General features: G+C 72.5%; 51 protein-coding genes (1 of these 51 running past the window's edge). 26 read left to right on the top strand and 25 right to left on the bottom strand.

Annotation, left to right across the window (positions count from 1 at the left end; genetic code table 11):
- Both H0H10_RS23555 and H0H10_RS23560 read left to right on the top strand, forming a co-directional pair.
- Positions 1-1,024 (top strand): 2-oxoacid:ferredoxin oxidoreductase subunit beta (locus tag H0H10_RS23555; protein ID WP_188183078.1); only part of this gene is annotated, 1,024 nt, incomplete at its 5' end.
- 85 nt (positions 1,025-1,109) lie between these two features.
- Positions 1,110-1,907, top strand: a complete 798-nt coding sequence (locus H0H10_RS23560; protein WP_188183079.1) for a sensor histidine kinase — start codon at positions 1,110-1,112, stop codon at positions 1,905-1,907.
- Between the two features lie 212 nt (positions 1,908-2,119).
- On the opposite strand, the gene H0H10_RS23565 is transcribed toward H0H10_RS23560, so the two are convergent.
- Together H0H10_RS23565 and H0H10_RS23570 are read right to left on the bottom strand one after the other, a co-directional pair.
- Complete coding sequence (locus H0H10_RS23565; RefSeq protein ID WP_188183080.1) at positions 2,120-2,965, bottom strand: SDR family oxidoreductase; 846 nt, start codon at positions 2,963-2,965, stop codon at positions 2,120-2,122.
- Between the two features lie 21 nt (positions 2,966-2,986).
- A complete protein-coding gene (locus H0H10_RS23570) occupies positions 2,987-3,913 on the bottom strand; it encodes a ScbA/BarX family gamma-butyrolactone biosynthesis protein (protein ID WP_223180313.1) in 927 nt (308 codons plus the stop codon).
- A 162-nt stretch (positions 3,914-4,075) separates the two neighbouring features.
- Here H0H10_RS23570 and H0H10_RS23575 point away from each other — a divergent pair, with 162 nt between their 5' ends.
- Positions 4,076-4,720: a ScbR family autoregulator-binding transcription factor gene (locus H0H10_RS23575; RefSeq protein WP_188183082.1), complete on the top strand. Its 645-nt coding sequence runs from the start codon at positions 4,076-4,078 to the stop codon at positions 4,718-4,720.
- A 310-nt stretch (positions 4,721-5,030) separates the two neighbouring features.
- Here the strand turns inward: H0H10_RS23575 and H0H10_RS23580 are convergent, their stop codons facing one another.
- Positions 5,031-6,227, bottom strand: coding sequence for a sensor histidine kinase (locus H0H10_RS23580; protein WP_188183130.1), 1,197 nt, complete (start codon positions 6,225-6,227; stop codon positions 5,031-5,033).
- A gap of 233 nt (positions 6,228-6,460) precedes the next feature.
- Here H0H10_RS23580 and H0H10_RS23585 point away from each other — a divergent pair, with 233 nt between their 5' ends.
- On the top strand, positions 6,461-6,667 hold the full coding sequence (locus tag H0H10_RS23585) for a hypothetical protein (protein ID WP_188183083.1): 207 nt from the start codon (positions 6,461-6,463) through the stop codon (positions 6,665-6,667).
- Between the two features lie 47 nt (positions 6,668-6,714).
- On the opposite strand, the gene H0H10_RS23590 is transcribed toward H0H10_RS23585, so the two are convergent.
- Both H0H10_RS23590 and H0H10_RS23595 read right to left on the bottom strand, forming a co-directional pair.
- Positions 6,715-7,110 (bottom strand): guanyl-specific ribonuclease, encoded by a 396-nt coding sequence (locus H0H10_RS23590; RefSeq protein ID WP_188183084.1) that lies wholly within the window; start codon positions 7,108-7,110, stop codon positions 6,715-6,717.
- Positions 7,111-7,255: 145 nt separating this feature from the next.
- Entirely contained in the window at positions 7,256-7,882 is a 627-nt protein-coding gene (locus H0H10_RS23595; RefSeq protein WP_188183085.1) for a dihydrofolate reductase family protein, read from the bottom strand.
- Positions 7,883-8,032: 150 nt separating this feature from the next.
- Between H0H10_RS23595 and H0H10_RS23600 the strand changes: the two genes are divergently transcribed.
- Complete coding sequence (locus tag H0H10_RS23600) at positions 8,033-8,800, top strand: SDR family NAD(P)-dependent oxidoreductase (protein WP_188183086.1); 768 nt, start codon at positions 8,033-8,035, stop codon at positions 8,798-8,800.
- A 209-nt stretch (positions 8,801-9,009) separates the two neighbouring features.
- Here the strand turns inward: H0H10_RS23600 and alc are convergent, their stop codons facing one another.
- Both alc and allB read right to left on the bottom strand, forming a co-directional pair.
- A complete protein-coding gene (gene alc / locus H0H10_RS23605) occupies positions 9,010-10,140 on the bottom strand; it encodes an allantoicase (RefSeq protein ID WP_188183087.1) in 1,131 nt (376 codons plus the stop codon).
- A 62-nt stretch (positions 10,141-10,202) separates the two neighbouring features.
- Entirely contained in the window at positions 10,203-11,540 is a 1,338-nt protein-coding gene (gene allB, locus H0H10_RS23610; RefSeq protein WP_188183088.1) for an allantoinase AllB, read from the bottom strand.
- A 283-nt stretch (positions 11,541-11,823) separates the two neighbouring features.
- Here allB and allR point away from each other — a divergent pair, with 283 nt between their 5' ends.
- Entirely contained in the window at positions 11,824-12,627 is an 804-nt protein-coding gene (gene allR, locus H0H10_RS23615) for an allantoin degradation transcriptional regulator AllR (protein ID WP_188183089.1), read from the top strand.
- Positions 12,628-12,728: 101 nt separating this feature from the next.
- Here allR and H0H10_RS23620 read toward each other — a convergent pair whose 3' ends face one another.
- Complete coding sequence (locus tag H0H10_RS23620; protein ID WP_188183090.1) at positions 12,729-13,052, bottom strand: DUF5955 family protein; 324 nt, start codon at positions 13,050-13,052, stop codon at positions 12,729-12,731.
- Between the two features lie 199 nt (positions 13,053-13,251).
- Here H0H10_RS23620 and H0H10_RS23625 point away from each other — a divergent pair, with 199 nt between their 5' ends.
- Together H0H10_RS23625 and aceB are read left to right on the top strand one after the other, a co-directional pair.
- Complete coding sequence (locus H0H10_RS23625) at positions 13,252-13,851, top strand: nucleotidyltransferase family protein (RefSeq protein WP_188183091.1); 600 nt, start codon at positions 13,252-13,254, stop codon at positions 13,849-13,851.
- A 185-nt stretch (positions 13,852-14,036) separates the two neighbouring features.
- The gene (aceB, locus tag H0H10_RS23630) at positions 14,037-15,659 is read left to right on the top strand and encodes a malate synthase A (protein WP_188183092.1); all 1,623 of its coding nucleotides are present in this window, start codon (positions 14,037-14,039) and stop codon (positions 15,657-15,659) included.
- A gap of 58 nt (positions 15,660-15,717) precedes the next feature.
- Here aceB and H0H10_RS23635 read toward each other — a convergent pair whose 3' ends face one another.
- Both H0H10_RS23635 and H0H10_RS23640 read right to left on the bottom strand, forming a co-directional pair.
- A complete protein-coding gene (locus H0H10_RS23635; protein WP_188183093.1) occupies positions 15,718-16,632 on the bottom strand; it encodes a HipA family kinase in 915 nt (304 codons plus the stop codon).
- A gap of 29 nt (positions 16,633-16,661) precedes the next feature.
- On the bottom strand, positions 16,662-18,188 hold the full coding sequence (locus H0H10_RS23640) for an IucA/IucC family protein (RefSeq protein WP_188183094.1): 1,527 nt from the start codon (positions 18,186-18,188) through the stop codon (positions 16,662-16,664).
- A 94-nt stretch (positions 18,189-18,282) separates the two neighbouring features.
- Between H0H10_RS23640 and H0H10_RS23645 the strand changes: the two genes are divergently transcribed.
- The 5 genes from H0H10_RS23645 (at position 18,283) to H0H10_RS23665 (ending at position 24,359) form a co-directional block, all read left to right on the top strand.
- Positions 18,283-19,797 (top strand): IucA/IucC family protein, encoded by a 1,515-nt coding sequence (locus H0H10_RS23645; RefSeq protein ID WP_188183095.1) that lies wholly within the window; start codon positions 18,283-18,285, stop codon positions 19,795-19,797.
- Between the two features lie 105 nt (positions 19,798-19,902).
- Complete coding sequence (locus H0H10_RS23650) at positions 19,903-21,441, top strand: hypothetical protein (RefSeq protein ID WP_188183096.1); 1,539 nt, start codon at positions 19,903-19,905, stop codon at positions 21,439-21,441.
- 41 nt (positions 21,442-21,482) lie between these two features.
- Positions 21,483-22,232 (top strand): NUDIX hydrolase, encoded by a 750-nt coding sequence (locus tag H0H10_RS23655; protein WP_188183097.1) that lies wholly within the window; start codon positions 21,483-21,485, stop codon positions 22,230-22,232.
- Positions 22,233-22,299: 67 nt separating this feature from the next.
- On the top strand, positions 22,300-23,562 hold the full coding sequence (locus H0H10_RS23660; protein ID WP_188183098.1) for a VWA domain-containing protein: 1,263 nt from the start codon (positions 22,300-22,302) through the stop codon (positions 23,560-23,562).
- Entirely contained in the window at positions 23,562-24,359 is a 798-nt protein-coding gene (locus tag H0H10_RS23665) for a hypothetical protein (protein ID WP_188183099.1), read from the top strand. Before H0H10_RS23660 ends, H0H10_RS23665 begins: the two co-directional genes overlap by 1 nt.
- A 40-nt stretch (positions 24,360-24,399) precedes the next feature.
- On the opposite strand, the gene H0H10_RS23670 is transcribed toward H0H10_RS23665, so the two are convergent.
- The gene (locus tag H0H10_RS23670; RefSeq protein ID WP_188183100.1) at positions 24,400-25,038 is read right to left on the bottom strand and encodes a winged helix-turn-helix transcriptional regulator; all 639 of its coding nucleotides are present in this window, start codon (positions 25,036-25,038) and stop codon (positions 24,400-24,402) included.
- 88 nt (positions 25,039-25,126) lie between these two features.
- Here H0H10_RS23670 and H0H10_RS23675 point away from each other — a divergent pair, with 88 nt between their 5' ends.
- From H0H10_RS23675 to H0H10_RS23690, 4 genes are read left to right on the top strand one after another with little or no spacing between them, the layout of a single operon-like run.
- Positions 25,127-26,335: a pyridoxal phosphate-dependent aminotransferase gene (locus tag H0H10_RS23675; protein WP_188183101.1), complete on the top strand. Its 1,209-nt coding sequence runs from the start codon at positions 25,127-25,129 to the stop codon at positions 26,333-26,335.
- A gap of 32 nt (positions 26,336-26,367) precedes the next feature.
- Positions 26,368-26,967, top strand: a complete 600-nt coding sequence (locus H0H10_RS23680) for a histidine phosphatase family protein (RefSeq protein ID WP_188183102.1) — start codon at positions 26,368-26,370, stop codon at positions 26,965-26,967.
- A gap of 36 nt (positions 26,968-27,003) precedes the next feature.
- Complete coding sequence (locus H0H10_RS23685; RefSeq protein WP_188183103.1) at positions 27,004-27,639, top strand: hypothetical protein; 636 nt, start codon at positions 27,004-27,006, stop codon at positions 27,637-27,639.
- Between the two features lie 50 nt (positions 27,640-27,689).
- A complete protein-coding gene (locus H0H10_RS23690; RefSeq protein WP_188183104.1) occupies positions 27,690-28,112 on the top strand; it encodes an acyl-CoA thioesterase in 423 nt (140 codons plus the stop codon).
- A gap of 28 nt (positions 28,113-28,140) precedes the next feature.
- Here the strand turns inward: H0H10_RS23690 and H0H10_RS23695 are convergent, their stop codons facing one another.
- Positions 28,141-28,542, bottom strand: a complete 402-nt coding sequence (locus tag H0H10_RS23695) for a winged helix-turn-helix transcriptional regulator (RefSeq protein ID WP_188183105.1) — start codon at positions 28,540-28,542, stop codon at positions 28,141-28,143.
- A 101-nt stretch (positions 28,543-28,643) separates the two neighbouring features.
- Between H0H10_RS23695 and H0H10_RS23700 the strand changes: the two genes are divergently transcribed.
- Positions 28,644-30,086, top strand: a complete 1,443-nt coding sequence (locus H0H10_RS23700; protein ID WP_188183106.1) for an MFS transporter — start codon at positions 28,644-28,646, stop codon at positions 30,084-30,086.
- A 66-nt stretch (positions 30,087-30,152) separates the two neighbouring features.
- On the opposite strand, the gene H0H10_RS23705 is transcribed toward H0H10_RS23700, so the two are convergent.
- The 8 genes from H0H10_RS23705 to H0H10_RS23740 form a co-directional block, all read right to left on the bottom strand.
- On the bottom strand, positions 30,153-31,538 hold the full coding sequence (locus tag H0H10_RS23705) for a nucleobase:cation symporter-2 family protein (protein WP_188183107.1): 1,386 nt from the start codon (positions 31,536-31,538) through the stop codon (positions 30,153-30,155).
- Between the two features lie 223 nt (positions 31,539-31,761).
- Positions 31,762-33,147: an 8-oxoguanine deaminase gene (locus tag H0H10_RS23710; protein WP_188183108.1), complete on the bottom strand. Its 1,386-nt coding sequence runs from the start codon at positions 33,145-33,147 to the stop codon at positions 31,762-31,764.
- A 68-nt stretch (positions 33,148-33,215) separates the two neighbouring features.
- The gene (locus tag H0H10_RS23715) at positions 33,216-34,625 is read right to left on the bottom strand and encodes a nucleobase:cation symporter-2 family protein (protein WP_188183109.1); all 1,410 of its coding nucleotides are present in this window, start codon (positions 34,623-34,625) and stop codon (positions 33,216-33,218) included.
- 63 nt (positions 34,626-34,688) lie between these two features.
- The gene (gene pucL, locus H0H10_RS23720) at positions 34,689-35,624 is read right to left on the bottom strand and encodes a factor-independent urate hydroxylase (RefSeq protein WP_188183110.1); all 936 of its coding nucleotides are present in this window, start codon (positions 35,622-35,624) and stop codon (positions 34,689-34,691) included.
- A 7-nt stretch (positions 35,625-35,631) separates the two neighbouring features.
- Complete coding sequence (gene uraH, locus H0H10_RS23725) at positions 35,632-36,033, bottom strand: hydroxyisourate hydrolase (protein ID WP_188183111.1); 402 nt, start codon at positions 36,031-36,033, stop codon at positions 35,632-35,634.
- A gap of 2 nt (positions 36,034-36,035) precedes the next feature.
- Positions 36,036-36,545: a 2-oxo-4-hydroxy-4-carboxy-5-ureidoimidazoline decarboxylase gene (gene uraD, locus H0H10_RS23730; RefSeq protein WP_188183112.1), complete on the bottom strand. Its 510-nt coding sequence runs from the start codon at positions 36,543-36,545 to the stop codon at positions 36,036-36,038.
- A 149-nt stretch (positions 36,546-36,694) separates the two neighbouring features.
- On the bottom strand, positions 36,695-37,063 hold the full coding sequence (locus tag H0H10_RS23735) for a helix-turn-helix domain-containing protein (RefSeq protein ID WP_188183113.1): 369 nt from the start codon (positions 37,061-37,063) through the stop codon (positions 36,695-36,697).
- Positions 37,060-37,311 carry a YkoF family thiamine-binding protein gene (locus H0H10_RS23740; RefSeq protein WP_188183114.1) on the bottom strand — a complete coding sequence of 84 codons (252 nt, stop codon included), beginning with the start codon at positions 37,309-37,311 and terminating at the stop codon, positions 37,060-37,062. Before H0H10_RS23740 ends, H0H10_RS23735 begins: the two co-directional genes overlap by 4 nt.
- A gap of 135 nt (positions 37,312-37,446) precedes the next feature.
- Here H0H10_RS23740 and H0H10_RS23745 point away from each other — a divergent pair, with 135 nt between their 5' ends.
- The 5 genes from H0H10_RS23745 to H0H10_RS23765 all read left to right on the top strand — a co-directional run bounded on the left by H0H10_RS23745 (position 37,447) and on the right by H0H10_RS23765 (position 42,361).
- Positions 37,447-38,286 (top strand): TIM barrel protein, encoded by an 840-nt coding sequence (locus H0H10_RS23745; RefSeq protein WP_188183115.1) that lies wholly within the window; start codon positions 37,447-37,449, stop codon positions 38,284-38,286.
- A gap of 32 nt (positions 38,287-38,318) precedes the next feature.
- On the top strand, positions 38,319-39,209 hold the full coding sequence (locus H0H10_RS23750; protein ID WP_188183116.1) for a 2-hydroxy-3-oxopropionate reductase: 891 nt from the start codon (positions 38,319-38,321) through the stop codon (positions 39,207-39,209).
- Between the two features lie 177 nt (positions 39,210-39,386).
- Positions 39,387-40,850 (top strand): catalase, encoded by a 1,464-nt coding sequence (locus H0H10_RS23755; RefSeq protein ID WP_188183117.1) that lies wholly within the window; start codon positions 39,387-39,389, stop codon positions 40,848-40,850.
- 439 nt (positions 40,851-41,289) lie between these two features.
- Complete coding sequence (locus H0H10_RS23760; protein ID WP_188183118.1) at positions 41,290-41,526, top strand: hypothetical protein; 237 nt, start codon at positions 41,290-41,292, stop codon at positions 41,524-41,526.
- Positions 41,527-41,563: 37 nt separating this feature from the next.
- Positions 41,564-42,361 (top strand): TIGR04222 domain-containing membrane protein, encoded by a 798-nt coding sequence (locus H0H10_RS23765; protein ID WP_188183119.1) that lies wholly within the window; start codon positions 41,564-41,566, stop codon positions 42,359-42,361.
- A 359-nt stretch (positions 42,362-42,720) separates the two neighbouring features.
- Here the strand turns inward: H0H10_RS23765 and gcl are convergent, their stop codons facing one another.
- Positions 42,721-44,505, bottom strand: a complete 1,785-nt coding sequence (gcl, locus tag H0H10_RS23770; RefSeq protein WP_188183120.1) for a glyoxylate carboligase — start codon at positions 44,503-44,505, stop codon at positions 42,721-42,723.
- 173 nt (positions 44,506-44,678) lie between these two features.
- Between gcl and H0H10_RS23775 the strand changes: the two genes are divergently transcribed.
- Entirely contained in the window at positions 44,679-45,365 is a 687-nt protein-coding gene (locus H0H10_RS23775; RefSeq protein WP_188183121.1) for a hypothetical protein, read from the top strand.
- A gap of 65 nt (positions 45,366-45,430) precedes the next feature.
- Here H0H10_RS23775 and H0H10_RS23780 read toward each other — a convergent pair whose 3' ends face one another.
- Together H0H10_RS23780 and H0H10_RS23785 are read right to left on the bottom strand one after the other, a co-directional pair.
- Complete coding sequence (locus H0H10_RS23780) at positions 45,431-47,644, bottom strand: trypsin-like serine protease (protein WP_188183122.1); 2,214 nt, start codon at positions 47,642-47,644, stop codon at positions 45,431-45,433.
- A gap of 47 nt (positions 47,645-47,691) precedes the next feature.
- Entirely contained in the window at positions 47,692-48,234 is a 543-nt protein-coding gene (locus H0H10_RS23785; RefSeq protein WP_223180316.1) for a hypothetical protein, read from the bottom strand.
- A 442-nt stretch (positions 48,235-48,676) separates the two neighbouring features.
- Between H0H10_RS23785 and H0H10_RS23790 the strand changes: the two genes are divergently transcribed.
- Positions 48,677-52,042, top strand: coding sequence for an ALF repeat-containing protein (locus H0H10_RS23790; protein ID WP_188183123.1), 3,366 nt, complete (start codon positions 48,677-48,679; stop codon positions 52,040-52,042).
- A 138-nt stretch (positions 52,043-52,180) separates the two neighbouring features.
- On the opposite strand, the gene H0H10_RS23795 is transcribed toward H0H10_RS23790, so the two are convergent.
- Entirely contained in the window at positions 52,181-53,773 is a 1,593-nt protein-coding gene (locus H0H10_RS23795) for an AMP-binding protein (RefSeq protein ID WP_188183124.1), read from the bottom strand.
- On the bottom strand, positions 53,770-55,440 hold the full coding sequence (locus H0H10_RS23800; RefSeq protein WP_188183125.1) for an AMP-binding protein: 1,671 nt from the start codon (positions 55,438-55,440) through the stop codon (positions 53,770-53,772). Before H0H10_RS23800 ends, H0H10_RS23795 begins: the two co-directional genes overlap by 4 nt.
- 122 nt (positions 55,441-55,562) lie before the next feature.
- On the opposite strand from H0H10_RS23800, the gene H0H10_RS23805 reads away from it, so the two are divergent.
- A protein-coding gene (locus H0H10_RS23805; RefSeq protein ID WP_188183126.1) for a helix-turn-helix transcriptional regulator crosses the window boundary here: on the top strand, positions 55,563-56,372 show its 5' portion. 33 nt of this gene lie beyond the right edge of the window; only the first 810 of its 843 coding nucleotides appear in the window; it begins with the start codon at positions 55,563-55,565; its stop codon lies beyond the right edge, outside the window.

Consider the following 56,372-nt stretch of genomic DNA (forward strand, 5'->3'; position numbering starts at 1 on the left):
GGCCGAGGGCCGGCAGTCCATGAAGGACTTCAAGTCCGACCAGGAAGTGCGCTGGTGCCCCGGCTGCGGCGACTACGCGATCCTCGCCGCCGTTCAGGGCTTCATGCCCGAGCTCGGCCTGGCCAGGGAGAACATCGTCTTCGTCTCCGGCATCGGCTGCTCCTCCCGCTTCCCGTACTACATGAACACCTACGGGATGCACTCCATCCACGGCCGCGCCCCCGCCATCGCCACCGGCCTCGCCTCCTCCCGCCGCGACCTGTCCGTCTGGGTCGTCACCGGCGACGGCGACGCGTTGTCCATCGGCGGCAACCACCTCATCCACGCCCTGCGCCGCAACGTCAACCTCAAGATCCTCCTCTTCAACAACCGGATCTACGGCCTCACCAAGGGCCAGTACTCCCCCACCTCCGAAGTCGGCAAGATCACCAAGTCGACCCCCATGGGCTCCCTGGACGCCCCCTTCAACCCCGTGTCGCTCGCGATCGGCGCCGAAGCCTCCTTCGTCGCCCGCACCGTCGACTCCGACCGCAAACACCTCACCGAGGTCCTGCGCCAGGCCGCCGCCCACCCCGGCACCGCACTCATCGAGATCTACCAGAACTGCAACATCTTCAACGACGGCGCCTTCGACGCCCTCAAGGACAAGCAGCAGGCCCAGGACGCCGTGATCCGCCTGGAACACGGACAGCCGATCCGCTTCGGCACCGACGGATCGAAGGGCGTCGTCCGCGACCGGGACACCGGCGACCTCAAGGTCGTCACCGTCACCGCGGACAACGAGGCCGACGTCCTCGTCCACGACGCCCACTCCCCCTCCCCCACCACCGCCTTCGCCCTCTCCCGCCTCGCCGACCCCGACACCCTGCACAACACCCCGATCGGCGTCTTCCGCTCCGTCGACCGCCCCGTCTACGACGTCCAGATGGCCGACCAGCTCGACACCGCCATCGAACAGAACGGCAAGGGCGACCTCGCCGCCCTCCTCGCCGGCGGCGACACCTGGACCGTCGCCACCGCTTAAAAACCGCGAGACCGGTTTGTTAAATGCCGGTTCTCTCCCGGTCCACATGTCCCCCGTTTCCCTGTCACCTGCCCGAGGAGGACCGATGAGCGCCCCCACCGCCCTCGTCCAGCAGCACGGTCTCGCCTGGCTCGAAGCCGTCGTGGGCGACGGCTTCGCCCGGTCGCTTCAGGAAGGCCTCCATCGTTCGGCCTACGGCCGGGCGAGGCGGACCGGCGGGGACTGCGACGCCCCGGTCCGGCTGGAATCGGTGCCCGCGGTGCGTGACCACGGCGACCTGGTGTGGCGGGAGCGGCGGCTGCTGGCCCGCACCGTGCACGACGAGCTGGGGACCGCCCTGTCGACCGCCGCCCGCAGGATCGAGCAGCACGCCGCGGAGCCGGCGGCGTGCTCCCACCTGGATGCGGCCCGCGAGGCGCTCCAGCAGGCCATCGACATCACCCGGCGGCTCACCGGCGGCCTCCACGCGCAGACCGTGCTGCCGCCGCTGGTCGAAGCGCTGGAGGAGTTCGCGGACACCGTCGGGCCGGGCACGGCGAAGGTGCGGTTCCGGGCGACCGGGGACGAGCGGCTGCTGGCCGACGTCTGCCGCAGGGAGCTGTTCCTGGCGGCCCGCGAGGCCCTGCACAACGCGCTTCGCCACGCGGGCGCCCGCCAGGTGACGGTGACGCTCCGCTTCACCCGGCGCTGGGCGCACCTCGGCGTCGTCGACGACGGGGCGGGCTTCGACACCGCGGCGGTCCTGGCGGCGGGCCACCGCGCGCCGGGCCTGCGGTCGATGGCGGACCGGGTGGAGGACCTGGGCGGCCGCCTCACGGTGGAGAGCACACCCGGCGAGGGCACCCGCGTCGACGTCCACCTGCCCCTGCGGCCGCACCCATGACGGGACGCGCACGGCGGAAGGGGCCCCGCACGGGACGGCGGGGCCCCGGGTGTGCCGTCCGGCGGACCGTGCGGCGCACGCGTCACGCGATGCGCCCTTCCCGACAACCTGAAGCGTGCGTGGGCGCCCCCTGCACAGGGGCGCCCACGCACACCGGGAGTTTCAGGCACGCGACGAGGACGCTCATCGCGGCGCCCGTCCGGCCGGGTCCGTCAGGCGAACGCCGCGGCGTGGTCGGCCGCCCAGTCCCGGAAGGTCCTGGCCGGCCGGCCCATGAGGTGGCGCACCGTCGGCAGGACGGTGGCCTTGGCGCCGGCCCGCTGCCGCTCCGCGCTGGCGAGGAACGCCTCGGCCACGGGGCGCGGGTGGCGCCGCAGCAGCCGCTCCTCGGCCTCGCCCCGGGTGAGCTCCACGAAACGCAGCGGGCGTCCGACGACCTCCGCGAGCTGGGCGGTCTGCTCGGCCGCGCTGATGGCCTCGGGTCCGGACAGGGCGTACGACCGGCCCTCGTGCCTGCCGGGTTCCGTCAGGGCGCGGACCGCGACGCACGCGATGTCGCGCGGGTCGACGCAGGCGACACGGGAGGTGCCGTACAGGGCTCGGACGACGCCTTCCGTGCGGATGCCGTGGGCCCAGGACAGCGTGTTGGACATGAAGGTGCGGGCGCGCAGGAACGTCCAGTCGAGTCCGGAGTCGCGGATGACGGCCTCGTTGCACCGCTGGGTACGGGTGATGAGGTCGTCGGCACCGGATTCGGTGACGGCGAGCATCGACAGCTTGACCACGTGCCGCACACCGGCCTCGCGCGCCGCCTGTACGAAGCGTGCGTCGTCCGGATCGGTGACGCTGTTGGTCACCAGGAAGGCGGCGCGGACGCCGCGCAGGGCCTGGTCGAGGGAGGCGTGGTCGGCGTAGTCGGCGCGGACGGTCTCGACTCCGGGTCCCGTGACGCTCACCCGCCCGGGGTCCCGGGCGAGGATGCGCACGGCCGGCTCCCCGCGCAGGAGGTGGGCGACCTCTCGGCCGACCGGGCCCGTCGCCCCGGTCACGAGGATCATGACTCTCCTTCCGGGGTGCGGTCAGGGCGCGGGGACGGTTCCGGACAGGGTGGCGGTGAAGACGCTCTCGGCGTCCTGCTGTCCGGTGACGCGGACGGTGGTGGTGCCGGGGCGGGTGTCGGTGAGCACCGTGGCCCTGATCCAGCAGGGGCGGTCGAACTCGGCGTACCGGTCGAAGCGGGTGACGCCGGCGGTGGGGACGAACCGTTCGCCGGCGGTGGCGGCGCAGGCGGCCTGGCGGGCGGCCTCCAGCAGGAGCATGCCGGGCACGTGGTCCTTGGGTCCCTGGAAGAGGGTGCCGTGGGAGGTGTCCACGCGCAGTTCCCAGAGGTTGTCGTGGGGCGTGGAGGACAGCAGGACGTCCTCGGTGCGGGTGCGGCCGGCCAGGGCCGTGGGCAGCGGCCTGGAGGTGGCCCGCCAGGCGCGGGGCTGGGCGTGCTCGCCGCGCATCCGCCGGTAGACGGACGGGGCTATGAAGCGGGTCAGGCCGGTGCCGGTGGCGACGAGCCGGCCGTCGCGGCGGACGAGCCAGTCGACCCGGCCCCGCACGAGGCTGGTGCCGCGCCAGGCGAGATCGGAGCAGATGGTCTCGATGTCCAGTTCGGCCGGTTCACCCCCGGCCCCGAGGTGTTCGGGGTAGCAGACGTGGTCCAGGCCGGACATCAGGAAGTGGTGGCCGACCGGGACGCCGTACCCGGCGTGGAAGACGAGCATGGCGGACTGCCGCATCGTCTCCATGAGGAGCAGCGGATCGTGCCGGTCTCCGTGCACGGGCGCGAAGAACGGGTGGTCGTGGGGCAGTCGTGCGGTGACCGAGAACCGGTTCTCGTCCGTGCGCGTCCAACTGTCCGCGAAGGCGTCTCCTGGTTGCGTCCGGTGGACCAGCTCCAGGGGAACCGGCAGGCCGGTTCTGGTCTGCGGCCTGGTGGCTACGGCTGGTCGCGGCAAAACGATTTCTGGATACATGGGTCCCCCCGGGCACATGGCGAGCGAACTGATCGGTGGTGCGCGCGCACTGATAAGATACAGACTAGGCGGTTTTTTTTCTAGGGTGACCAGTCCGGACCGGATGTGGTCGCCGAGCGAGATGCAATGACTGAGGAGGCAGGCGTGGCCAAGCAGGACCGCGCGATCCGCACCCGCCAGACGATCCTGGAGGCCGCAGCGGTCGTCTTCGAACGGCAGGGGTACCAGGCGGCGACCATCACCGAGATCCTCAAGGTGGCCGGCGTGACCAAGGGCGCTCTCTACTTCCACTTCGAGTCCAAGGAGGAGCTGGCCCTGGGCGTGTTCGACGCGCAGGAGCCGCCGGAACAGGTGCCCCCGCAGCCCCTGAAGCTCCAAGAGCTGGTCGACACGGGCCTGTGGTTCATCCACCGGCTGCGCACCAACCTGCTGACGCGGGCGGGGGTACGGCTCTCCATGGACCAGCAGGCGCACACCCTCGACCGGCGCGGACCGTTCCTGCGGTGGAGGGAGATGCTGCTGAGTCTGCTGGACCAGGCCCGGGAGAACGGCGAACTGCTGCCGCACGTGGACACCTCCGAGTCGGCGGACCTGATCATGGGCGCCTTCACCGGCATCCAGATGGTGTCGCAGACCCTCAGCGACTACGCGGACCTGGAGGAGCGCTACATCTCCATGCAGCGCCACGTCCTGCCCAGCCTGGCGGTGCCCTCGGTGCTCGCCGCGCTGGACCTGTCACCGGGCCGCACCGAGCGCATCACGGCCGAACTGGCCGCCGTGCAGGACTGATCCACGCGTACGACCGCGGGGGCGGACCCGCACGCGCGAGCCACCCGGTCCCCTCCCCCGTTCCCCTCGACCCGAGCCCGCCCCGGCCCCGTTCCCCCACGGCGCCACCCGGCGGGCCTCGTCACTTCCGTGGCAGCGGCGGGGCGATCACGAGCCGTGGCACGTCCTGCTGCCCCGCTCCCGCACCCCGGCCATGCCGTCCTGCCCGCCCGCGGCGACAGGGCCGCGTCTCCGCGCCGATCGCCGCGCAGCCCCTGGCGGCACGCTGCCATGACCGTCCGCGCGCCTCACCGCGGGGGCGGCCGCGCGTTCACGCCCACGGCAGCCGCGCCCGCACCTCGAAGCCGCCGTCGGCCGTGGGACCGTGCGTCAGCGTGCCGCCCGCCAGCGTGGCACGCTCGGACAGGCCGATCAGGCCCTGCCCGGAACCGGGGACGCGCGGCGCCTCGCCCTCGGGCGCCGTGTTGCGCACGGTCACGGCGAGGCCGTCGCCGGGGCCTCCGGCGACCGACACCGTGACCTCCGTACCGGGCGCGTGCTTGCGGGCGTTGGTCAGGGCCTCCTGGGCGATGCGGTAGGCGGTGCGCCCCACGGAGGCGGGCACGGCGGCGGGGTCGGCGACCCGACCGGCGAGGGTGACCTTCATACCGGCCTCGCGGGACTCGGCGACGAGCTCGTCGAGGGCCGCGAGCGTCGGCTGGGGGCGGCCCGCGTCGTCGGCGTCGGCCGCCCGCAGCACGCCGATGATCTCCCGCAGGTCCTGCAGCGCCTCGTGCGCGCTCTCCCGGATGACGCCCGCGGCCCGCGCCACCTCCTCGCGGGAGGCGTCGGGCCGGAACTCCAGGGCGCCCGCGTGGACGCTCAGCAGCGTCAGCCGGTGCGCCAGGACGTCGTGCATCTCGCGGGCGATGGCCTCACGGGCGAGCCGCTGCGCCTGCTCGGCCCGCAGCCGTGCCTCCGCCTCCGCGTGCCGGGCCCGGTCGCGCAGGCTCAGCAGGAGCTGCCGTTTGGCCCGGACGAGCATCCCCCAGCCGGCGACCGTGGCGGTCAGCAGCACGCCGAAGAGGGCCGCGCCGAGGTACGGCACCCCGGGCTCCGGGCGCAGCCAGTAGTAGACCGCCTGCACCGCCGCGCACGCGCCGCCCACCCAGGCCACGTACCGGAAGGGCCGGTGCACGGCGAGGGTGAAGAGGGAGACCAGGACGGCGCCGCCCGCGGTGCCCGAGACGAGCCCGGCCGGCACCATCGCCACCGCCAGGCCGACCGGCCACCGGCGCCTGAGCCAGACGGCGGCGCAGGCGAGGGCACCGATCAGCTGGTCGACGGCCTCCACGGCCTTCGGGAGGTCCGGCTCCTGCTCGAGCGTGTCCATGGCGAGGATGCCGACGAGCACGGCGAGCAGGAAGCAGCCGAAGTCGACGATCCAGTCGCGTGCCGTACGCCGTGGCCTGCGCCCCGACGGTTCCGCGGCCGGGTCGAGCCCCTCGATCACCGCCGACGGCAGCATCCAGCGCCGCTCCGGGAAGGGCGGGGTCGTCCGCACCGGCCTGTACTCACTCACAATCGACAAATCTACGCAGCGCCCGCCGCGGTCGGCGCCGCGAGCGCCGGATCACCGACCAAAGTCGCACGGCCCGAGACTTTCGGCGGGCGGACCGGCCGGAAGGGGCGCCTTCCGTCGGGCCGGTCTCGCCCCGCGGCCGATGTGGGTGGGGGGTCCGCGGGGCGAGAGTCTGTGTCATGAAGCAGTTGCTGGAGATCCTGGGAATCATCGCGATCGTGCAGGGCGTGGCGGGCCTGGTGCACGAGTTCACCGACTGGAACTGGGGCCTGGTCCAGCGGATCGGCCTCCTCGACGGGTACGAGATCTACGCGAGCATCGCACTGCTCGTGCTGGGCGGCGCCCTGTTCGCCGCCGCCGAGAGCCGGAAGCCCGGGTCCGGCTGATCGCCGGCCGCCGGGCCCCGGTTCCGAAGGCCGGGCCCGCGGGCCCGTCAGCAGCCGTAGTCGACGAGGTCGAACGAGGCGTAGTGGTCGGCCGTGTAGTAGTCCTCCTGGTACTGCTCACCGGTCACGATGCGGCGCGCGCCGCGGGTCGGGGAGCCGGGCGTGATGACCGTGTACTCGTGGTAGTAGCCGGCGGACCGGCTCGGCAGGATGCCTTCCCGGTTCTGGAAGACAGTCCCGTCCTGCTCGTACGGGAAGGGGCCGCCCTGCTCGATCAGGTCGAGCGTGTCGTGCGCCTGCGGGGGCAGGTCGCTGTAGCAGATGTCGCCGACCGCGGTGGCGGCGGCACCTGCCGGGGTCGCGGAGACGGTGCCGCCGACGAGCAGGGCGGACAGGACTGCGGCTGCGGCGCCGGTCCGAGCGGCGCGTGGGGGGAATCGCATGACCTCATGATGACGCGCGTAGACGATGGCATGTCAATGACAAGACCGTGGATTTTCCCGGGAAGTCCCGTGTGTTTTCGGCGAGTTGACCTGCCGCCCGGCCCCGGTCCCCCGGCACGCGCCCGAGCGGCACGGCGTGGCGCGGCTACGCGTTCTCCGGGAGGTCGTAGGAGCCGTACTCGGGGCGGCCGGCCAGGTCGTACGAGTGGATGGACACGCCCGCGGCCGTGACGCTCCCGGCGGTGTGCCGGAACGCGGTCGGCACGGTGCCCTCCGCGAACAGGCGGCGCCCGGCGCCCAGCACGACCGGGAAGGTCAGCAGGTGGACGGTGTCGACGAGGCCGAGCGCCAGCAGGGACCGGGCGAGGACACCGCTGCCGTGCACCTGGAGCTCGCCGTCGGTACGTTCCTTGAGCCCGGTGACCTCCTTGGCGAGGTCGCCGCCGATCACGGTGGTGCCCTCCCACCCGGCCCGGTCGAGGGTGGTCGACACCACGTACTTCGGCAGGCGGTTCAGCCTGGACGCGACGGGGTCGGCGGGATCGGTCACCTTCGGCCAGTACGACGCGAAGATCTCGTACGTCAGCCGGCCGAGGAGGAAGGCGCCGGACCGGTCGAAGACCGCGCCGATGAACCGGCCGAAGTCGTCGTCGCCGTAGGGCACGCTCCAGCCGCCCTGCTCGAAGCCGTCGCGGGTGTCCTCCTGCGGGCCGCCGGGTGCCTGGTGGACGCCGTCGAGGGTGACGAAGGAGGTGAGGACCAGCTTTCCCATGGCGGGTGCCTGCTTTCCGGTGCTCGGGGATCTGCCGTCATCAGCTCAGACCCCGCCGGCACCCGCAACTCATCGCCCGCGCGAACGCCGCCTCACGTCGACGTCCGATCGCCGCCAGCGCGGGGGGTGCGCGGACGCTGGGATGGACTCATGAACACGAACTCATGGACGGACAACTCTTCGGGAACCCTGGCCGGCCGGACGGCCCTGGTGACGGGCGGCAGCCGTGGCATCGGCGCGGCGACGGCACTCCGGCTCGCGCGGGAGGGCGCGGACGTGGCCCTCACCTACGTGAACGGCAAGGACGCGGCCGAGGACGTCGTACGGGCCGTCGGGGCGCTGGGGCGCCGGGCGGTCGCGCTGCGGGCGGACTCCGCCGACGCCGAGGAGGCGGCCGGGGTCGTGGAGCACGCGGCCCAGGCGCTCGGGGGCGGACTCGACGTGCTGGTGAACAACGTGGGCGTGGGGCTGCTGGGACCGCTGGAGGGGCTGTCGCTCGCCGATGTCGACCGGGTCCTCGCCGTGAACGTCCGCGGGGTCTTCCTGACCTCCCAGGCGGCCGCGGCGCGCATGGCGGAGGGCGGCCGGATCATCACCGTCGGCACCTGCATGACCCAGCGTGTGCCCGGCCCCGGCGGCACGCTGTACGCGATGAGCAAGTCGGCGCTCATCGGGCTGACGAAGGCCCTGGCGAGGGAGCTGGGTCCGCGGGGGATCACGGCGAACATCGTCCACCCCGGGCCGATCGACACCGACATGAACCCGGCGGACGGTCCCTACGCGCACGGCCAGGCGGCCATGACCGCGCTGGGACGGTTCGGCACGGTGGAGGAGGTGGCGTCGACGGTCGCGTACCTGGCGGCGGCGACGTATGTCACGGGGGCGGAGTTCTCGGTGGACGGGGGTCACGCGGCGTAACTCAGCCTGCGGGCAGTCGTGCCGCTTGGGGCGGCACGGGTGGGCGCAGGCGGCACCCCGTCAGCGCCGGGCAGCGCGCCCACCCCCACCCAGCACAGACGCCCGGGCGCAGGGCTGCCCGCCGGCTACGCAAGGTGCGCAGGCTCTGCACACTGCGCGCGGGGCGCACCGGTGCTGTCCGGCCGGTGCGCCCCGCGGGTCCTGGTGGATCAGCCGCCCAGTTCCTGGTGGCGGGCGGCCAGGTGGGCCGCGCCGTCCTCCGTCAGGGAACCGAACAGGCGCAGGCGGGAGATGCCGCCGTCGGGGAAGATGTCCACGCGCGCGTGAGTGCCGACGGCCGGCTCGGGCAGCACGAAGCGGTGGTTGGTGTCGGGCTGGAGCCGGGTGCGCGGCAGGACCTCGCGCCACTCGCCGTCCTCGCCGTCCTTCACGGACAGCGACGCCCAGCCGGCCGAGTTGCCCTTCAGGTAGGCGGTGTCGATCTCGATCGCGCGGATCTGGGAGCGGTCGACCAGCCGGTAGCGGATCCAGTCGTTGCCCTGGTCGCGGCGGCGGCGGGTCTCCCAGCCGTCGTCCATCTTGCGGGAGCGGCCCGGCTGGATGGTGTTGGTGGCCGGCGAGTAGAAGAGGTTGGAGGCGTCCTCGACCTGGCCGCCGTTCTCCAGGGCGACCACGTCGAAGGTGCCGAGCGCGGCGAGCCACGCCGGGTCGGGGACGACCTCGCCGTACACCCGCAGGCGGGCGATGCCGCCGTCGGGGTGCTGGTTGAGGCGCAGGTGGGTGAAGCGCTGCTCGGTGGAGACGGCGAAGCCGTTGGCGGCGTGGCCGCCGACCGGCGTGCGCGGTACGAGGGTCGTCCACTTCACGTCGCCGGCGAGGAGTTCCTCGGGCGACGGGGAGCCCGGCACCGAGGCGCCCTCGATGGACACGGCCTGCGGGTAGTTGCCGCGGAAGTGGGCCGTGTCGACGACTATGCCGCGGATCACGCCGGGCGCGCCGAGCCGGATCAGGGCCCAGTCGTGGTCGTCCTCGGTGGGCCAGGGGTGCTCGGCCGAGGTGCCGCGGCGGCGGCGGGTCTCCCAGCCGTCCATGATCTTGCCCTTGTGCCCGAAGTGCTCGGGGTCGAACTCGGCGCGTTCGGGCACCAGCAGGTTCTCGCGCTGGGCGAAGAACTCGTCGTTGGCGGCGACGACACCGGCGCCGAGCCGCCGGTCGGCGAGGTTGGCGTACTGGGTGAAGGGCAGGTCCGCGGTGCGGTAGTCCGCGTACGGGTCACCGCCTCCGTAGGGGTTCGCGTCGCCGGTGAAGCTGGCCAACGAGGAGTTCTGCTGGGCCGTCACGGTGATCAGGTGTTCCTTTCGGGGTCGTTCGGGGCGATCTGGATTCAGGAGGTCCGGACGGTTCAGGTCCGGGAGAGGAGCTGTCCCTTCGGCTCGGTGAACGCGCCGTCCGCCACGATGCGCCGGCCGCGCAGCCAGGTGGACTTCACGACGCCGTACAGGGTCTTGCCCGCGTACGCGGTGACGCGGTTGCGGTGCTGGAGGGCGGCGGGGTCGACGGTGAACGTCTCGTCGGGGGCGAGGACGGCGAAGTCGGCGTCATGTCCCTCCGCGATGGCGCCCTTGCGGGTGTCGAGCCCCACGAGCCGTGCCGTGTTCGACGACATCCAGCGCACGACGTCCTCCAGTCCGTGGCCGCGCTTGCGGGCCTCGGTCCACACGGCGGACAGGCTCAGCTGGAGGCCGGAGATGCCGCCCCAGGCGGTGGCGAAGTCGTCCGTCTTGAGGTCGGCGGTGGAGGGAGAGTGGTCGGTGACGACGCAGTCGATGGTGCCGTCCGCCAGCGCCTGCCACAGCAGGTCCTGGTTGGCGGCCTCACGGATGGGCGGGCAGCACTTGAACTCGCTCGCACCGTCCGGGACTTCCTCGGCCGTGAGGGTGAGGTAGTGCGGACAGGTCTCCACCGTGACACGGACGCCGTCGGCCCTGGCCTCGGCGATCAGCGGCAGCGCGTCGCTGGAGGAGAGGTGGAGGATGTGCACGCGCGCGTCGAGGCGCTTGGCCTGCGCGATCAGGGCCGCGATGGCGGTGTCCTCGGCGTCGCGCGGGCGGCTGGCGAGGAAGTGGGCGTACTTGGGGCCGCCCTGCTGCGGGGCGGCGGCGAGGTGGTGCGGGTCCTCGGCGTGCACGATCAGCAGGCCGCCGAAGCCGGCGATCTCGGCGAGGGAGCGGGCGAGCTGCTCCTGGTCGAGGTGCGGGAACTCGTCCACGCCCGACGGCGACAGGAACGCCTTGAAACCGAAGACCCCGGCCTCGTGCAGCGGGCGCAGGTCGCCGACGTTGTCGGGCAGGGCGCCGCCCCAGAAGCCGACGTCGATGTGGGCCTTGTCGGCGGCGACCTTCTGCTTGGTGTGCAGGTGGTCGACCGTCGTGGTGGGCGGGAGCGAGTTGAGCGGCATGTCGACGAGGGTGGTGATGCCGCCGGCCGCCGCGGCGCGCGTGGCGGTCCAGAAGCCCTCCCACTCGGTGCGGCCCGGGTCGTTGACGTGCACGTGGGTGTCGACCAGGCCGGGCAGGACGACGTGGTCGCCGACGTCCTCCAGGCGGGCGCCGGCCGGGACGGGGGCGTCGTACGGCAGGACGGCCGTGATCCTCTCCCCGGACACCACGACGGACGCGGCACGCGTCCCCTCGGGAGTGATGACGCGCGTCGAGCGCAGCACCAGTTCAGCTTCGGACACCCGAACCCCTCTCTTGGCCGCCGTTCTGTTACCGGTTCACATCCGGGAAACGGGATCTACCGCCACGTAACGGATTTCAACGTTCTGTTGAAGGAGTCTTCACTCCCGGTTCCACGTCGTCAAGAGGCACCCTTTTCCGGGCATGCTCGACGACTCCGCTCTGGACGTTTCCACAAAGCGGAATTAGAATTCCAGCAAGCAGAACGTAGCTACGTACAAGCCAGGAGTCAACCGGCTGCCGGGTAGGCTTCTGCCCTCCCGCCAGCCCCGAAAGGAACGTGCCGTGCCGACGTCCAGCGCCAGCACCACCGACTCCGCCAGGTCCGCCACAGGTGGCGTCCAGTCCCTGGAGCGCGCCTTCGACCTGCTCGAACGGATGGCGGACGCGGGCGGCGAGGTCGGCCTGAGCGAGCTGTCCGCGAGCAGCGGACTGCCCCTGCCCACCATCCACCGCCTGATGCGCACGCTCGTGGCCTGCGGATACGTACGCCAGCAGCCCAACCGCCGCTATGCGCTCGGCCCGCGCCTGATCCGCCTCGGCGAGTCGGCGTCCCGGCTGCTGGGCACGTGGGCACGTCCCCATCTCGCCCGCCTGGTCGAGGAGACCGGCGAGACGGCGAACATGGCGCTGCTCGACGGCGACGAGATCGTGTACGTGGCGCAGGTGCCGTCCAAGCACTCGATGCGCATGTTCACCGAGGTCGGCCGGCGCGTCCTGCCGCACTCCACGGGTGTGGGCAAGGCGCTGCTCGCCGGCTTCCCGCCGGAGGAGGTGCGGGCCCTGCTGAACCGCACCGGCATGCCGGCCGCGACCGAGAAGACGATCACGACGCCGGACGGGTTCCTCGCCGCGCTGGAGGACGTGCGGCGCCAGGGGTACGCGATCGACGACAACGAGCAGGAGATCGGTGTCCGCTGCCTGGCCGTCTCCGTGCCCAACTCCCCCACCGCCGCGGCCATCTCGATCTCGGGCCCGGCCGGCCGGGTCACGGAGGCCGCGACCGACAAGATCGTGCCGGTGCTGCAGCAGGTGGCGGCGGAGCTCTCGGAGGCGCTGCTGGCCTCGGGCGGCAGCCCGGCCGCCTGAGCCGGCCGCCCAGGCACCCTCGCCCCCCGGACCCGCGCTTCACGCACCCGCGGCCCCCGGCCCCCTGCGGCCGGGGGCCGCGGTCGTGGCGGGCCGGTCCGTCACCGGCGCGGCGGATCGCCGAAGAGCTCCACGGCGTGCCGGACGTCCGAAAGCCCTCGCGACAGGGCGCTGACGGAGCCGATCGCACCGGCGATCAGCAGCAGGGAGCGGTACAGCCGCGGCGCCTCGGGGACACCGTGGGCCGTCATCGCGGCGAGGTCGGCCAGTTCTTCTTCGGCGACGGCCCGGTCGGGGAAGTCCGCGGGCAGCACGGCGAGCTGCCGGCGTAACCGCGACACCGCGATGCGCAGTGCCGCCACCCTCACGTCCTCCACGTCCTCGTCGCCGACGGTCACGCGCGTCTGCCCCGAGCTCCGCAACACAGCCCTCCCCCTCGCACCCCGTTGTGCGCCCCTGCGCGGTTGAACGTGCCGAGCGCCCGCGAACGCCGGCCGGGCGCCGGAACGCGGGCAAGTTAACGCCACCGGTGCCGCGCGCGCCACTGCGAGGACCGAAATTCAGTCCCCGGAGAACCCGGCGCACGCCGGAGCCTTCCGACGGCCGTTCGGGTATGCAGGACGCATGACGGACTACGAAGACCAGGTCGCCGGGCTGCTGCTGGCGGCGGGGGGCGGGCGGCGGCTCGGCGGACGCCCCAAGGCCCTGCTCGGACACCGCGGACGCCCGCTCGTCGAGCACGCGGTCGGCACGCTCCGCGCGGCGGGCCTCACCCGCGTGCACGTGGTGCTGGGGGCGCGGGCGGAGGACGTACGGGCCCGGGCGGCGCTCGACGGGTGCGTCCTGGTGGACAACCCCGGCTGGGAGGAGGGCATGGGGTCGTCGCTGCGCGCCGGGCTCCGCTCGCTCGCCGGCACGGGGGCGCGGGCCGCGCTGGTCTCACTGGTGGACCAGCCCGGTATCGGCGCGGAGGCGGTGACGCGGGTGCGGGCCGGGTACCGGGACGAGACGTCGCTGGTGGCGGCCGCCTACGACGGCGTGCGCGGGCATCCCGTCCTGTTCGGGGCCGCCCACTGGGCGGGCATCGCCGCGACTGCGACCGGCGACCGGGGGGCACGCGCCTATCTGGAGGACCACCGTGCGGCGATCACGCTCGTCGAGTGCGGGGACGTGGCCCGGCCGTACGACATCGACACCGAGGCCGACCTGTTCCACCTTGAGTGAAGGGCGTGGCACCGAGCGCCACCTTCCCTCGACTCAGAGAATCTCGACATCAACAAACCATTGAAGTTCCACGATGAGGAAACTACTATCCACTGACCAGAAGCACCCGACCGCACAGCGGGTGTGACTTCTCCCCGTTCGTGCCCGTTGGCACCCGGTGCCACCGCTGAAGGAAGTGACAGCTCATGTCCGCACCAGCGCCGTCCCCGCTGGCCATCGTCGACGCCGAGCCCCTGCCGCGGCAGGAGGAGGTCCTCACCGATGCGGCGCTCGCCTTCGTGGCCGAGCTGCACCGGCGGTTCACGCCCCGGCGTGACGAGCTCCTCGCCCGCCGTGCCGAGCGCCGCGCCGAGATCGCCCGCACCTCCACGCTCGACTTCCTCCCGGAGACCGCCGCCATCCGCGCGGACGACTCCTGGAAGGTGGCCCCCGCCCCGGCCGCGCTGCAGGACCGCCGCGTCGAGATCACCGGCCCCACCGACCGCAAGATGACCATCAACGCCCTCAACTCGGGCGCGAAGGTCTGGCTCGCGGACTTCGAGGACGCCTCAGCGCCGACCTGGGAGAACGTCGTCCTCGGCCAGCTCAACCTGATCGACGCCTACACCCGCAGCATCGACTTCACCGACGAGCGCACCGGCAAGTCCTACGCCCTGCGCCCGAACGAGGAGCTGGCGACGGTCGTCATGCGCCCGCGCGGCTGGCACCTGGACGAGCGGCACCTGAAGCTGGGCGACACCCCGGTCCCCGGCGCCCTCGTCGACTTCGGCCTGTACTTCTTCCACAACGCCCAGCGCCTGCTCGACCTCGGCAAGGGCCCGTACTTCTACCTCCCCAAGACGGAGTCCCACCTGGAGGCCCGCCTCTGGAACGACGTCTTCGTCTTCGCGCAGGACTACGTCGGCATCCCGCAGGGCACCGTCCGCGCCACCGTCCTGATCGAGACGATCACGGCGGCGTACGAGATGGAGGAGATCCTGTACGAGCTGCGCGACCACGCCTCCGGACTGAACGCCGGCCGCTGGGACTACCTGTTCTCCATCGTCAAGAACTTCCGTGACGGCGGCGAGAAGTTCGTCCTGCCGGACCGCAACGCGGTCACGATGACGGCCCCGTTCATGCGCGCGTACACCGAACTGCTCGTCCGCACCTGCCACAAGCGCGGCGCGCACGCGATCGGCGGCATGGCGGCCTTCATCCCCTCCCGCCGGGACGCCGAGGTCAACAAGGTCGCCTTCGAGAAGGTCCGCGCCGACAAGGACCGCGAGGCCGGCGACGGCTTCGACGGCTCCTGGGTCGCCCACCCCGACCTGGTCCCGATCGCCATGGAGTCCTTCGACAAGGTCCTCGGCGACAAGCCGAACCAGAAGGACCGCCTGCGCGAGGACGTCGACGTCAAGGCGGCCGACCTGATCGCCATCGACTCCCTCGACGCCAAGCCGACGTACGCGGGCCTGGTCAACGCGGTCCAGGTCGGCATCCGCTACATCGAGGCGTGGCTGCGCGGCCTCGGCGCGGTCGCCATCTTCAACCTGATGGAGGACGCGGCCACCGCCGAGATCTCCCGCTCCCAGATCTGGCAGTGGATCAACGCCGGTGTCGTCCTCGACAACGGCGAGCGGGTCACCGCCGACCTCGCCCGCAAGGTCGCCGCCGAGGAGCTGGCGAACATCCGCGCCGAGATCGGCGACGAGGCGTTCGCGGCCGGCAACTGGCAGCAGGCCCACGACCTGCTGCTGACGGTCTCCCTCGACGAGGACTACGCCGACTTCCTCACCCTGCCGGCGTACGAGCAGCTCAAGGGCTGACACCGCGACACGCGCCCGCGCCCCCGGTACCGCACAGCACCGGGGGCGCGGGCGTGTGTCAGCCCAGGTGGACCGACCAGTCCTGCTCGGCGGCCGGCTTGCCGTGCAGGTCGGGGACCCGCTTGAGCCAGTCCGGCCGGCCCTGCTGGGTGCGCTCGGCGCGCCGGGCGTTCTCGGCGGCCAGCTCCTCACGGCTGGGGAAGTCGGTGGGCAGCCAGGTCGCGGACGACCGCGCGCGGGTCAGGAGGAAGTCCACATAGGCCCGGCGCACCTCGCCGGGCGTGTCGAAGCCGGGTTCGTCGGCCAGCCAGGCGTCCGGGACCTCGTCCGTGATCGCCCGCAGCAGTTCCTCGGTGACCTTGGGCCGCAGCTCGGCGTCGGCCGTGCGCACATCGGGCCCGTAGTGGCCGAGGGCGTGGTGCCGGAAGTCGTAGGCCTTCGTCGGGTCGGTGGTGCCCCAGCGGTGGTGGAAGACGAGCGCGGCGCCGTGGTCGATCAGCCACAGCTTCGGGGGTGCGACCCCGAGCGTCGGCCAGACCATCAGGTTGGAGCTGTGGACCGTGCGGTCGACGTTCACGGTGAGCGCGTCCAGCCAGACGATCCGGCCGGCCTCCAGCGGGTCGACGGGGAAGACCTGCGCGACCTGCGGGGTGAAGTCCCGCGCGTCCGGCAGCCAGTCCATGCCGAGGTTGACGCCCGCGCTGGCCGTGTGCAGCTCCCGGACCTCCTGGTGGGGCTCGTGGGCGGCGATCGCCGGATCGAAGTGGACCAGCACCAGCTCGGGGAAGCGCAGCCCCAGGGCGCGGGCCAGCTCCCCCACGATCACCTCGGCGACCAGCGCCTTGCGGCCCTGCGCGGAGCCGGTGAACTTCACGACGTAGGTGCCCAGGTCGTCGGCCTCGACGACCCCGGGGACGGAGCCGCCCGACCTCAGCGGGGTCACGTATCGAACAGCAGTCACGTCGCGCAGCACACCGGCCAGGGTAAGGCAGGCCCCGGCGCTCACGTCCCGCGCAGCGGGTTGGGCAGCGGGCGGTAGCGGGCGTCGGCGCCGTCCGCGCCCGTCCAGCGCAGGAGCAGGTTGGTCTTGCCGGGCAGCGTGGGCGAGGCGAGCAGGGCGGGGATCTCGGGCAGGTCGTGGCGGGCGAGTTCCCGGCGGGCGGCGGGCCACGGGGCGAATCCGGGGTGGTGCTCGGCCAGGGCGCCGGCGATCTCGTGCAGGTGGTTGACGATCAGGCAGTACACCAGCCGCTCCCAGCCGGCCGCCCGGGAGGTGTCCGGCAGCAGCTTGACGCCCTCGGCGTCCCGGAACAGGGCCTGCACGGGCGTGCCGGCGGCGTCCACGGCGACCAGGGTGTTCTGCAGGTGTGCCTCCAGGACGACGCCGTCGTCGGCGAAGGCGGTCAGGACGGGCGGTACGACGGCCGTGAGGTACGCCTCCCACCAGGCGGCCGGGTCGGCCGCGCGCTCCAGCGGGCTGCCCTCGAAGCCCTCCACGAGACCGGCGGCGAGCAGCGGGGTCGCGCCCGGCAGCAGGCGGTCGCGCAGTCCGTCGCGGACGACGACGGCCAGCTCCTCGAAGGCGAAGTCCGCGGTGCGGTAGCCGCGGTCCGCGAGCCAGGCCGCCGGGGGCCCGATCGCGGCGAACGCCTCGGCGACCGCGGTGTCGGTGCGGCGCAGTCGGAGCAGGTCGTGCCGCCACAGCCGGCGGACGTCGTTGGTGATGCGCACGTCGAGGCTGAACTTCAGGAACAGGTCGCGCTCGGGGGCGTACACCGTGCGGATCGCGGCCGTCGGCCAGACCGGGGCCCCGGTCGTGCCCAGCCGCAGCAGGCGGCCGTCGGCGAAGGCGGGGGCCAGGGCGTGGCCGGCCAGGTCGAGCTGCCAGGGGTGGGCGGGCAGCAGGCGGTGGCCGGGGGGAGCCTGGCCGAGGGCGTCCAGGGCGGAGGTGTCGCCCTCCTCGACGACGGCGTCCTCGCGCACGGCCAGCAGGGTCAGCGGGAAACGGGCGTGCGCCTCGGGCGCGTACGGCAGCCAGCCTGCGTGCGGGCCACCGCCGCGCGCCTTGGGGGCGGGGTGGTGGGTGTGGCCGGTGAGGAGCGACTGCTCGGACCGGAGATACGGGTCGACGGGCGGGGTCGCCCGGGCCCGGGCCGCCAGCAGGGCGGCCACCGCGTCCCGGCTGTCGGTCATCTCGGTGGGCAGTTCGTGATTGGACAGGCCGGTGTGCCGGCGCAGTACCTCGGCGACGAGTTTCACCAGCTCGGTGTGGCCGATCCGGTGCCAGCCGCCGGCCGCGTACACCTCCGGTTCGGCCGGTCGCCGCCCGGCGCGCACGCGCAGCAGCCGGCCGCCGCCGGGCAGCCGGTACACGGGCCGGTCGCCGGGTCCCGGCAGGGGTTCCGCGACCTCGCGCAGCAGGCAGTTCAGCAGCGGTACCGCCGCGAAGGCGTCGGCCCGCTCCGCGACGTCCTCCCCGGATGCGGGGTCGGCGCCGGTGGGCGGGGGCAGGAGATCCACGCGTTCCACTCGTTCCCTACGGTCTGTCCATGGGCGGGGACGATCAGTATGTCCGTCGTCGCCGCCCGGCCGTGACGTCCTACTCGTACCCGAGGAGCCCGCCGTGCACCGTCCCGACACCGCCGAGGCCGAGGTCGCCGAAGAGCTGGCGGCCGTGCGTCCCGGTCTCCTGCCCCGGTTCACGGCAGAGCTGCCGGGCGCCCGCGCGGCCGTGCTGTCCCGGCTGTGGCGTGCGCTCGCCCACGAGCCGCTGCCGTGGGTCACGGGCCGGGAGCCCGTCCGGGACGGACTGGTGCTGCGCCTGCGGGACGGGCGCCGGCTGGCCGGTCCGGCCGCCGACCCGTACAGCACGGCCGCGTACGTCACCGTCGTGACGCTCGACGAGGTGCCGTACGACGATCCGGCCCGGCTGGTGACGGACCTGGCCGTGGAGCACTCCGCGGAATTCGCCGCCGAACTGGGACACAGTGCGGCGTCCCTGGCGCTGTCGCGGGCGGGACAGGAGGATCACCCGGACGAGTGGCCGCGCAGCGACCGGGACTGGGAGCGGCGGGTGGTCGACGGGCATCCGTACCACCCCAACTGCCGCTCCCGTCCCGGGTTCTCGGTGGCGGAGCAGCTCGCCTACGCGCCCGAGCACGGGCCGGTGGTCGGGCTGGGGCTGGTGCCGGTCCCGGCCTCCGGGTGCCTGGTGTCGGGGACGTGGCCGCGGGAGCTGCGGGACGGGGCGCGGGTGCTGCTCCCGGTGCACCCGTGGCAGGCCGCGCACGTGCTCGGGCGGCCGTGCGAGGAGCGGATCGCCGCGCATCCGCTGATGCCCCTGCGGACGCTCGCCGTGCCCGGCGGGCCGCATGTCAAGACCTCGCTCAGTGCCCGGCTGACCTCCTCGGTGCGGGACATCTCGGTCGGCTCGGTCGCCGCGTCGGCGGTGCTGTCGGACTTCGGGCAGGCGCTGGCGGCGCGCACGGACGGACTGCTGCACATCACCCGCACCCTGGGGGCGGCCACCGCGGGCTCCCCCGACCTGGCCGCCGTACTGCGCGAGTCGCCGCAGGTGTACGCGGCGCCCGGCGAGTACGTCGTCCCGGTGGCGGCGCTGCCCACCACCGGTCTGCCCGCGTCGCCGGGGTGGACCGCCGGGTTCGCACGCCTCGCCCTGTCCGTGGGGCTGCGCCTGCTGGAGCTGGGCGTGGCCCTGGAGGCGCACGGCCAGAACCTGCTGGTGGTGCTGTCGCCGTCGGGCGCTCCGCTGCGCCTGGTCTACCGCGACCTGGCCGACATCCGCGTCAGCCCGGCACGCCTGGCCCGGCACGGGGTCGACGCCCCGGACCTGCCCGGACGGATACTCACCGACGACCCGGTGGCGCTGCGCCGCAAGCTGTTCGGCTCCCTGGTGGGCGGCGCGCTGGCGGCGACCGCGGGCTCGGGGGCGGCACTGCGCGCGGCGCTGGCGGACGCCGCGGGGGACCTGCCGCGCACGCCGGACGTCGTGGCACTGTGCGAGGAGCCGCTGCCGGTGAAGGCGCTGACGCTGATGCGGCTGACCCCGGACCGCCCGGGAGACCGGTGGACCGTACTGCCCAGCCCCTGGTCGGGCGGCATCCCGGGGCAGTGCTGAGTACCGGTCAGGTCACTGTCGGAAAAAGGTCTTTGGCCCGTGTGTCACCGCTCTACGGTGTAGCTGTGTGGGGTTCGCCGGACGCACGGGATGTGAGAACAGGACATGACTGACGTCGACAGCAGTGACGGCCTGATGACGCCGATCCGTCCCGAGCAGCTGGATCCGGGGGCGGTGATCGCGCAGTCGCTGGACAACCAGTGGGTTCCGGCGCAGCTCACGAAGGACATGATCGAGCAGGGCCGCTCCCTGGACCAGGTCGGCCGGGAGCGGGGCAAGGAGGTGCGCGCCGAGTACTTCCGCAGCCTGATCAACGCCAGTCAGGTCGTGATCAACCGGGCCTACTTCTACAACAACGACGCGATCAACCGCGACCTGGTGCAGGAGGGCGAGCCCCGCACGGCGCACCAGAGGCTCCTCGCCTCGGGGGCGATCGTGCCGTTCCTGCTCAACGAGCGGCACCCGGCCGAGGAGCCGCCCCCTCATCTGCACGTCCGGCGCGAGGGGTTCACGGCCTGGCAGGAGACGCTGGCGGGCATGCCGTCCGCCGACCGGGTGCGCTGTGTGCGCATGTCCTGGGGCGATCCGCTGGACGACCGGGAGAACCGGGAGCAGACCCGGACCCGGCTGTTCCAGCCGTTCACCGAGAAGGTCCAGGGGCTGACGGCCAAGCACTTCGACATCCTGGCCGCGCAGGTCGGCGTGGCCCCGGAGGACGCCGACCGGTTCGGGCGGCGGCTCGGCGAGGTGGTCGAGTTCAGCAACGGGCTCAGCGTCCGCAGACAGCCGGTGGTGCGCAACACCCTGTACGAGGAGTTCGTGTCCGTCCCCGGGACGAACGTCGCGGAGGGCCGCTACGACCGGAACAAGCCCTTCGCCGGGGAGATCAAGCAGCTGCTCGACCTGATCTACAACGTCAACCTCGCCGACGCCCTGGGCCGTTACCCGCTGACTCCGGTCGGCAGCCTGCGACGTGTCGTGCTGCAGGAGGCCCGGGAGGCGCGGGTGACGCCCGGCTTCGTCGAGGACCCGGAGCAGTTGCTGACGTTCCTGCGGCGGCAGGCCTTCTCCGTCGTCCAGGACCGTCTGACGCCGGCCGCGGTGGACGAGCTGGAACTGCAGGACATCTGGCGGCTGCGGCAGACCTCCGCCTGGAACGAGTACATAAGGGCGTTCGGCGCGCTGACCGCCGCCCCGGAGGACTTCCACGACTCCGTCGGCCGGGTCTTCGACCGCTACGTCCGTCTCAACGCGGAGATCCTCAGGCTCGCGCGGGAGCGCAGACAGGCCCGGCCGAACCCGTGGCGGCCGGTCGTCGAGGTCGTCGTCACGCTGGGCGCGGCCACCTTCACGGCCATCAGCGGGGAGGACGTGTGGGATGTGGCCGGGGCGCTCGCGCCGCTGGCGGTGACGGGGTCGGTGAGCGGTTCGGTGCAGCTGGTGCTGCGCAACCGGCGGGCCGGGCGGCAGGAGCAGAGGTTCGCGCGGGAGATGGCCGCCGTACGGCTGGCCGGTGAGCAAGAATGGCACCAGTTCCTCGACCTGGTGCGGCGCCTGCCCGGCTACCGGGAGGAGGTGGGCCCCGCCCCCCGCGGCACCGCCTCCGCCACCACCCAGGACAACGAGGACCCGGTCGAGTACTGACGTCCCCCGGGAGTATCCGTGCACTGCTTGCGAGACGGCCGATGAACCGGTACGACGCCCTGCGCCGGAGGGTTCCGGAGTGGTTCCGCAACGAGCCCGAGGGCATCGAGGTCCTCACCGATCCGGCGCTGGTCCGCAGGGCCCGGCGCCAGGTGACGGCGGCCCGGCAGGGGGCGCGCCGCCGAGGGCCGCTGGGTGCCCTGTGGGCCCGGCTGAGGACCGTGCTGCGGCCGGTTCCCGCCGGTGTGGTGTCGGCCAACCGCTACCTGTGGTACCTGCGTGATCCCGTGCGCTTCCCCGACGGGCGGCTGGGCCTGTACGACCGTCTGCTGCCGCCCCCGGGGTCCTCCCCGGGGGTGGTCGTGCTGCCGCTGCTGGGTCCCGCGGCCGGCGTCGTGCTGATCGAGCACTACCGGCACGCCACCCGGAGCAGGCACTGGGAGGTGGTCCGCGGCTTCGGGGACCCCGGCGCGAGCGGCGAGGAGAACGTCGCGCGGGAGCTGGGCGAGGAGATCTCCGCGAGCCCCGGTGAGGTGATCCCCCTCGGAGAGCTCCACCCCGACACCGGACTGTGCGGGCACAAGGTGGAGCTCTACGCCGCCCGCGTCGAGGCCGTCGGCGCCCCGGAGACGGGTGAGGCGATCCGGCGGACGGTGACGGTGACGCCGGCCGAGGCGGAGGCCATGGTGGCCGACGGGAGGATCACCGACGGCTTCACCGTCGCCGTGCTCTACCGGGCCCGGCTCGCGGGTCTGCTGGGCGCGGAGCCGGGGAACGGCGGACGACCCTGACGGTACGTCACGGTGGCCGCCGCCCCTCGTTTTGAAGCGGAACGGGTCCTGTCAATAGGATCCGCCGATGATCATAAGAAAACGGCTGGCGACCGGGCTGTGCGCCCTGCTCGCCGCGCTCTCGGCCGGGCTCGCGTTCCCGGACGGGGCGGTCGCCGACGAGACCACGGCCGACGTGCCGAAGGTGAACCTCGTTCTCGACGTCAGCGGTTCGATGCGGACCCGTGACATCGACGGCGGGACCCGGATGGCCGCGGCGAAGCAGGCGTTCAACGAGGTGCTGGACGCCACGCCCGAGGAGGTCCGCCTCGGGATCCGTACGCTGGGTGCGAACTACCCGGGCGACGACCGCAGGACGGGCTGCAAGGACACCGCCCAGCTCTACCCGGTCGGCCCCCTGGACCGCACCGAGGCCAAGACGGCCGTCGCCACCCTGACGCCCACCGGCTGGACGCCGATCGGCCCCGCGCTGCTGAAGGCCGCCGACGATCTCGACGGCGGGACCGGCTCCAAGCGGATCGTGCTGATCAGCGACGGCGAGGACACCTGCGCCCCGCTCGACCCGTGCGAGGTGGCCCGCGAGATCGCCGCCAAGGGCATCGGGCTCACCATCGACACCCTGGGTCTGGTGCCCAACGCCAAGATGCGGCAGCAGCTCAGCTGCATCGCCGAGGCCACCGGCGGCACGTACACGTCCGTGGAGCACACCGACGAACTCACCGACCGGGTGAACCAGTTGGTGGACCGGGCGGCCGACCCGGTGGTGACGCCGGTCGCCACCGAGGGCGCCGACGCGTGTGCGAAGGCGCCGACGCTGAAGTCGGGGCTCTACACCGACCGGGAGGAGTTCGGGCGGCAGCGCTGGTACCGCGTGGACGTGGAGCCCGGCCAGGAGCTGCGCGCCTCGGTGAGCGTGGCCGCCGACCGGGCCGTGAACCCCTCCTACGGGGTGCTGCTGCGGGCGGTCACGGTGCACGGCCGGGAGATCGTGCGCGGTGAGGCCGCGGAGAACGGCCGTACGGACGTGATCTCGACGGGCCTGCGGTACCCGAAGGCGGAGACCGACGAGGAGGACGCGCCGGCCGAGACCGTGTGCCTCCAGGTCACCAACTCCTTCTCCGTCGCCTCCGGGGTGAAGACCACGCCCGGTCTGCCGCTGGAGCTGACCGTCGACGTGGTGGACGGCCCGAGCCAGGCCGGTGACGTGGCCTCCTTCGGCCTCGGCCGCGGCTGGTGGCTGCTCGCCGCGCTCGTCGTCGCCGGCTTCCTCGCCGGTCTGCTGTGGGGCTGGCTGTCGCGCTGGCGGTTCGCGGTCTGGAGGACCAACTGATGCGTATCACACGGGTGATGAGCGCCGCGCTGCTCGCCCTCGGACTCGCCGCGGGCCCCGCGGCGGCCGACAGCTCGCCGGGCCCCTCGCAGGAGGGCTCCGCCCCCACGGAGGCGGGCACGTCCTTCCGTACGGCGACCGAGATCGAGCAGGGGCAGCAGGCCACGGCGAACGGCTCCGCGGGCGACTACCTGTACTGGTCGTTCCCGGCCGACGCGGGGCAGCGCCCCACCGTGAAGGCCACGGTGAAGCTGCCCGGCACGCACGCGGCGGAGACCTGGCGGATCGACGTGTACGACGGTCTGCGGCGCCGCCAGGCCTGCCAGTGGGGCGCGCAGACGCGCACCGCGGCGGCGAACGCGCCCTCCGTGGAGCTGGCCTGCGTCCTGCGCACGGTCCGCGCCTGGTCGGAGCCGTGGGCCAACGACCCGCTGCCGGGCACGTACTACATCCGGCTCACCGTCGTGGACCTGCCGACGTCCGACCTCGGCGTCCGCGTGGGCGCGGAGGTCCGGGTGGACTCCGAGGACATGGGCGGGGCGGCGGCCGTGGACGGCCGGCTGGCCGAACCGCTGGTGCCGGGCGCCGCGATGAACTCCGCGGCGGACGAGGACGAGTCCGGCACGTCCGCCGTGCTGTCCGCGATCGAGCCCGAGGACGGCTGGTCCTCCGGCTGGTGGTCCGACCGGTGGGTGTGGACGGGGATCGGCGGTGTGCTGGCCGCGCTCGCGGGGATCGCCGGTTACGCGCTGACCCGCGGGTCGGGCAGGCCGACGAGGGTGCCGCCGGGCGCCTGACGCCGTTTCGGAAGGCCCGCTCCGGCGGGCCTTTTGCCGTTCACGCCTCCCGCAACGCCTTGGCCGCCGTGCCGTCCCCGCTCACCTCGACGCGGCCGTCCCGCACGGCGTCCCGCAGACCCAGCTCCCCCCGGCTGACCGCGGCACACGCGCCGGCGTCCAGCACCAGCCGGGCGTCCGGCTCACCGGGGGCGGGCCCGTCGCCGTACACCGGGCCGTCCCCGGCGCCGGCGAAGAGATGGAAGGCGCCCTCCTCCAGCCGGACTTCGACGACGCCCTCCGCCACGCCGGCCTCCCGCAGGGCCCGCAGCAGGGGCAGCGCGAACCAGTGGGCCCGCACGGCGTCCGTGGGCCGCCGCTCGCCCAGCTCGCCCGCGCCCCACGCACCCAGCGCCTCCAGCACCGGCAGCAACTTCCGCCCGCGCCGGGTGAGTTCGTAGACGTAGGCCACCCCGGGCGGGGGCAGCCGGCGACGGGTCGTCAGTCCCTCGCGTTCCATGTCCTTCAGCCGCGAGGCGAGTACGTCCGTGCTGACGCCCGGCAGGTCGGCGTGCAGGTCCGTGTAGCGCCGCGGGCCGGCGAGGAGCTCGCGGACGATCAGCAGGGTCCAGCGGTCCCCGACGGCGTCGAGCGCACGGGCGGCGGAACAGTACTGGTCGTAGCTTCGGCGAGGTGACATGCGACGCAGTCTAGACATGTTGTTGGACTTTCCAAGCGCCAACTTGGTAAAACCAAGCAACACCAGATACCGGAGGGGAAGCCCGCGCATGGAGTTCCGGCAGTCGAACAAGCTGAGCGAGGTCTGCTACGAGATCCGCGGCCCGGTGATCGAGCACGCCAACGCGCTGGAGGAGGCCGGCCACAGCGTGCTGCGCCTCAACACCGGCAACCCCGCCCTCTTCGGTTTCGAGGCGCCGAAGGAGATCCTCCAGGACATGATCCGGATGCTGCCGCAGGCGCACGGCTACACCGACTCGCGCGGCATCCTCTCCGCCCGCCGGGCCGTCGCCCAGCGCTACCAGACCCTCGGCCTGGAGGTCGGCGTCGACGACGTCTTCCTCGGCAACGGCGTCTCCGAGCTGGTCTCCATGGCCGTGCAGGCCCTGGTGGAGGACGGCGACGAGATCCTCATCCCCGCCCCCGACTTCCCCCTCTGGACGGCGGTGACCACCCTCGCGGGCGGCAAGGCGGTCCACTACCTGTGCGACGAGCAGGCGGACTGGTACCCGGACCTGGCCGACATGGAGTCGAAGATCACCGACCGCACGAAGGCGGTCGTGATCATCAACCCGAACAACCCGACGGGCGCGGTCTACCCGAAGGAGATCCTGGAGGGCATCCTCGACCTGGCCCGCCGGCACGGCCTGATGGTCTTCGCCGACGAGATCTACGACCAGATCCTGTACGACGACGCGGTCCACCACTCGGTGGCGACGCTCGCGCCCGACCTGGTGGTCCTCACCTTCTGCGGCCTGTCGAAGACGTACCGGGTGGCGGGCTTCCGCTCCGGCTGGCTGGTGGTCACGGGCCCGAAGCAGCACGCGCGCGACTACCTGGAGGGCCTGACCATGCTGGCCTCCATGCGCCTGTGCGCCAACGCTCCCGCCCAGTACGCCATCCAGGCCGCCCTCGGCGGCCGCCAGTCCATCCGCGAGCTGACCGCGCCCGGCGGCAGGCTGCGCGAGCAGCGGGACGTGGCCTGGGAGAAGCTGAACGAGATCCCCGGCGTGTCCTGCGTGAAGCCCAAGGGCGCGCTGTACGCGTTCCCTCGGATCGACCCGAAGGTGCACCCGGTCCACGACGACGAGAAGTTCGTCCTCGACCTGCTGCTGCGCGAGAAGATCCAGGTCGTCCAGGGCACGGGCTTCAACTGGCCGTCCCCCGACCACTTCCGCATCCTGACCCTCCCGCACGCGGAGGACCTGGAGGCGGCGATCGGGCGGATCGGACGGTTCCTGAGCGGGTACCGGCAGTGAACCGCGCCCGGACCGGGCATAGCCTGTGAGCCATGGGTGATCTTTTCCTGGTCCGGCACGGAGAGACCGAGTGGTCCCGGTCCGGGCGGCACACCGGTCTCACGGACGTCCCACTGACCGAGCACGGGCGGGACGAGGCGCGCGGGCTGGTGCCGTTGATCCGGTCGCACCGGATCGGGGCCGCGTTCGTCAGCCCGTCGCAGCGGGCCCGGGAGACCGCCGAGCTGATCGGGCTGCACGGGTTCCGTGTGGACGCGGACCTGCACGAGTGGGACTACGGCGGGTACGAGGGCGTCACCACCGTCGAGATCCACCGGACCCGTCCGGACTGGTTCCTGTTCACGGACGGGGTCGTACCCGGGCCGCCGGACCACCCCGGGGAGACGCCGGAGCAGGTCGGCGAGCGGGCCGACCGGATGCTGGGCAAGGTGGAGGCCGCGCTGGCCAACACCGAGGGGTGCGTGGTGCTGGTGGCGCACGGCCACTTCCTGCGGGTGCTCACGGCGCGGCACCTGGGGCTGCCCGCCTCGCACGGCGCCCTGTTCCAGATGGCCACCGGAACGCTGTCCCGGCTGGGCACGGAGCACGGGCGGCCGGTGATCTCCGCCTGGAATGTCAGACCCCCCGCCTAGTCTTCCTCCGAGGACCGCCGAGGGGAGGAGGATGCCGTGACGCGACCGCCGACCGCCGCGCAGCGGCGCATCATCGACGCCGCCGACCCGGTCACCGGGCGTCTGAAGGGGACCGGGGCGCAGCTCGCGGCGCTGGTGGAGCGGGGGCTCGCCTTCCGGCACCCGCGCCCGCCGCACGACCACTTCCTGACGCCGGCCGGGCACCGGCTACGGGAAGCCGCCGAGCCGGCGACCGCCGAGCCCGCCGCTCAGCCCGCCCGGGCGGCGGCCGACGCGGTGTTCGCCGCCCGGGTCGGCGGTGAGGAGGCGGGGCCCTCGGGGCCGTCCCGGCTGCGTGAGGTGCGCAGCGCCTGGCAGGGGCTCATGGAGCTGCGCCGGATGACCGCCCGGGACGGGGCGACGGACCGGCCGTGCGACTGGGAGCGCACCCATCTGGTGCAGGCCGCCGCCCTCGCCCTGGAGGCGGCCGGGCACCGGCCGGCGGGTCCGGAGGGCCAGGGTTACCGGGTGCGTGCGACCCCCCAGCCCGAGGCCGTCGCCGTGTACGAGCCCGACGGTGCCGCGCTGCGGGGCTGCGCGGCCACGCTGGAGCGGGCCGGGTGGCAGGTCGGGGAGTACACGGAACCGCGGACGAGGGTCCGTTATCTGCTGGCCTCCCCGCGCAGGGCGTGACGCTCGTGTCAGGATCGGTCGTCGGCATGTCCAGGCGAGAGGCAGCAGCGGTGAGCGAACCGTTTTCCGTTCCGGTGACCGTCCGTGGGTACGAGACGGACGTGCAGGGTCACCTCAACCAGGCCGTGTACCTCAACTACGCCGAGCACGCCCGCTGGTCGCTGCTCCAGGCGGCCGGGATCCGGCAGGCCGATCTGGTGGGCCGGGGCGTCGGCCCGGTGGTCCTGGAGACGACCATCCGCTACCGGCGGGAGCTGCTCGCCGGTGACGAGGTCGAGGTGACGTGCGGCTTCGAGTGGAGCGAGGGCAAGACGTTCCGCGTGCACCAGACCATCCGCAAGGCGGACGGCACGGTGGCGGCCGAGATCGAGGCCGTCGGCGGGCTGCTGGACCTGCGTGCGCGCAGGCTGGTCGCCGGTCCGCAGCAGCGTTTCAAGGAGCTGGCGTCCCGGCCCGAGCTGTTCGGGCTGTAGGGCGCCCGGCTCCGGTCGCGGTGCCCGGCTACGCGTCGACCAGCTCCGGGTTGTGCTCCATGTCGTAGACCGCCCGCGACTCGGCGATGTACGTCCGGTTGCGCTCCGCCCAGTCCGTCAGGCGCTGCAGCGTCTCGTGCAACTCGCGGGCCACCGGGGTGAGTTCGTACTCCACCTTCGGCGGCACCGTCGGATGCACGGTGCGGATGACGAGACCGTCGCGCTCCAGGTTGCGCAGCGTCAGGGTCAGCATGCGGCGGCTGATCCCGTCGATGCTGCGCTCCAGCTCGGTGAAGCGGATCGGCCCGTGCGCCGCCGCCACCAGGATCTGGACGCTCCATTTGCCCGAGACCCTGTCAAGAACTTCGCGGACGGGGCACGCGTGCGCGTTCACCACCTGGGAGGTAACACCGGTGTTCCTCTGGGACATCCAACTGCCTCCTTATGCCGGTCTCCATGGTCACCCACGATGTACCCCGTTACAAGACGTGCACCAATGGGTGTCCTTGAGAAAGCGGAGGCCACGTCGCCATGACGACCCTGACCGAGTCCCCGGCGCGACCACTGACGAGAACGTACTCCCGCTGGACGTCCCTCGTCGTCCTGTGCGCGGGTGCGCTGATGACGATCCTGGACGGCAACATCGTCACGGTCGCCATGCCCGCCGTGCAGAGCGACCTCGGTTTCAGCGCGGCGGGGCTGGCCTGGGTCGTCAACGCGTATCTGATCCCGTTCGGCGGACTGCTCCTGCTGGCGGGCCGGCTCGGCGACCTGGTGGGCCGCAAGCGCATGTTCACCTCCGGGCTGGCGCTGTTCACCGTGGCGTCCGTGCTGTGCGGGGTGGCCACGAGCCAGGGGATGCTGATCGCGGCGCGTGCGCTGCAGGGTGTCGGCGGGGCGATGACCTCCGCCGTGGTCCTCGGCATGGTCGTCGCGCTCTTCCCCGAGCCGGGCGAACGGGCCCGGGCGATCGCCGTGTTCAGTGCGGTCGGCGCGGCGGGCGGGGCGCTCGGCACCTTCCTCGGCGGGGCGCTGACCGAGGCGCTGAACTGGCACTGGATCTTCCTCATCAATCTGCCGATCGGTGTCGTCGCCTGGCTCGCGGCGCTGAGGGTCCTCGCCCCCGACGAGGGCGCCGGACTCGGCCGGGGCGCCGACTACCCGGGCGCGGCGCTGGTCACCGGCGCCCTGATGCTGACGGTGTACACGATCATCGGCTCCGGTGACCTCGGTTCCTCCACCGTCGCGGTCCTGGCCCTGGTCGCCCTAGCGCTGTTCGCCGGGTTCGCCGTCCGGCAGGCGCGCGCCGCCCGTCCGCTGCTCGGGCTGCGGCTGTTCCGTTCCCGGCTGCTGACCGGAGCGAACGCCGTGCAGGTGCTGATGATCGCGACGATGTACGGCTTCCAGTTCATCGGGGCGCTGTACGTGCAGCGGGTGCTGGGGTACGGGGAGCTGGCCACGGGTACGGCGTTCCTGCCCGCGCCCGTCGTCATCGGTGTACTGATGCTGGGGCTGTCCGCGCGGACGATCGGCCGGTTCGGGGCGTACCGGGTGCTGCTGGCCGGGCTGGTGCTGATCGTCGCGGGCATGGCGCTGCTGGGCCGTGCGCCGGCCGACGGCTCGTACGTGGCGGACGTGCTGCCGCCGATGCTGCTGCTCGCCGTCGGGTTCGCCGCCGCGATGCCCGCGCTGACCGGTCTGGCGATGTCGGGGGCGCGTGAGGAGGACACGGGGCTGGCGTCCGGGCTGTTCAACACCACGCAGGTGGTGGGTGGTTCGCTGGGGCTCGCGGTGCTGTCGACGCTCGCGGCGGGTCACAGCGAGGGCCTGCTCGACGGGGGCGCGTCCGCGGTGGCGGCGACGGCCGGGGGGTACCAGCTCGCGTTCCGGGTGGCCGCGGTGATCGCGGCGGGGGCACTGGTGCTGGCGGCGGTCGTCCTGCGGGAGCGCGGCGGGCGGGCCGGAAAGGGGTGAGGCCGGCGCCCCGGGGTCGGGGCGCCGGCCCGCGTACGGTGCCCGGGGGTTTCCCGGGCACCGGCCTCACGGGGTGGCAGGGGCCCGCTTCGCCCCGGTGATGTCCTCCGCCGCCTCCATCGGATGGGTCACGTCCTCCGCTTCCCGTCCCTTGCCGATGTGGTTGAAGACCAGGTTGAGCAGGACGGCGGCCACACAGCCCGTCGAGATGCCCGAGTCCAGGATGATCTTCGCGTTCTCCGGGAACGAGTGGTAGAACTCCGGCGCCGCGATCGGGATGATGCCGACGGCCAGGGAGACCGCCACGATCAGGACGTTGTTGTCCTTCTCCAGGCTCGCCCGGACCAGGGTCTGGATGCCGCTGGCCGCGACCGAGCCGAACAGGACCACGCCCGCGCCGCCGAGCACCGGGCGCGGCACGACCGCGATGAGCGACGCGGCCATGGGACACAGGCCCATCAGCACCAGGAAGCCGCCGCCCGCGGCGACGACGAACCGGCTGCGGATCTTCGTCATCGCGACCAGGCCGATGTTCTGGGCGAAGGCGCTGCACATGAACCCGTTGAACACGGGGCTGATCGCGGAGCCCAGGGTGTCGGCGCGCAGGCCGGCCGCGATGGTCTTCTCGTCCGCCGGACGGTCGACGATCTCGCCGAGGGCCAGCATGTCGGCGGTGGACTCGGTCATCGAGACGACCATCACCACGCACATCGACAGGATCGCGGCGAGCTGGAACTGCGGGGCGCCGAAGTGGAACGGGGTCGGGAAGCCGACGACGTCCGCGTCCGCGACGGGCCCGAAGTCCGTGACGCCGAACGGGATGGCGATGACCGTGCCCGCGACCAGGCCGAGCAGCACCGCGATCTGCTTGACGAAGCCGCGGGTGAAGCGGCGCAGCAGCAGGACGATGACGAGGGTGATCGCCGCCAGGCCCAGGTTGGTGCCCGACCCGAAGTCGTCGGCCGTGGGGCTGGAGCCCTGTGCCCAGCCGAAGGCGACGGGCAGCAGCGAGATGCCGATGAGGGTGATCACCGTGCCGGTCACGACCGGCGGGAAGAAGCGGATCGCCTTGCTGAAGAAGGGCGCCGCGATGAATCCGAGCAGACCGGCGACGATGACGGCGCCGAAGATGATCGGCAGCGCGTCGGACTTGTCCTCGGTGGAGGCGACGATCGCGGTCATGGGGGCGACACCGGCGAAGGTGACGCCGTTGACGAAGGGCAGCCGGGCTCCGATCTTCCAGATGCCCAGGGTCTGCAGGAAGGTGGCGAGGCCCGCGGTGAACAGGCAGGCGCCGGTGAGGAAGGTCAGTTCGCCGGCGGACAGGCCGATGGCCGCGCCGACGATCAGGGGCGGGGCGACGACCCCGGCGTACATGGCGGCCACGTGCTGCAGGCCGGTCGTCGCCATCTTCAGTGGCGGGAGTTTCTCGTCAACAGGGTGGTCGGCCACGGCGGCGTTCCTCCGGTCGGTTACACGTCGGCTCCGACGTGGGTGTCAGGGAGGTGGAGCAGGTGGTCGTGCGGGACCGGGACGGACCGTTCGAGAAAACGGGGACCGGCTCCGGGGGCGTGCGCGGGTGCGCACGCCCCGGAGACGGCCGCCGTGGACCCCGCTCGGGTCCACGGTCGCCGGCCGGGAGCCGTCCCTCCCGGCCGGAGTCCTTGCGGGTGGATCAGCCCTGTGCGGCGATCCGGGCGAGGCGCCGGGCCTCGTCCCTGGTGGAGCGGGCGACGGCGTCCTCGTCGACCGTGAGCAGCCGGCCGTTCTCGACGATCTGGCGGCCGTTCACGAACGACGCCGTCACCGGGGCGGCGGCGCCGAAGACGAGGGCGGTCACCGGGTCGGCGATGGAGGCGTGGGCGAGCGTGTCCATCCTCCACAGCACGAGGTCGGCGAGCTTGCCCGGCTCCAGGGAGCCGATCTCCTCACTCCGGCCGAGCACCTGCGCGCCGCCGTGGGTGCCCAGGCGCAGCGCCTGCCGGGCGTTCAGGGCGGCCTCGCGGTGGGCGCCGAGGCGGTTGATGAGGAGGGCGTTGCGCAGTTCGGTGTGGAGTTCGCCGGACTCGTTGGAGGCCGTGCCGTCGACGCCGAGGCCGACCGGGACTCCGGCGGCGAGCATGTCGGGGACGCGGGCGATCCCGGCCGCGAGGCGGGCGTTTGAGGACGGGCAGTGGGCGACGCCGGTCTTCGTGCGGGCGAAGGCGGTGATGTCGGAGTCGTTCATGTGGACGCAGTGCGCCATCCACACGTCCTCGCCGAGCCAGCCGGTGGACTCGAAGTACTCGGTCGGGCCCATGCCGAACAGCTCGTGGCAGAACTTCTCCTCCTCCACGGTCTCCGAGCCGTGGGTGTGCAGCCGCACGCCGAGCCGGCGGGCCAGCTCCGCGCCCTGCCGGAGCAGTTCGGTGGAGACGGAGAAGGGGGAGCAGGGTGCCACGGCGACCTGGGTCATGGAGTCGAAGGAGGCGTCGTGGTGCTCCTTGACGGTGGCCTCGGTGGCGGCGAGGGCGCCGTCCAGGCTCTCCACGGCGAAGTCCGGCGGCAGGCCGCCGTCCGACTCTCCCCGGTCCATGGAGCCGCGGGCCAGGGTGAAGCGGACGCCCATCTCGCGGGCCGCGCCGATGATCGCGCCGGACAGGTCGCCGGTGCCGCGCGGGAAGACGTAGTGGTGGTCCATGGCGGTGGTGACGCCGCCGCGGGCCATCATGGCGAGGGAGCCCTGCGCGGCCGAGCGGGCCATCTCCTCGTCGATGCGCGCCCAGACCGGGTAGAGCGCGACCAGCCAGTTGAACAGGTTGTGGTCGGTGGCCAGGCCCCGGGTGATCCACTGGTAGAAGTGGTGGTGGGTGTTGACCAGACCGGGCGTGGCCAGGTGGCCGGTCGCGTCGATCCGGCGCGCCACGTTCTCCAGGCCCTCGGGGGCCCGGCCGGCGCCGACGGACTCGATCCTGTTGCCGGCGATGACGACGTGGCCCGAGGCGTACTCGGTGTCGCCCGCGTCCACGGTCGCGATCGCGCAGTTCTCGATGACGATGCGCTGGGCTGCCGATGGTGCCATGGCGCTTCCTTGTCTTTCAGTGGCGGCCCGTGGGTGGGGAGTACCCACGGGGAGGGCACGGCAGGACCCTAGGAGGATTTGAGTGCCGGAACCGTGCGGCTCCGGGTGCCGAGATGGTGGAAGAACAGGTTGAGCGTGACCGCGACGAGCGCCCCTGCACTGATGCCGGAGCCGAGCACGGTCTGCGCCCAGGCCGGGAACTCCTCGTAGAAGGTCGGCGCGGCGAGCGGGATGATGCCCGCGCCGAGCGCCACGGCCACGAGGATGATGTTGGAGCTGTCGTCCAGTCCCGCCTCCGACAGCGTGCGGATGCCGCTGACGGCGATCGAGCCGAAGAGGACGATGCCCGCGCCGCCGAGGACCGGCATGGGGACCAGGGAGACGACGGCGCCGAGGACCGGGAAGGCGCCGAGCACCAGCAGGGCGCCGCCGGCGACGGCGACGACGTAGCGGCTGCGGACCCGGGTCAGCGAGACGACGCCGACGTTCTGGGCGAAGGCGGAGGTGGGGAAGCCGCCGAAGACGGGGCCGACGAGGGTGGCGAGGCCGTCGGTGCGCAGGCCGCGGGTGATGGTCTTCGCGTCGGCGCGGCGGTCGCAGATCTCGCCGAGCGCGAGCATGCCGGCGGAGGACTCGGTCATCAGGACCAGCATCACGATGCACAGCGACAGGATGGCCGCGGGCTGGAACTCGGGGGCGCCGAAGGCGAAGGGCGTGGGCAGCGCGGCGACGGGCGCGGACTTCAGGGCGCTGAAGTCGGCCATGCCGAACGGGATGGCGACCAGGGTGCCGATGAGCAGGCCGAACAGCAGGGCGACCTGCTTGACGAAGCCCCTGCCGAAGCGCTGGATCACGAGGATGACGGCGAGGGTGAACGCGGCGAGCGCGAGGTTGCGCATCGAGCCGAAGTCGGCGGCGGCCTTGTCGCCGCCCTGCGCCCAGCCGACCGGGACCGGCATCAGCGTGACCCCGATCAGGGTGATCACGACGCCGGTGACCAGCGGCGGGAAGAATCTCAGGAGCCGGCCGAAGAACGGGCCGACGGCCAGGCAGAAGACACCGGCGACCATGACCGCGCCGTAGATGGCGGGGAGTTGGTGTCCCGCGCCGTTGGTCTCGGCGATGGCGAGGATGGGCGCGATGCCGGCGGAGGAGGCCGCGTTGACGAACGGCAGGCGGTTGCCGACCAGGCCCTTGACGCCGAGGGTCTGCAGCAGGGTGGCGACGCCCGCGATGAGCAGGCTCGCGGCGATCAGCCGGGTGCGGGCCTCGATGTCGAGACCGCAGGCCTGGCCGATGATGAGCGGAGGAGTGACAACGCCTGCGTACATGGCGGCGATGTGCTGGAGCGCGGCGGGGACGAGCCGCGTGGGGTGGAGCTTCTCGTCCACCGGGTGCACGGACGTGACGGCGTCCTCGGTGTGCACCGGCGGGGTGGAACACGGGCCTTCAGCCGGCCCCTTTGCAGGCAGTGCCATTTTGTTCCCTCCGGTGTGGCGCGCCCCCGGCCCGGATGCCCGGCCGGGGGCGCGCGTCCCGCGTCAGAGGTTGGTCATGTCGACCGGGATGAGTTGCTCGGCGCCGTCGCGCAGGATGGTGGCCTCGATCAGGCCGTAGGGGCGGTCGGCGGCGTAGTAGACGGCGCCGTCCTTGGCCTCGTTGTCGATCCCGAAGGGCGACAGGTCCGAGCGGAAGTGGTGCTTGTTGGGCATCGAGAAGCGGATCTCGTCGACCTCGTCGCGGGAGTTCAGCACCCGCACACCCATCTCGAACAGGGTCTGCTGGAGCGAGTACGAGTAGGTCTCGGCGAACGCCTGCAGCGCGTGCTTGCGCACTCCGTTGTACGAGCGGTCCCAGTCCGGGGCGTGCGAGTCGATGCCGTCCCAGTTGTGCCGCCACCAGGTGGAGACGGTGGTGGCGAGGATGCGGTCGTGGTCCTCCTGGAGGGTGGTGTACTTGTCCTTCAGGAAGCCGAAGAACTCGGAGTTGGTCGAGTTCATGACGGTCAGGTCCTTGAACCCGGAGAGCACCTGGATGCCGTGGCCGTCATAGGTGATCTGCGCGACGCGGGTCTCCTGGCCCTTGCGGACGAAGGAGTGGGCGATCTCGTCGGAGCCGACGAAGCGGGCGCCGCCCTTCGAGGTCTCGATCCGCTCCCAGGCGTACTCCTCGATGCGGATGCGGGCCCGGTGGATGGGCTCGTTGTTGTCCACGAAGTGGCGGGCGAGCCTGACGCCGAGGTCCTCGGCGCTCTGGATCCCGTGCTCCTTGGCGAAGGCGAACACCGTGTTCTTGGTGGTGTCGGTCGGCAGGACGTTGGCGTTGGAGCCGCTGCGGTGGACCTCCTCCATGTCGCCGGAGAGGGCGACGGAGACGTTCAGGTCCTTGATGTGGTGCGTGTCGCCGTCACGCGTGATCTTGACAACGCGGTTCTCTGCCTTGCCGTACTGGTTCTGTCCCAGGACGAAACGGGTCATGTGTCGGTCAGCTCCCTCGGTAAACGGAGTAGCCGAACGGGTTGAGCAGCAGCGGAACGTGGTAGTGCTCCCCGGGCACCACCGCGAAGGTGATGGTGACCTCGGGGAAGAACACCGGCCGGCCGTTCTCGCTGTCCCGGAGCGCGGGGGCGTCCTGCTGGGCCGCGGCTTGTTTCTTGGCGAAGTACGTCTCGGTGTCGAAGTCGAGCCGTACGTGGGTGGTGCCCTCCGGCAGTGCCGGGAGGTCCTTGCACCGCCCGTCGGCGTCGGTCGCGGAGCCGCCGAGCGTCTGCCAGTCGGCGTCGCTGCCCGCGCGGGCGGCGAGGCGGACGGCGACGCCCTCGGCGGGGCGGCCGGCGCTGGTGTCCAGGATGTGCGTGGACACGGAGGCGGTCGTGCTGGTGCTCATGGTCAGGCGTCCTGTTCGACGAGTCGGGTCAGGCGGATGCGGTTGATCTTCCCCAGTTCGGTGCGGACGATCTCCCGCTCCTGTTCGGGCGAGTTGCCGATCCGCTCCTTGACCGCGTCCCGCATCTGCTCGCCGGTCCGGCCGGTGGCGCAGATGAGGAAGACGTGGCCGAACTTCTCCTGGTAGGCCAGGTTGAGTTCGAGCATCTCCGCCTTCAGTTCCTCCGAGGCGCCGGCCATCCCGGCCTGCTCGCGGGAGGAGGTCGGGTCGCCCGGCTTGGGCCGGCCGATCGGCGGGTGCCCGGCCATCGCCTCGGCGAGGTCGTCCGCCGTCAGCTCGGCCATGGCGGCGTCGCTGGCGGCGTACAGGTCCTCGACGGTGGCGAAGGGGCGGGCTGCGAGCAGTTGCCGGGCCCACGCCGTGGAGGCACACACCTCGTGGAGTTCCGCGAGCGCCGCGGACTCCTCGGAAGCGTTGAAACGGGCCAGGCCCGACGCGGAAGTGGACGTCACGGGAGCCTCCGTGGCCTTGTGCTGAACGGGCGTGCCGATAGCTAACGCGCTCGGAAACAACGCGTCAACACTTTGTTGAAAATTCGGGGTAACAAAAGCCGCCGCCCGGTTACCGGACGGCGGCTCGCTGCCGAGCACAGGGGCCCTGGTCAGGCGCCCTTCTCGCGGTTGAGGTAGTTGTAGACGGTGAAGCGGCTGACCCCGAGGGCGCTCGCGACGGTCTCCACGCCGTGCCGCACGGAGAAGGCGCCGCGCGCCTCCAGGGTCCGTACGACCTCCTGCTTGGCCTTGCGGTCCAGTTCCGCCAGCGGCCTGCCCTGCCGGCGCTCCATGGCGGCCAGGATGTGGTCCAGGGAGTCGGCGAGCTGCGGCAGGCGTACGGCGACGGCGTCCACACCCTCCCAGGAGAGCACGACGTCGTCCGGGCCGGCCTCGTCCGGCGGGAGCATCTCGCCGCCGATGGCGTCCACCAGGGGCTTCACGGCCGCGATGAACGGCTCCTCGCCGGGGCCGGTCACCGCTCGCCCTCTTCGAGGACGTTGACCTGGAGCGAGATCCGGGTGGCGCCGGCCTGGAGGGACCTGCGCAGCAGCGCGTCCACGGCGGTGAGCACCGCGTCGGCCCCGCCCTCGGCGGTGTTGCCGAACGGGCCGACGTCCACCGCGTCCAGCTCCGCGGCCTCGACGACCTCCCGGGCGACCACCGCGTGCGCGGGCGCCTCGTCGAGGTCGAAGGGCTCGGTCGTGAACTCCACTCTCAATCGCACGGGCTCAACCTAACGCGCGGCACCCAGTTGTGCCGACCCCCCTTGACAAGGCCCGGCCCCCGACGGCAATCTTCCATTACGCAGAAACGAACTTCCGCAATATGGAAAGCGACACGGAAGGGAGCGCGGCACCCGATGGGATTCGCAGACCAGCGCTTCAACGTCAACCTGTCGATCCTCTTCACGGAACTCCCGCTCCTGGAGCGCCCCGCGGCCGCCGCCGCGGCCGGCTTCACCGCGGTCGAGCTGTGGTGGCCCTGGATCGACTCGCCCACCCCCGAGCAGTCCGAGCTCGACGCCCTGAAGAAGGCGATCGAGGACGCGGGCGTACAGCTCACCGGCCTGAACTTCTACGCCGGGCAGCTCCCCGGCCCCGACCGCGGCGCCCTGTCGGTCCCGGGCGAGGAGTCGGAGCGGTTCCGCGCCAACATCGACGTGGCCGCCGGCTTCGCGCAGTCCCTCGGCTGCAAGGCCCTCAACGCCCTGTACGGCAACCGGGTCGAGGGTGTGGACCCGGCCGAGCAGGACGCGCTCGCGCTGGAGAACCTGGTCCTCGCCGCCCGCGCGGCCGACCGGATCGGCGCGGTGCTGCTGATCGAGGCGCTCAACAAGCCCGAGTCGCCGCTGTACCCGCTGGTGTCGGCGCCGGCCGCCGTCGGGATCGTCGACAAGGTCAACGAGGCCACCGGACTCGGCAACGCCACGTTCCTCATGGACCTCTACCACCTGTCCATGAACGGCGAGGACCTGCCGCAGGTCATCGAGCGGTACGCCGCGAAGACCGGCCACGTCCAGATCGCCGACAACCCCGGCCGCGGCGCCCCGGGCACCGGCTCGCTGCCGCTGGAGGACCTCCTCGACCAGCTGAAGAAGGCCGGTTACGAGGGCTGGGTCGGCCTGGAGTACAAGCCCGGCGACCGCCCGAGCGCGGAGGCCTTCGACTGGCTGCCCCGCGAGGCCCGCGCCGCCCGCTGATCACCACCCCAGTACTGAGAGGCACCCTCACCATGAGCAACCTTCCCAAGATCGCCTGGATCGGCCTCGGCATCATGGGCTCCCCGATGTCCGAGAACCTGATCAAGGCGGGTTACCAGGTCACCGGTTACACGCTGGAGCAGGAGAAGCTGGACCGCCTGTCCGCCGCCGGCGGCACCGCGGCCGGCTCGATCGCCGAGGCCGTGCGCGACGCCGACGTCGTCATCACCATGGTGCCCGCGTCGCCGCAGGTCGAGGCCATCGCCTACGGCCCCGACGGCATCCTGGAGAACGCGAAGTCCGGCGCCCTGCTGATCGACATGTCCTCGATCACCCCGCAGACCTCGGTCGAGCTGGCCAAGGCCGCGAAGGACAAGGGCATCCGCGTCCTGGACGCCCCGGTGTCCGGCGGCGAGGCCGGCGCCATCGAGGCCGTGCTGTCCATCATGGTCGGCGGTGAGCAGGCCGACTTCGACGAGGCCAAGCCGCTCCTGGAGGCGCTCGGCAAGACCATCGTGCTGTGCGGCCCGCACGGCTCGGGGCAGACGGTGAAGGCCGCCAACCAGCTCATCGTCGCCGTCAACATCCAGGCGTGCGCCGAGGCCGTCGTCTTCCTGGAGAAGTCGGGCGTGGACCTGAAGGCCGCCCTCGACGTGCTCAACGGCGGCCTGGCCGGCTCCACCGTGCTGACGCGGAAGAAGGACAACTTCCTGAACCGCGACTTCAAGCCGGGTTTCCGCATCGACCTGCACCACAAGGACATGGGCATCGTCACCGACGCCGCCCGCAACGTCGGCGCCGCGCTGCCGGTCGGCGCCGTGGTCGCCCAGCTGGTCGCCTCGCTGCGCGCCCAGGGCGACGGCGGCCTGGACCACTCGGCCCTGCTGCGGGCCGTGGAGCGCCTCTCCGGCGCCCAGGTCTGACCGCACCCGGCTCACGAGACCTCCGGGCGGCGCCGTCGCTGACACCTGTCCTGTCGCGCCCGAGCGGCGGCGCCACCCGGAACCACTTCAACAAACCGTTGACGTCTCGCCACCTCAAACCTAGGCTCCACGAAGCGGAAACAGTTTTCCGCTGACCCCTCGCACGGAAGGTCCCCGATGTCGCAGCGCGTGCTCACGACAGAGTCCGGCGCCCCGGTCGCCGACAACCAGAACTCCGCCTCCGCCGGCATCGGCGGCCCGCTCCTGATCCAGGACCAGCACCTGCTGGAGAAGCTCGCGCGCTTCAACCGCGAGCGCATCCCGGAGCGCGTGGTGCACGCCCGCGGCTCCGGCGCCTACGGCCACTTCGAGGTGACCGACGACGTCACCGGCTACACGCACGCCGACTTCCTGAGCACCGTCGGCAAGCGCACCGAGGTGTTCCTGCGCTTCTCCACCGTGGCCGACTCGCTCGGCGGCGCGGACGCCGTGCGCGACCCGCGCGGCTTCGCGGTGAAGTTCTACACCGAGGAGGGCAACTACGACCTCGTCGGCAACAACACCCCGGTGTTCTTCATCAAGGACCCGATCAAGTTCCCCGACTTCATCCACTCGCAGAAGCGCGACCCGTTCTCGGGCCGTCAGGAGCCGGACAACGTCTGGGACTTCTGGGCGCACTCCCCCGAGGCCACGCACCAGGTGACCTGGCTGATGGGCGACCGCGGCATCCCGGCGTCGTACCGCCACATGAACGGCTACGGCTCGCACACCTACCAGTGGACGAACAGCAAGGGCGAGGCCTTCTTCGTCAAGTACCACTTCAAGACCGACCAGGGCATCCGCTGCCTGACCGCCGACGAGGCCGCGAAGCTGGCGGGCGAGGACCCGACCTCGCACCAGACGGACCTGGTGCAGGCGATCGAGCGGGGCGTGTACCCGTCCTGGACGCTGTACGTGCAGCTCATGCCGGCGGCCGAGGCGGCGAACTACCGCTTCAACCCGTTCGACGTGACCAAGGTGTGGCCGCACGGCGACTACCCGCTCAAGCGGGTCGGCCGCCTGGTGCTCGACCGCAACCCGGACAACGTCTTCGCCGAGGTCGAGCAGGCCGCGTTCTCCCCGAACAACTTCGTGCCGGGCATCGGCCCCTCCCCCGACAAGATGCTCCAGGGCCGCCTGTTCGCCTACGCGGACGCGCACCGCTACCGCCTGGGCGTCAACCACACCCAGCTCGCGGTGAACGCCCCGAAGGCGGTGCCCGGCGGCGCGAACAACTACGGCCGGGACGGCTTCATGGCCTCCAACTCGCAGGGCCGGACGGCCAAGAACTACGAGCCGAACTCGTACGACGGCCCGGTCGAGACCGGCCGCCCGCTGTCCGCCCCGCTGGCGGTCTCCGGCCACACCGGCACCCACGCGGCGCCGCAGCACACCAAGGACGACGACTTCTTCCAGGCCGGTGAGCTGTACCGGCTGATGTCCGAGGACGAGAGGAAGCGCCTGATCGCGAACATCGCCGGCGGCCTGTCCCAGGTCTCCCGCAACGACGTGATCGAGAAGAACCTGGCCCACTTCCACGCCGCCGACCCGGAGTACGGCAAGCGCGTGGAGGAGGCGGTCCGCGCCCTGCGCGAGGACTGAGCCGACAGCTCGTGTACGGGTCATGACGGGAGGTCAGGACCCGTACGCGGACCGCGGCGCGCCGGCCGGCCCGGATGAGGGGTGGCCGTCCGGTGCGCCGCGGGCAGGGCGAGGACCGCGGCGGCCTGCGAGCCAGTGCGGTGGTGAAGGGCCCGGGGACTCCTCCTACGACCTGAGGGGAGGAGCGTCCCGGTCCCGTCGCACCGCCGCGGTCCCAGCCATCCGCCTCTTCCGCGGAATCCCCGTGAAGAGGCCCGAGACTCCGTCCGGCGGCGCGAACGACCTGTCGCGCCCAGACTCGCACCGTCGGACGGACACCACCTGGAGAGCACAAGAACCTTCACCGGCTGAGCAGCGCCGGATGCGGACGGTCCCGCATCCGGCGCTTCTCGGCGTGCGTGCGGGTGCGGATTCCCCTGGTCCGCAGCAATCTGGAGTCATGGGACATCCACCGGAGCACCCCCACGTCGTGGTCCGTCCCCCCGCCCTGGACGGCTCCCGCCGGGTCACGTCGGGCGAGGAGATCCTCGGGGTCGCCTCGCACCTCGACGACGTCGCCGAGATCCTGCGGCTGGCCGACCTGTACGTGACCGATGTCGCGGACAGCGACCTCGTCGAGTGGCAGGGCGGCGGCCCGGACGACTGGCCGGGGCTGCACGAACACCACGAGGGCTGAGCACCGCGTACGGCACCGGGCGTACGCCTGCCGTCGTATGCCTGCTACGGCATCCTCAAATCAAGCTCTGAACCCGGCCCCGGCACGCTTCGGCCGCCCCCGGACGTGGGCAGATACCCGGCACACGGGGCCCGCCGGCACGGGGGCGACGGGCCCCTGCCGTACGGGGGTGGTGCCGATGGGTCCGCATGAGGTCGCGCTGCTGCGGGGCGGACCCCGGGCGGCCGTGACGGTCGCCGTGGTGGCCCTGCATCTGCGGGGGGCCGTGCGGGCCGGGCGGCCGGGCACCCTGCGCAAGGCGGCGACGCCGGCCCCGGGGGTGCCGTCACCGTACCGCCACCCGCTGGAGCAGGCGGTGCGCGTCGGTCTCTACCGGCCCGCGGGAATACGGGAGTTGGTCGTCAGGGCGGCCGTGCGCAACGCGCTCGCCCGGATGCGGGCCGACCTCGCGGCGGCCGGACAGTGGCGCGTGCTGCCGCCCGGCCCCACCCGGGCCGCCCGCCGTCATGTGGCGGCCCTGCGGGAGCGTCACCCGCTCCACGAGGGCCCCGGGAGGCCGCCGGAGGAGGACGTCCTGCTCGCCGTCGCGCTGTACGGCGACCGCGCGCTGCTCACGCTCGTGCCACGCTTCACCCGGCGCGCCGGGCTGATCGGCCGGGGCGGGCTCGCGGACGAGGGGCTCTTCCCGTTCGGCCGCGGGGTCGGCCTGCGGTGGCGCTTCGGCGCGGAGGAGGACCCGTTCGAGAGCGGTGAGGGCGGCGGCAGCGGCGACGGCGGCCACTCGGGCGGCGGCGGGTTCGGGTGCGGCGGCGGTGGCGGCGGAGGATCGGACTGAGGCCACCTCCGGGCCAGGGGGGTGTCCGCACCGTCGCACCGGCCGCCGAGACCATGGTCCCGCGGCGTCCGGTGCGCGCTCCGTGGGGGGGCGGGCGCCCGCCCCCCCCACGGCGCAGCCCGCGAGCAGTCCGCGCCGGTTGCGGCGCGGCGGCTCGGGCGGCATCGGCGCACCGGGTCCGCCCGGAGCGCCGGGCGGCGCGTGCGGTCCGGCGCCGTGTGGGGGGCGGCGGGCGCCCGCGTCACCGGTTGGGGAGCGTGCCGGGCGCCGCGGCTGCAGGCGCGACGTCGCGGGACCTCCCGGTACGCCGAAAGGGCGGCTCGTCCTGGGGACGGGCCGCCCTTTCGGGACGGTGGGGATCAGACCTTCAGCGTCTTGACCGCGGTCGGGGCGTGGCCCGGCTCGGTCGCCAGCTCCTCGAACTCCACGACGTTGCTGATGTCGTTGGTGCCCGACATGGAGATGTTGGTGACGCGCTCCAGGATCGCCTCGACGACGACCGGCACCCGGTGCTCGGCGGCGAGCTTCTTGGCCTGCTCGAAGGCGGCGCCCAGCTCGTTCGGGTCGGTCACCCGGATCGCCTTGCAGCCCAGGCCCTCGGCGACCTTGACGTGGTCGACGCCGTAGACGCCCAGCTCGGGGGAGTTGATGTTCTCGAACTCCAGCTTGACCTGGAAGTCGATGTCGAACGCCCGCTGCGCCTGGCGGATCAGGCCGAGGTAGGAGTTGTTGACCAGGACGTGCACGTAGGGGATCTTGTGCTGCGCGCCGACGGCCAGTTCCTCGATCATGAACTGGAAGTCGTAGTCGCCGGAGAGCGCCACGACCTGGCCCTCGGGGTCGGCCTTGGCGACGCCCAGTGCGGCCGGCACGGTCCAGCCCAGCGGTCCCGCCTGGCCGCAGTTGATCCAGTGCCGGGGGCGGTAGACGTGCAGCATCTGCGCGCCGGCGATCTGCGAGAGGCCGATGGTGGAGACGTACCGGGTCTCCGGCCCGAAGGCCTTGTTCATCTCCTCGTACACGCGCTGCGGCTTGATCGGGATGTCGTCGAAGTGCGTACGGCGCTGGAGGGTGGCCTTGCGCTCCTGCGCGGAGGCGGCCCAGGCGGAGCGGTCGGGCAGCTTGCCGGCCGCCTTCAGCTCCTTGGCCACCTCGACGAACAGCTCCAGCGCGGCCTTGGCGTCGGAGGCGATGCCGTAGTCCGGGGCGAAGATCTTGCCGATCTGGGTCGGCTCGACGTCGACGTGGACGAACTTCCGGCCGGCCGTGTAGACGTCCAGCTTGCCGGTGTGGCGGTTGGCCCAGCGGTTGCCGATGCCGAGGACGAAGTCGGACTCCAGGAAGGTCGCGTTGCCGTAGCGGTGCGAGGTCTGCAGGCCGACCATGCCGGCGTTCAGCTCGTGGTCGTCGGGCAGGACGCCCCAGCCCATCAGGGTCGGCACGACCGGGGTGCCGGTCAGCTCGGCGAACTCCACCAGCAGGCCGGCGGCGTCGGCGTTGATGACACCGCCGCCGGCGACGATCAGCGGGCGCTCGGACGCGTTCAGCATCCCGATCGCCTTCTCGACCTGGGCCCGGGTCGCGGCCGGCTTGTAGACCGGGAGCGGCTCGTAGGTCTCCGGGTCGAACTCGATCTCCGTCATCTGGACGTCGATCGGCAGGTCGATCAGGACCGGGCCGGGCCGGCCGGAGCGCATGAGGTGGAACGCCTGCTGGAAGACGCCGGGGACCTGCGCGGCCTCCAGGACGGTGACCGCCATCTTGGTCACCGGCTTGGCGATGGAGGCGATGTCGACGGCCTGGAAGTCCTCCTTGTGGATCACCGCGGTCGGCGCCTGGCCGGTGATGCACAGGATCGGGATCGAGTCGCCGGTCGCGGAGTACAGGCCCGTGATCATGTCGGTGCCGGCGGGTCCCGAGGTGCCGATGCACACACCGATGTTGCCGGGGTGGGTGCGGGTGTAGCCCTCGGCCATGTGGGAGGCGCCCTCGACGTGGCGGGCGAGGGTGTGGGTGATGCCGCCGGAGGCCTTGAGCGCCGCGTAGAAGGGGTTGATCGCCGCGCCCGGCACACCGAACGCGTCGGTGACGCCCTCGCGCTTGAGGATCTCAACTGCCGCGCGGGCAGCGGTCATACGAGCCATCGAGTACTCCTGCTTCGGCTGTCGGATTCGCACTCCCGTCGCGCCCCGCGGTGAGCAATTCCGTATTGCGAAAGTTAGTTTCTACGATCTGGAAGTAATGTAAGGGGGTGTCCCGAGGCCGTCAAGAGACGGACCGGTCAAGGCGCGGACAGACGGGGGATGTCCGGAGGACGATGAGGGACATGTCCGAGAGCATCGCGGTGCGCTGCCCGGCCTGCGGGCGCCGGCACCGCTACACGGCACCCCCGTACCCCTGCGCCTGCGGAGCGCCCGTCGCCCCGCCGCTCGACACGCACGGCACCGCCGCGGCGGTCACCCACCGCACCTGGGACGAGGAGTGGGTCGGCGTGCGCTGCGCGGCCTGCGGGGACGAGAGCCGGTGGCCGCGCCCGGAGCTGGGCTGCCCGTGCGGGACGGTGCTGTGCGTGCCGGTGGAGCGGGCGGCCACGGGCCGGGCCGGACGGCCCCGGAGCCCCGGCGCCGCCGACCGAGGGACCGTCCCGATCCGCACCGCCCTCGACGCGGTCACCGCCGCGGTCCTGTATCTGCGCGGGCTCGGCCACCCCGACGTCCGCCGCGCCGACCAGCGGCCCACGGCCGGCATCGGCCTGGCCGCCCACGGCATCCTGGCCCAGGTGGACCCGACGGCGGGCCCGGCCTCGGTGCGGGACGTGGAATGCCTGTGGCTGACGGCCATGGCGGAGTCCGCCGAGTGCGTCTACTTCTCCCTCGCCGGGTACGCCGACGAGGCCCGGGCCCGCGCCGAGCGGCTGGGCGTCCCGCTGTTCGTCCTCGGTCCCACCGGGGTGCCGCGGCCGGTCAACGGGCCGGCCCGGGCGCTGGACGCCGGGGCCGGCTGACCGGAACGCACGAGGGGGGCACCCGGTGGATACCGGGTGCCCCCCTCGGGGACGGGCGGGCGGGACTACCGCGCCGCGTGGCCGAAGCGGTCCCCGCTCGCGGGGAGGCCGCCCTGGCCCGGCTGGTACGTGGTGACCGGGGCGGTCGGCTGACCCAGGGTCACGTTGGACATCGGCAGGGCGTACAGGGTGCCGTAGGCGCTCGGGCCGTCGGGCATGCCGACGTACAGCTTGGTGCCGGTGAAGTGGAGGCTGGAGCCGAGGCGCTGGTTGGCTCCCGGCGCACCGGGGATGCCGTCGCCGTCACCGGCCTCGATCCACTTGTCGTTGGCACCGGGCGCGCCGACGAGCGAGAAGACGTGGACCGCGCCGGACTTGGTCGCCGTGCCGACGGCCTCGTCCGGGACGCCGACGGCCAGCCTCATCGTGGCCGCGGTGCTCACCGCGCGCGGCGCGGTGTTGACGGCGGTCACGGTCGTACCGAAGTGGTCACCGGCCTCCGAGGTGCCGGAGACGTCGTCGTCGGCGGTGCCGGAGGAGATGCCGTAGAGCTGGTCGTAGGTGCCCGAGGCGGTGATGCGGAAGGTCAGGACACTGCCCGTCTCCGCCTTCTGGACGTCGTTGACGGCCAGGGCCTCGCCCGGGGCGCCGACCGCGAGGATCGACTCGGTGGCGGCCGCCGCGCCCGACGGGCGGTAGGGGGCCAGGGCCAGGGAGGCACCGAAGCGGTCATTGGCCTCGGCGCCGCCGGAGACCGTGTCCAGGTCCTGGTCGAGGCCGAACAGCGGGGTGGGCCGGTTCTCGGTGTTCAGCTTGTGGGAGAAGACCGCGAGGTTGCCGGCCGCGTCGTCGCCGCCGATGTTCTCGTTCGGGGCGCCGATGGCGATGTTGTTGGCGTCGGCCGCGAGCACGGCACCGAAGCCGTCGTTCGCCTCGACCGCGCCGGGCACGTTCAGCTTGTCCTGGTGGACGGAGACGTTGGTGCCGCCGCGCACGTAGAACGCCTGACCCGCCTTGGCGGCGCCGCTGAGGCCCTCACCGGGGGCGCCGATCACGAGGAACGGCTCACCGGCGGCGGTGGTGCCGGCGACCAGGGCCTGGCCCAGGAGGTCGCCGGTCTCCGGGGTGGAGGCGGCCAGGGAGCCGTTGCCGTGGGCCTCCTGGAAGTGGGTGTTCTTCGTGGCGCCGGTGCCGATGCCGCCGGGGGCGCCGTGCAGGACGTCGGTCATGCCCGCGTCGTCGGCCGTGTCGATCTTCTCGCCCGGGGTGCCGACGACCAGGTCGGTGCAGCCGTCCTCGTCGTAGTCGACGGTGGCGATGGCCTGGCCGAAGTTGTCGCTCGCCTCGGCGCCGCCCGGCACCCAGTCGAGGTCCTGGTTGATCTCGGCGGTGCCCTTGCCGCCGCCGTACACGACCCGGACGAGACCGGCCTTCAGGTCGCCGCCGACGGTCGCGGCGGGGTCGGCGACGGCGATGTCCTCGACACCGTCGCAGTTGAAGTCGGTGATGCGGTTGGCGCCGACCTTGGACTCGACCCAGGAGGCCAGGTCGTCGACCCGGGAGACGACGCCGCCGGTGCGGGTCTCGGTCGCGTCGATGCCGAAGCAGCCGCCCTGGTAGGACCGGCTGGCGAGGGCGACGAGCTGGTTGGTGCCGCTGGTGGTGCGGACCAGCGGGCCGCCGGTGTCACCCATGCACGCGGCCACGCCGTCCTTGCCGGTGACCGTGGCCGTGGTGGCCTCGGCGGCGTCCACGGAGAAGGCTCCGGTGTGCAGGTTCAGCGGCGCCCACTCGGTGTTGCTGCGGCCGTAGCCGGCGAGCTTCAGCTCCTCGCCCGCGGCGGGCGCGGTGGTGGCCAGGGCGACCGGGGCGACGTTGGTGACCGGGCGGTTCAGCCGGGCCAGGACGACGTCGCGGTCGGTACGGGGCACCAGCTCGACGATCTCGCGGACGGCACCCGCGGTGCCCGAGAGGTCGGTGCGGCCGATGGTCGCGGTGGTCTTCAGCCGGGGCTTGCCCGCGGGCACCGCGAGGCTCGCGGCCGGGTCGTCGGCGAAGCAACTGGCCGCGGTGAGCAGCCATTCGACGTCGACCAGGACGCCGGAGCAGCCGCGGTCGTGGTTGCCGACGACGACCTGCGCGGTGTAGGCGTGGGTGGTGTCGGAGGAGGCGGAGGCGGGGCCCGTCACGGCGGCGGCCGGCAGGGCGGTCAGGACGATCGGTCCCGCGCTCAGGGCTGCGGCCAGTGCGGTCAGGCGCACGGCTCTGGTGTGTCGCATCAGTGGGTTCCTCGGTGGCAGATCAGGCAAGGGCGTTCGACGGAGGGTTACTTGGAGGTCCTGATCTCCACCAGCAGGTGCTCGCGGCCCTGCTCGTCCGCGCTCTCGCCCACCGCGGTCCAGGTGTTCTTGTCGATGTCGAAGGACTTCTCCTCCTCGCCGACGGTCATGTCCACCTGGGTGTTGTAGTCGTTGCCCCTGATGACGTAGACGGCCGGGATCTCCAGCGTCAGCCAGCCCGAGTCGCCGACCGTCTTGAAGCAGATCGGGTCCTCCTGGCGCCTGGCCATGATCTGGAGCAGACCGGTGCCGCCGGCGCAGTCGGCCAGGGTGATGTGACCGTCACCGCGCTTGAGGACGATGCCCCGCTCCTGGAGGATCTTGTCCGCCTGCGGGTAGTTGAAGTCCTCGACGGCGTAACCGGGTGCCTCGTCGGCCACGGCCACCGCGGGGCCGTCGCCGGCGCCCTGGTGACCGGCCGCCAGGGCGACCCACGCCAGGGCGCCGGCGGCAGCCGCCGCGCCCACGGTGCGCGCGATGAGTCTCTTCTTCTGCTGCAGCTTCGCCGCAGCGACGACGTGTGCCTTCATCCCGTTCCTTCATCGATCCACGTGTGGCCGGATGAGTGCCCGCGAATTGATGAGACGTCCCCCAATTTCGTCGGCGACACAGCCGTTCCACAAAGACCTCGGCGGTTTCCGCACTCATTCGGGAAATTCATTTCCCCGTCGGCGCGGCCCACTGAGCGCGTCCATGTCACCCCCACTCACTGGTCATTGTCCATCACTACAAGCAACCCAAATCGGACGGAAGTTGAAGATCATTCAGTGATCTTCACCACGGTTTGGAAAGGTTGTGCGACCAGATGTGGAGATTCCGTGCAGATCAACTGGCCTGTCGCGCACCAGAACTGACTGTCACTCACTTCATATGTCCGCCAATTGCTTTTCCGCTTGATTGCGCGTTGAAATGGTGCACGTTCGTTGCGCAGTTCCGCTGTCCGTCAACACAGACGACGAGGACGACATTTCCATGCAGACGATGTTCTGGAGTCGCAGACGACTTCTCGGCGCGGTCGCCGCCGTGACCGCAGCGACCGCCACTCCCCTGTCGCTCGCGTCCCCGGCCCGCGCCGCCACCGCGGAGGACACGGTGCCCGACGCGCTGTCCCTGCCGGACACCGACCGGGCGAAGGTGGTCAAGGCCTGGATGACGGGTGGCCGGGCCACCAAGGCCGCGGCGGCCTACGCCCTCTACGGCACCGACGCCGAGGTCCGGACGTTCCTCGCCGAGACTCTTCCGAAGGTCACGGCGGAGGACAACCGCGTCGCCGTCGCCAGGCACCTCGTCCGGGCCGGCAAGGGCACGCGCCGGGAAGCGGTCGCCGCTCTCGACTACGGCGACGACGCCATCGCCGCCTTCCTCGCGGACGGGTACAAGCCCGCCCTGTTCGAGGACCTGAGCGTGGCGACCGCCATCGTGTCGTCCACCGGCAACAAGGCCGTCCAGCGGGAGGCCTCCGCCGCGCTGGACGCCGGCACCCAGCAGGCGCTGGAGGACTTCCTCGTCGACGGCCAGTACGACGCCGCCCTGGAGGACGCGCGGGTCCAGGTCTCCTCGATGCTGGTCGGGGCCGGGCCCGAGGTGCGCAAGTACGCCGACCGCGCCCTGAGCGGCACCGCCTCCGACATCCAGTGGTTCCTCGACACCGGTCAGCACATCGCCCGGGCCCGGGACCAGGAGTCGGCGACCATCGCGGAACTCGTGGCGGTCGTCGAGCGGGAGGGCAAGCGCGCCCAGGCCGAGACCGACGCGGCCGTGGAGGCCTCCGAGCGCGCTCAGGCCGCCGCCGCGAAGGCCAAGGAAGCGGCCGAGAAGGCCGCCGCGGAGGCCGCGGCCGCCAAGGACGACGTGCAGAAGTCCGCCGCGGCGGCCCGCAAGGCCTCCAGCGCCGCCAAGGGCGCGGCCAACGCCGCCCGCAACGCCATCAGCGCCTCCAACGCCGCCGTGCTCGCGTCCCGCCGGGCCTCCTGGGCGGCCACGGCCGCCTCCCAGGCCGCCGCGACGGCCGGCAACGCCGCCTCCCGCGCCTACAACGCCGCCATCGCCGCCTCCAAGGACGCCTCCAAGACCGCGGCGGCCAAGGACGCGGCCGTCGCCGCCCGCAACTCGGCCGCGAAGGCGCGGTCCGCGGCCAAGGCCGCCGACTACGCCGCGGCCGCCTCCGCGGCGGCCGCCAACGCCGGTTCCTCGGCCGCCTCCGCCGCCCGCAACGCCGCGGCGGCCGCCAACGCCTCCGCGCAGGCCGCGGTGGCCGCGGGGGCGGCCCAGTCCGAGGCCAACGAGGCCAAGCGCCAGGCGGCCATCGCGACGTCGGCCGCCAACCGCGCCACCAACGCCGCCTCCACCGCCCAGGCCCTCGCCAACACGGCCGCCTCCGCGGCGCGCACGGCCCGGGACGCCGCCAACTCCGCGGCCGACCATGCCGAGAAGGCCGCCGACGCCGCCGACGAGGCGGTGAAGTACGCCGGTCAGGCCGTCGACTACGCGAACAAGTCCACCGCGCACGCCGCCGAGGCCGTGAAGGCCGCCGACACCGCCACCAAGGCCGTGCAGGACGCCATGGCCGTGGAGCAGGCGGCGCGGGACGCGGAGCTGGCCCGCCTGGAGCAGGACAAGCTGCAGGGCCTGGAGGAAGCCCGGCTGCTGGCCCAGATCGAGGCCGAGGAGCAGGCCGAGTACGAGGGCAAGCGCACCCAGGAGGCCCAGGTCGAGCAGGCCCTCAAGGAGCTGATCGCCCAGGCCGAGAAGGCCCTGTGGGAGACCGGTGACCTGACGCTCGCCGCCACCCTGGGCCGCAAGGCCGCCACCGGCCTGCTCCGGGCGAAGGGCGCGTGGACGCGGCAGGCCGCCCAGTACGCGCTGGCGGGCAGCGACGACGACGTGCTCTCCTGGATCGACCTCGACCGGCAGATCGCCCAGAACCAGGACGACCGGGAGACCGTCCTCTACATCGCCCAGATATCCAGCCCCGCCATCGCGCAGGCGGCGCACGCCGCCCTGGCCAGCACCAGCTCGACGGCGGTGGGCGACTTCCTCACGTCGGGCATGATCCGGGCGTCGCAGGACGACAACAAGGTGCAGATCGCCCGCATCATCAACGACAAGCCCGGCAGGGCCGTCCTCCAGGCCGCCAACGACGCGCTGGACAAGAACACCCCCGAGGCGTTCCAGGACTTCTTCAACCGCACCTACCCCGCGGCGATCCGGGAGGACGACGCGGTGGAGACCGCGAGCTCGGTGGCGAGCGGCGGCGAGTACGTCAAGGCGTACGGCGAGGTGGCCCTGGAGGGGCCCACCTGGATGCGCAGGAACTTCGTCCAGTCCGTGCAGTACACGGCGGCGCAGCTCGACCACGACTCCGCCACCCACATCGCGGCGGTCCGCGGGGCGATCGCGGCCGCGGCCAAGATCGCCTACCAGGCGCAGAAGGACGCGGCACTGGCCTCCAAGGCGGCGGCGGAGGCCCGCAACGCCGCCGACGCCGCCAAGGAGTGGGCCGACAAGGCGATCGACGCGGCGAGCAAGGCGGACTCCTACGCCCAGCAGGCGAGGGACAACGCCGACGCCGCCGACCGGTCCGCGGCGAGCGCCCAGGCCTCGGCGAACCAGGCGAAGACGGCTGCGGCGACCGCGCGCGGGGCGGCCCGGTCGGCGAACTACTCCGCGAACAAGGCCGTGGACGCCGCCCGTTCGGCGCTGCAGTCCTCCTACAGCGCCCAGGCGTCCGCCGCCTCCGCGCGCCAGTCCGCGCTGCAGGCCGGCAAGGACAGCGCGACGGCGGCCGCGGCGGCCACCGAGGCGCGCCGCATCGCCGTGCAGAAGCGCGAGGCCGAGATCGCGCAGAAGGCCCGCGAGGCGGCCGAGGAGGCGCAGCGGCAGCGGGAGGAGCAGAGGGACCCGGCCAACACCGAGCAGAACGACGAGGTCCACCCCAACGGCACCGGCACCGGCTCCGAGGGAGAGGACTGGTGGTCGGACGCCAGTTGGTGGGCCGACGCCGCCAACAAGGTCAGCATCGCCTCGGGCTTCCTCTCCGCCGGTCTCGGTCTGGCCAGCCTCGCCTTCCCCCCGCTGGCGGCGGGAGCGGCCTTCTTCGGCATGGTGTCGCTGGGCGCCGGTGCGCTGGGAGCTCTGTTCACCGGCCTCGAACACGGCTTCACCAGCGGTGAGTTCGTCGGGGCGCTCGGCGGCACGGCCCTGAACCTGGCCACCTTCGGCCGGGGCAAGCTCGTCACCACCGGCATCAAGAAGGTGGCCCCCGTGGTCAACAAGGTCGCCGAGGAGGGCAAGGAGCTGGTGTCCTCGATCACCGGCGGACTGTCGTCGCTCTTCTGACCGGCTCCGTCCGCCCGCCCCGCGACGGGTGACGGCCCCGCCGCCCCGCCGGTGACCGGCGGGGCGGCCCCATGCCGACGTCCGGCAGCCGCGCCGAAGCGGACCCGCGTGAACTGATCCGGTGAGCCCTCTCCGTCCTCACCGCGCCGCGTAGCGCTCTCTCAGTTCGATCTTGCGCACCTTCCCGGAGACGGTCATCGGGAAGGAGTCGAGGATCTTGAGGCGGCTGGGCACCTTGTAGTGGGCCAGCTGTCCGTCGCAGTACGCCCGCAGTTCCTCAAGGGTGAGCGGGTCGGCCCCGTCGCGCGGGATCACGCAGGCCAGCACCTCCTCGCCGTAGCGCTCGTGCGGCACGCCGACGACCTGGACGTCCGCGATCTTCGGGTGGCGGTACAGGAACTCCTCGACCTCCCGCGGGTAGATGTTCTCCCCGCCCCGGATGATCATGTCCTTGATGCGGCCGACGATCTCGACGTAACCGTCCTCGCGCATCACCGCGAGGTCGCCGGTGTGCATCCAGCGGCCCTGGTCGATGGCCTCGGCGGTCTTCTCGGGCTCGTCCCAGTAGCCGAGCATCACGCTGTAGCCGCGGGTGCGCAGTTCACCGGCCGTGCCCCGGGGCAGGGTGACGCCGGTCGCCGGGTCGACGACCTTCACCTCGATGTGCGGCAGGACCCGGCCGACGGTGCCGGTGCGGTGTTCCAGGTCGTCGTCCATCCGGGTCTGGAGGGACACCGGGGAGGTCTCGGTCATGCCGTAGCAGATGGAGACCTGCTCCATGTGCATCTCGGCGACCACCCGCTTCATCACCTCCACCGGGCACGGCGAGCCCGCCATGATGCCGGTGCGCAGGGAGGAGAGGTCGTACGTGGCGAAGTCCGGGAGGTTCAGCTCCGCGATGAACATCGTGGGCACGCCGTACAGCGAGGTGCAGCGCTCCTGCTGGACCGCGCGCAGGGTCGCCGCCGGGTCGAAGGACGGTGCCGGGATGACCATGCAGGCGCCGTGCGAGGTCGCCGCCAGGTTGCCCATGACCATGCCGAAGCAGTGGTAGAAGGGCACGGGGATGCAGATGCGGTCCTGCTCGCTGTAGGCGATCAGCTCCCCCACGAAGTAGCCGTTGTTGAGGATGTTGTGGTGGGAGAGGGTCGCGCCCTTGGGGAAGCCCGTCGTGCCCGACGTGTACTGGATGTTGATCGGGTCGTCGCAGGACAGCTCCTCGTGGCGGGGAGCGGGGGTCGCCCGGGCGAGCAGCGCCTCCCAGCCCGGGTCGCCGATGTACACGACCTCCCGCAGCTCGGGGCACCTGCCCCGGACTTCCTCCGCCATCGCCCGGTAGTCGCTGGTCTTGTGGCTGAGGGAGGCGACGAGCAGCCGGACGCCGGACTGCTTCAGGACGTACTCGACCTCGTGGGTGCGGTAGGCCGGGTTGATGTTGACCATGATCGCGCCGATGCGGGCGGTCGCGTACTGGACGAACACCCACTCGGGGCAGTTGACGGCCCAGATGCCCACCCGGTCGCCCTTGGCGATCCCGGAGGCGATCAGCGCGGACGCCAGCCGCTCGACCTGCGCGCCGAATTCGGCGTACGTCCAGCGCCGCCCGGACGGCACGTCGACCAGCGCCTCACGGTCCGGCCAGGCGGCCACGGCACGGTCCAGGTTGGCTCCGAGGGTGTCGCCGAGCAGGGCCGTGCCGCTCGTGCCGTGGGCGTAGGAGAGCGCGGTCACCGGAAGTCCTCCTCGCGGTACTCGGCGTCGGAGCCGGCCGCGGTGGCCTCGCGCAGCTCGATGCGGCGGATCTTGCCGGAGACGGTCTTGGGCAGGTCGCCGAACTCCAGGCGACGGATGCGCTTGTAGGGGGCGAGGACCTCGCGGGAGTGCTCGAACAGCACCTTCGCCGTGTCCAGGCCCGGCTCCCAGCCCGCCGCGAGGACGACGTACGCCTTGGGGACGGCCAGGCGCAGCTCGTCCGGCGCCGGGACGACGGCCGCCTCGGCGACCGCCTCGTGCTCCAGCAGCGCGCTCTCCAGCTCGAACGGGGAGATCTTGTAGTCGGACGCCTTGAACACGTCGTCCGCGCGCCCGATGTAGGTGAGGTATCCGTCCTCGTCCCGTGCGCCGATGTCGCCGGTGCGGTAGTAGCCCCCGGCCATCGCCTCGGCCGTGCGGTCGGCGTCGCCGTGGTAGCCGGTCATCAGGCCGACCGGGCGGTCGGACAGGTCCAGGGCGATCTCGCCCTCGTCGGCGCCGGGTGCGCCGGTGACCGGGTCGAGGAGTTCGACGCGGTAGCCGGGGCTGGGCCGGCCCATCGAGCCGGTCTTCAGTACCTGACCGGGGCTGTTGGAGACCTGCACGGCCGTCTCCGTCTGCCCGAATCCGTCCCGGATGGTCACGCCCCAGGCCCGGCGGACCTGCTCGATCACCTCGGGGTTCAGCGGCTCACCGGCGGCGACGACCTCGCGCGGCGGGGTGGCGAGCTGGGTCAGGTCGGCCTGGATGAGCATCCGCCACACCGTCGGCGGGGCGCAGAAGGTGGTCACGCCCGCCCGGTCCATCTCGGCCATCAGCCGGGCTGCGTCGAACCGGGTGTAGTTGTGCAGGAAGACGGTCGCCTCCGCGTTCCACGGAGCGAAGAGGTTCGACCAGGCGTGCTTGGCCCAGCCCGGCGAGGAGATGTTCAGGTGCACGTCGCCGGGCTTGAGGCCGATCCAGTACATGGTCGCCAGGTGCCCGACCGGGTAAGAGGTGTGGGTGTGCTCGACCAGTTTGGGGCGGGCCGTCGTACCGGAGGTGAAGTACAGCATCAGCGGGTCGTCGGCGCCGGTCGGGCCGTCGGGGGTGAAGGTGCCGGAGGCCGTGCGGGCGTCCTCGTACGGCAGCCAGCCGGCCGCCGCGCCGCCGACCGCGATCCGCGTGTAGTCGCCGGGCACGTCGGCGAACTTGCCGGTGTCCCCGGCGCGGACGATCACGTGCCGCACCCGGCCGCGGTCGACGCGGTCGCGCAGGTCGGCGGGGCCGAGCAGCGGGGTGGCGGGGATGACGACGGCGCGCAGCTTCATCGCGGCGAGCGCCGTCTCCCACAGCTCGGCCTGGTTGCCCAGCATGACCAGGATCCGGTCCTCCGGCGCCACGCCCAGCTCCCGCAGCCGGTTCGCGACCCGGTTCGAACGGGCGGACATCTCGGCGAAGGACACCCGTACCTCGGAGCCGTCCTCCTCGACGAGGTGCAGCGCGGTGCGCTCGTTGCCGTCGGCGATGACGTCGAACCAGTCCAGCGCCCAGTTGAAGTGCTCGGGGCGTGGCCAGGCGAAACCCTCGTAGGCCGCGGTGTAGTCCTCGCGGTGCTCCAGCAGGAAGTCCCGCGCCCCGCGGAACAGCTCCGTCGCCGTCGTCATCTGTCCTCCTTCGTGCCGGACCATTGCCGGGCGGCTCTCTGCCATCGTGTAATCCGTGATGCAGGTCTCACTACCCCCGAACGGGGGTGTGCGTGACGGAACGGCCGCGAAGGAGCGAGCGGGTGGCAGTGGACGCGGCCGGTGCGGTGGAGGTCCGCAGCGCGCTGGTACGGCTGCGGCGCGCGACCGGACTGCCGGTCGCCTTCGGCGGGTTCGTGGAGCCGGGGCGGCGGCAGGTGCGCATCAGTGAGCTGAGCGGCACCGCCACGGCCGCGCTCAGCGCGCTCGCGGTCACCTCCGGGAACGGGCTCGGCGGCAAGGCGGTGGCCCTCGGCCGGCCGTGCGCCGTGACGGACTACTCCTCATCGCGGCAGATCAGCCACGAGTACGACGCCCCCGTCGCCGCCGAGGGCCTGCGCTCGGTGGTGGCGGTGCCGGTCGTCGTACGGCGCCGTGTGCGCGGTGTGCTGTACGGCGCCCTGCGCGCGGCCCAGCCGCTGGGCGACCGCACGCTGAGCGTCGCCGTGGAGGCGGCGCGGGACGTGGAACAGGCGCTGCTGCTGCGGGAGGAGGCGCGGGAGCTGCTCGCCGCGGCACGGCCGGAGCCGGTGCGGGATCCGGCGGCCACGGCCGCGTGGGAGCAGGTGCGGGAGGCGCACGCGGCGCTGCGGGCGCTGGCGCCGAGGATCGCGGATCCCGCGCTGCGGGAGGAGTTGCTGCGCGCGTGCGGCCTGCTGGCCACGGGGACGGGGAACCGGCCCGTGCCGGGGGTCGGTCTGGCTCCCCGCGAGGTGGACGTCCTGGCGTGTGTCGCCGAGGGCGCGACGAACACGGTGGCCGCCGAGCGGCTGGGGGTGCGGCCGGAGACGGTCAAGGGGTATCTGCGGTCGGCCATGCGCAAGCTCGGTGCGCGCACCCGCGGCGAGGCCGTC

Source organism: Streptomyces griseicoloratus (assembly GCF_014534645.1).
GTDB lineage: Bacteria > Actinomycetota > Actinomycetes > Streptomycetales > Streptomycetaceae > Streptomyces > Streptomyces griseicoloratus.

Excerpts from the sequence above, each read along its gene's own strand:
- H0H10_RS23560 (WP_188183079.1), top strand. The coding sequence starts at position 1,110 with ATGAGCGCCCCCACCGCCCTCGTCCAGCAGCACGGTCTCGCCTGGCTC.
- H0H10_RS23565 (WP_188183080.1), bottom strand. The coding sequence starts at position 2,965 with ATGATCCTCGTGACCGGGGCGACGGGCCCGGTCGGCCGAGAGGTCGCC.
- H0H10_RS23580 (WP_188183130.1), bottom strand. The coding sequence starts at position 6,227 with ATGCTGCCGTCGGCGGTGATCGAGGGGCTCGACCCGGCCGCGGAACCG.
- H0H10_RS23585 (WP_188183083.1), top strand. The coding sequence starts at position 6,461 with ATGAAGCAGTTGCTGGAGATCCTGGGAATCATCGCGATCGTGCAGGGC.
- H0H10_RS23590 (WP_188183084.1), bottom strand. The coding sequence starts at position 7,110 with ATGCGATTCCCCCCACGCGCCGCTCGGACCGGCGCCGCAGCCGCAGTC.
- H0H10_RS23595 (WP_188183085.1), bottom strand. The coding sequence starts at position 7,882 with ATGGGAAAGCTGGTCCTCACCTCCTTCGTCACCCTCGACGGCGTCCAC.
- H0H10_RS23600 (WP_188183086.1), top strand. The coding sequence starts at position 8,033 with ATGAACACGAACTCATGGACGGACAACTCTTCGGGAACCCTGGCCGGC.
- H0H10_RS23625 (WP_188183091.1), top strand. The coding sequence starts at position 13,252 with ATGACGGACTACGAAGACCAGGTCGCCGGGCTGCTGCTGGCGGCGGGG.
- aceB (WP_188183092.1), top strand. The coding sequence starts at position 14,037 with ATGTCCGCACCAGCGCCGTCCCCGCTGGCCATCGTCGACGCCGAGCCC.
- H0H10_RS23650 (WP_188183096.1), top strand. The coding sequence starts at position 19,903 with ATGACTGACGTCGACAGCAGTGACGGCCTGATGACGCCGATCCGTCCC.
- H0H10_RS23655 (WP_188183097.1), top strand. The coding sequence starts at position 21,483 with ATGAACCGGTACGACGCCCTGCGCCGGAGGGTTCCGGAGTGGTTCCGC.
- H0H10_RS23660 (WP_188183098.1), top strand. The coding sequence starts at position 22,300 with ATGATCATAAGAAAACGGCTGGCGACCGGGCTGTGCGCCCTGCTCGCC.
- H0H10_RS23665 (WP_188183099.1), top strand. The coding sequence starts at position 23,562 with ATGCGTATCACACGGGTGATGAGCGCCGCGCTGCTCGCCCTCGGACTC.
- H0H10_RS23670 (WP_188183100.1), bottom strand. The coding sequence starts at position 25,038 with ATGTCACCTCGCCGAAGCTACGACCAGTACTGTTCCGCCGCCCGTGCG.
- H0H10_RS23675 (WP_188183101.1), top strand. The coding sequence starts at position 25,127 with ATGGAGTTCCGGCAGTCGAACAAGCTGAGCGAGGTCTGCTACGAGATC.
- H0H10_RS23680 (WP_188183102.1), top strand. The coding sequence starts at position 26,368 with ATGGGTGATCTTTTCCTGGTCCGGCACGGAGAGACCGAGTGGTCCCGG.
- H0H10_RS23695 (WP_188183105.1), bottom strand. The coding sequence starts at position 28,542 with ATGTCCCAGAGGAACACCGGTGTTACCTCCCAGGTGGTGAACGCGCAC.
- H0H10_RS23700 (WP_188183106.1), top strand. The coding sequence starts at position 28,644 with ATGACGACCCTGACCGAGTCCCCGGCGCGACCACTGACGAGAACGTAC.
- H0H10_RS23710 (WP_188183108.1), bottom strand. The coding sequence starts at position 33,147 with ATGGCACCATCGGCAGCCCAGCGCATCGTCATCGAGAACTGCGCGATC.
- H0H10_RS23715 (WP_188183109.1), bottom strand. The coding sequence starts at position 34,625 with ATGGCACTGCCTGCAAAGGGGCCGGCTGAAGGCCCGTGTTCCACCCCG.
- pucL (WP_188183110.1), bottom strand. The coding sequence starts at position 35,624 with ATGACCCGTTTCGTCCTGGGACAGAACCAGTACGGCAAGGCAGAGAAC.
- uraH (WP_188183111.1), bottom strand. The coding sequence starts at position 36,033 with ATGAGCACCAGCACGACCGCCTCCGTGTCCACGCACATCCTGGACACC.
- H0H10_RS23745 (WP_188183115.1), top strand. The coding sequence starts at position 37,447 with ATGGGATTCGCAGACCAGCGCTTCAACGTCAACCTGTCGATCCTCTTC.
- H0H10_RS23750 (WP_188183116.1), top strand. The coding sequence starts at position 38,319 with ATGAGCAACCTTCCCAAGATCGCCTGGATCGGCCTCGGCATCATGGGC.
- H0H10_RS23755 (WP_188183117.1), top strand. The coding sequence starts at position 39,387 with ATGTCGCAGCGCGTGCTCACGACAGAGTCCGGCGCCCCGGTCGCCGAC.
- H0H10_RS23760 (WP_188183118.1), top strand. The coding sequence starts at position 41,290 with ATGGGACATCCACCGGAGCACCCCCACGTCGTGGTCCGTCCCCCCGCC.
- H0H10_RS23765 (WP_188183119.1), top strand. The coding sequence starts at position 41,564 with ATGCCTGCTACGGCATCCTCAAATCAAGCTCTGAACCCGGCCCCGGCA.
- gcl (WP_188183120.1), bottom strand. The coding sequence starts at position 44,505 with ATGGCTCGTATGACCGCTGCCCGCGCGGCAGTTGAGATCCTCAAGCGC.
- H0H10_RS23775 (WP_188183121.1), top strand. The coding sequence starts at position 44,679 with ATGAGGGACATGTCCGAGAGCATCGCGGTGCGCTGCCCGGCCTGCGGG.
- H0H10_RS23780 (WP_188183122.1), bottom strand. The coding sequence starts at position 47,644 with ATGCGACACACCAGAGCCGTGCGCCTGACCGCACTGGCCGCAGCCCTG.
- H0H10_RS23785 (WP_223180316.1), bottom strand. The coding sequence starts at position 48,234 with ATGAAGGCACACGTCGTCGCTGCGGCGAAGCTGCAGCAGAAGAAGAGA.
- H0H10_RS23790 (WP_188183123.1), top strand. The coding sequence starts at position 48,677 with ATGCAGACGATGTTCTGGAGTCGCAGACGACTTCTCGGCGCGGTCGCC.
- H0H10_RS23800 (WP_188183125.1), bottom strand. The coding sequence starts at position 55,440 with ATGACGACGGCGACGGAGCTGTTCCGCGGGGCGCGGGACTTCCTGCTG.